Annotated in this window: 45 protein-coding genes and 3 tRNA genes; 13 read left to right on the top strand and 35 right to left on the bottom strand. The window is 58.2% G+C overall.

The features are described from left to right. Positions 1-259: 259 nt before the first annotated feature. A complete protein-coding gene (locus tag KGB23_RS19755; protein WP_056742891.1) occupies positions 260-1,843 on the bottom strand; it encodes a peptide chain release factor 3 in 1,584 nt (527 codons plus the stop codon). A 363-nt stretch (positions 1,844-2,206) separates the two neighbouring features. On the opposite strand from KGB23_RS19755, the gene KGB23_RS19760 reads away from it, so the two are divergent. From KGB23_RS19760 to KGB23_RS19780, 5 genes are all read left to right on the top strand, one after another. Further along, positions 2,207-2,923 (top strand): ABC transporter permease, encoded by a 717-nt coding sequence (locus KGB23_RS19760; protein ID WP_008148956.1) that lies wholly within the window; start codon positions 2,207-2,209, stop codon positions 2,921-2,923. A 20-nt stretch (positions 2,924-2,943) separates the two neighbouring features. Next, on the top strand, positions 2,944-3,837 hold the full coding sequence (locus tag KGB23_RS19765; RefSeq protein ID WP_223432281.1) for a glycine betaine ABC transporter substrate-binding protein: 894 nt from the start codon (positions 2,944-2,946) through the stop codon (positions 3,835-3,837). Positions 3,838-3,849: 12 nt separating this feature from the next. Continuing rightward, positions 3,850-4,503 (top strand): ABC transporter permease, encoded by a 654-nt coding sequence (locus KGB23_RS19770; protein WP_008148960.1) that lies wholly within the window; start codon positions 3,850-3,852, stop codon positions 4,501-4,503. Beyond that, a complete protein-coding gene (locus tag KGB23_RS19775; RefSeq protein WP_223432282.1) occupies positions 4,500-5,657 on the top strand; it encodes a betaine/proline/choline family ABC transporter ATP-binding protein in 1,158 nt (385 codons plus the stop codon). The genes KGB23_RS19770 and KGB23_RS19775 overlap by 4 nt, the downstream gene beginning before the upstream one ends. Before the next feature lie 456 nt (positions 5,658-6,113). Next, positions 6,114-7,277 (top strand): type III PLP-dependent enzyme, encoded by a 1,164-nt coding sequence (locus KGB23_RS19780; RefSeq protein ID WP_033058084.1) that lies wholly within the window; start codon positions 6,114-6,116, stop codon positions 7,275-7,277. Positions 7,278-7,338: 61 nt separating this feature from the next. Here the strand turns inward: KGB23_RS19780 and KGB23_RS19785 are convergent, their stop codons facing one another. The 4 genes from KGB23_RS19785 to KGB23_RS19800 form a co-directional block, all read right to left on the bottom strand. After that, positions 7,339-8,232, bottom strand: coding sequence for a hypothetical protein (locus KGB23_RS19785; protein ID WP_223432283.1), 894 nt, complete (start codon positions 8,230-8,232; stop codon positions 7,339-7,341). A 76-nt stretch (positions 8,233-8,308) separates the two neighbouring features. Then, a complete protein-coding gene (locus KGB23_RS19790; protein WP_223432284.1) occupies positions 8,309-10,573 on the bottom strand; it encodes an alpha-xenorhabdolysin family binary toxin subunit A in 2,265 nt (754 codons plus the stop codon). Between the two features lie 212 nt (positions 10,574-10,785). Beyond that, positions 10,786-11,541 carry a tetratricopeptide repeat protein gene (locus tag KGB23_RS19795; RefSeq protein WP_223432285.1) on the bottom strand — a complete coding sequence of 252 codons (756 nt, stop codon included), beginning with the start codon at positions 11,539-11,541 and terminating at the stop codon, positions 10,786-10,788. Continuing rightward, a complete protein-coding gene (locus KGB23_RS19800) occupies positions 11,538-12,218 on the bottom strand; it encodes a Fe2+-dependent dioxygenase (RefSeq protein WP_223432286.1) in 681 nt (226 codons plus the stop codon). Before KGB23_RS19800 ends, KGB23_RS19795 begins: the two co-directional genes overlap by 4 nt. A 206-nt stretch (positions 12,219-12,424) precedes the next feature. On the opposite strand from KGB23_RS19800, the gene KGB23_RS19805 reads away from it, so the two are divergent. The 3 genes from KGB23_RS19805 to KGB23_RS19815 all read left to right on the top strand — a co-directional run bounded on the left by KGB23_RS19805 (position 12,425) and on the right by KGB23_RS19815 (position 18,081). Further along, positions 12,425-14,749, top strand: a complete 2,325-nt coding sequence (locus tag KGB23_RS19805) for a TonB-dependent receptor (protein ID WP_223432287.1) — start codon at positions 12,425-12,427, stop codon at positions 14,747-14,749. A gap of 132 nt (positions 14,750-14,881) precedes the next feature. Continuing rightward, the gene (locus KGB23_RS19810) at positions 14,882-17,410 is read left to right on the top strand and encodes a PepSY domain-containing protein (RefSeq protein ID WP_223432288.1); all 2,529 of its coding nucleotides are present in this window, start codon (positions 14,882-14,884) and stop codon (positions 17,408-17,410) included. A 236-nt stretch (positions 17,411-17,646) separates the two neighbouring features. Further along, positions 17,647-18,081, top strand: a complete 435-nt coding sequence (locus tag KGB23_RS19815) for an endonuclease domain-containing protein (protein ID WP_223432289.1) — start codon at positions 17,647-17,649, stop codon at positions 18,079-18,081. 96 nt (positions 18,082-18,177) lie between these two features. Here the strand turns inward: KGB23_RS19815 and KGB23_RS19820 are convergent, their stop codons facing one another. The 4 genes from KGB23_RS19820 to ptsP all read right to left on the bottom strand — a co-directional run bounded on the left by KGB23_RS19820 (position 18,178) and on the right by ptsP (position 25,357). Next, a complete protein-coding gene (locus KGB23_RS19820) occupies positions 18,178-19,719 on the bottom strand; it encodes an alkaline phosphatase D family protein (RefSeq protein ID WP_223432290.1) in 1,542 nt (513 codons plus the stop codon). An 84-nt stretch (positions 19,720-19,803) separates the two neighbouring features. Further along, entirely contained in the window at positions 19,804-21,543 is a 1,740-nt protein-coding gene (locus KGB23_RS19825; RefSeq protein WP_223432291.1) for a PTS fructose-like transporter subunit IIB, read from the bottom strand. Positions 21,544-21,554: 11 nt separating this feature from the next. Further along, positions 21,555-22,496: a 1-phosphofructokinase gene (pfkB, locus tag KGB23_RS19830; RefSeq protein WP_223432292.1), complete on the bottom strand. Its 942-nt coding sequence runs from the start codon at positions 22,494-22,496 to the stop codon at positions 21,555-21,557. Then, entirely contained in the window at positions 22,496-25,357 is a 2,862-nt protein-coding gene (gene ptsP / locus KGB23_RS19835) for a phosphoenolpyruvate--protein phosphotransferase (RefSeq protein WP_223432293.1), read from the bottom strand. The genes pfkB and ptsP overlap by 1 nt, the downstream gene beginning before the upstream one ends. 301 nt (positions 25,358-25,658) lie before the next feature. Here ptsP and cra point away from each other — a divergent pair, with 301 nt between their 5' ends. Both cra and KGB23_RS19845 read left to right on the top strand, forming a co-directional pair. Continuing rightward, on the top strand, positions 25,659-26,654 hold the full coding sequence (gene cra, locus KGB23_RS19840; RefSeq protein ID WP_223432294.1) for a catabolite repressor/activator: 996 nt from the start codon (positions 25,659-25,661) through the stop codon (positions 26,652-26,654). Positions 26,655-26,657: 3 nt separating this feature from the next. Then, positions 26,658-27,434 carry a TatD family hydrolase gene (locus tag KGB23_RS19845; RefSeq protein WP_223432295.1) on the top strand — a complete coding sequence of 259 codons (777 nt, stop codon included), beginning with the start codon at positions 26,658-26,660 and terminating at the stop codon, positions 27,432-27,434. Here KGB23_RS19845 and KGB23_RS19850 read toward each other — a convergent pair whose 3' ends face one another. The 5 genes from KGB23_RS19850 to KGB23_RS19870 all read right to left on the bottom strand — a co-directional run bounded on the left by KGB23_RS19850 (position 27,435) and on the right by KGB23_RS19870 (position 33,938). After that, entirely contained in the window at positions 27,435-27,824 is a 390-nt protein-coding gene (locus KGB23_RS19850) for a hypothetical protein (protein ID WP_223432296.1), read from the bottom strand. Positions 27,825-27,934: 110 nt separating this feature from the next. Further along, complete coding sequence (locus KGB23_RS19855; protein ID WP_223432297.1) at positions 27,935-29,965, bottom strand: methyl-accepting chemotaxis protein; 2,031 nt, start codon at positions 29,963-29,965, stop codon at positions 27,935-27,937. 289 nt (positions 29,966-30,254) lie between these two features. Continuing rightward, on the bottom strand, positions 30,255-31,091 hold the full coding sequence (gene ampE / locus KGB23_RS19860; protein ID WP_223432298.1) for a regulatory signaling modulator protein AmpE: 837 nt from the start codon (positions 31,089-31,091) through the stop codon (positions 30,255-30,257). Between the two features lie 2 nt (positions 31,092-31,093). Further along, on the bottom strand, positions 31,094-31,663 hold the full coding sequence (gene ampD / locus KGB23_RS19865; protein WP_223432299.1) for a 1,6-anhydro-N-acetylmuramyl-L-alanine amidase AmpD: 570 nt from the start codon (positions 31,661-31,663) through the stop codon (positions 31,094-31,096). Between the two features lie 64 nt (positions 31,664-31,727). Next, complete coding sequence (locus KGB23_RS19870) at positions 31,728-33,938, bottom strand: DUF1631 domain-containing protein (protein ID WP_223432300.1); 2,211 nt, start codon at positions 33,936-33,938, stop codon at positions 31,728-31,730. A 283-nt stretch (positions 33,939-34,221) separates the two neighbouring features. On the opposite strand from KGB23_RS19870, the gene nadC reads away from it, so the two are divergent. After that, positions 34,222-35,070: a carboxylating nicotinate-nucleotide diphosphorylase gene (gene nadC / locus KGB23_RS19875; RefSeq protein ID WP_150658743.1), complete on the top strand. Its 849-nt coding sequence runs from the start codon at positions 34,222-34,224 to the stop codon at positions 35,068-35,070. Positions 35,071-35,119: 49 nt separating this feature from the next. On the opposite strand, the gene KGB23_RS19880 is transcribed toward nadC, so the two are convergent. Next, positions 35,120-35,425, bottom strand: a complete 306-nt coding sequence (locus KGB23_RS19880; RefSeq protein WP_046046051.1) for a DUF6388 family protein — start codon at positions 35,423-35,425, stop codon at positions 35,120-35,122. Between the two features lie 318 nt (positions 35,426-35,743). On the opposite strand from KGB23_RS19880, the gene KGB23_RS19885 reads away from it, so the two are divergent. Continuing rightward, entirely contained in the window at positions 35,744-36,295 is a 552-nt protein-coding gene (locus KGB23_RS19885) for a hypothetical protein (RefSeq protein WP_223432301.1), read from the top strand. A gap of 8 nt (positions 36,296-36,303) precedes the next feature. On the opposite strand, the gene KGB23_RS19890 is transcribed toward KGB23_RS19885, so the two are convergent. The 16 genes from KGB23_RS19890 to rlmE all read right to left on the bottom strand — a co-directional run bounded on the left by KGB23_RS19890 (position 36,304) and on the right by rlmE (position 51,812). Further along, a tRNA-Thr gene (locus KGB23_RS19890) sits at positions 36,304-36,376 on the bottom strand. A gap of 135 nt (positions 36,377-36,511) precedes the next feature. Then, positions 36,512-38,617 (bottom strand): polyribonucleotide nucleotidyltransferase, encoded by a 2,106-nt coding sequence (gene pnp, locus KGB23_RS19895; protein WP_150658742.1) that lies wholly within the window; start codon positions 38,615-38,617, stop codon positions 36,512-36,514. A gap of 197 nt (positions 38,618-38,814) precedes the next feature. Further along, positions 38,815-39,084 (bottom strand): 30S ribosomal protein S15, encoded by a 270-nt coding sequence (gene rpsO, locus KGB23_RS19900; RefSeq protein WP_003177875.1) that lies wholly within the window; start codon positions 39,082-39,084, stop codon positions 38,815-38,817. A gap of 117 nt (positions 39,085-39,201) precedes the next feature. Continuing rightward, the gene (gene truB / locus KGB23_RS19905; RefSeq protein ID WP_008149014.1) at positions 39,202-40,119 is read right to left on the bottom strand and encodes a tRNA pseudouridine(55) synthase TruB; all 918 of its coding nucleotides are present in this window, start codon (positions 40,117-40,119) and stop codon (positions 39,202-39,204) included. 3 nt (positions 40,120-40,122) lie between these two features. After that, positions 40,123-40,524 (bottom strand): 30S ribosome-binding factor RbfA, encoded by a 402-nt coding sequence (gene rbfA, locus KGB23_RS19910; protein WP_008149016.1) that lies wholly within the window; start codon positions 40,522-40,524, stop codon positions 40,123-40,125. 159 nt (positions 40,525-40,683) lie between these two features. Next, entirely contained in the window at positions 40,684-43,212 is a 2,529-nt protein-coding gene (gene infB / locus KGB23_RS19915; protein ID WP_223432302.1) for a translation initiation factor IF-2, read from the bottom strand. A gap of 27 nt (positions 43,213-43,239) precedes the next feature. Beyond that, entirely contained in the window at positions 43,240-44,721 is a 1,482-nt protein-coding gene (nusA, locus tag KGB23_RS19920) for a transcription termination factor NusA (protein ID WP_095129499.1), read from the bottom strand. 47 nt (positions 44,722-44,768) lie between these two features. Next, positions 44,769-45,227 carry a ribosome maturation factor RimP gene (gene rimP / locus KGB23_RS19925; protein WP_223432321.1) on the bottom strand — a complete coding sequence of 153 codons (459 nt, stop codon included), beginning with the start codon at positions 45,225-45,227 and terminating at the stop codon, positions 44,769-44,771. A 137-nt stretch (positions 45,228-45,364) separates the two neighbouring features. Beyond that, a tRNA-Met gene (locus KGB23_RS19930) sits at positions 45,365-45,441 on the bottom strand. 96 nt (positions 45,442-45,537) lie between these two features. Further along, a tRNA-Leu gene (locus KGB23_RS19935) sits at positions 45,538-45,623 on the bottom strand. A gap of 22 nt (positions 45,624-45,645) precedes the next feature. After that, a complete protein-coding gene (gene secG / locus KGB23_RS19940) occupies positions 45,646-46,029 on the bottom strand; it encodes a preprotein translocase subunit SecG (protein ID WP_017336473.1) in 384 nt (127 codons plus the stop codon). 4 nt (positions 46,030-46,033) lie between these two features. Further along, entirely contained in the window at positions 46,034-46,789 is a 756-nt protein-coding gene (gene tpiA, locus KGB23_RS19945) for a triose-phosphate isomerase (RefSeq protein WP_223432303.1), read from the bottom strand. Between the two features lie 66 nt (positions 46,790-46,855). Next, the gene (gene glmM / locus KGB23_RS19950) at positions 46,856-48,193 is read right to left on the bottom strand and encodes a phosphoglucosamine mutase (RefSeq protein ID WP_223432304.1); all 1,338 of its coding nucleotides are present in this window, start codon (positions 48,191-48,193) and stop codon (positions 46,856-46,858) included. A 16-nt stretch (positions 48,194-48,209) separates the two neighbouring features. Next, the gene (folP, locus tag KGB23_RS19955; protein ID WP_223432305.1) at positions 48,210-49,061 is read right to left on the bottom strand and encodes a dihydropteroate synthase; all 852 of its coding nucleotides are present in this window, start codon (positions 49,059-49,061) and stop codon (positions 48,210-48,212) included. 8 nt (positions 49,062-49,069) lie between these two features. Further along, positions 49,070-50,980, bottom strand: a complete 1,911-nt coding sequence (gene ftsH, locus KGB23_RS19960) for an ATP-dependent zinc metalloprotease FtsH (protein ID WP_223432306.1) — start codon at positions 50,978-50,980, stop codon at positions 49,070-49,072. A 202-nt stretch (positions 50,981-51,182) separates the two neighbouring features. Next, positions 51,183-51,812 (bottom strand): 23S rRNA (uridine(2552)-2'-O)-methyltransferase RlmE, encoded by a 630-nt coding sequence (rlmE, locus tag KGB23_RS19965; RefSeq protein WP_007900501.1) that lies wholly within the window; start codon positions 51,810-51,812, stop codon positions 51,183-51,185. Between the two features lie 101 nt (positions 51,813-51,913). Here rlmE and KGB23_RS19970 point away from each other — a divergent pair, with 101 nt between their 5' ends. Then, positions 51,914-52,222 (top strand): YhbY family RNA-binding protein, encoded by a 309-nt coding sequence (locus KGB23_RS19970; protein WP_008005472.1) that lies wholly within the window; start codon positions 51,914-51,916, stop codon positions 52,220-52,222. 9 nt (positions 52,223-52,231) lie between these two features. Here KGB23_RS19970 and KGB23_RS19975 read toward each other — a convergent pair whose 3' ends face one another. The 4 genes from KGB23_RS19975 to carA form a co-directional block, all read right to left on the bottom strand. After that, the gene (locus KGB23_RS19975; protein ID WP_150658736.1) at positions 52,232-52,636 is read right to left on the bottom strand and encodes an MFS transporter; all 405 of its coding nucleotides are present in this window, start codon (positions 52,634-52,636) and stop codon (positions 52,232-52,234) included. Between the two features lie 28 nt (positions 52,637-52,664). Then, the gene (gene greA / locus KGB23_RS19980; RefSeq protein ID WP_046045786.1) at positions 52,665-53,141 is read right to left on the bottom strand and encodes a transcription elongation factor GreA; all 477 of its coding nucleotides are present in this window, start codon (positions 53,139-53,141) and stop codon (positions 52,665-52,667) included. Next, positions 53,138-56,359, bottom strand: coding sequence for a carbamoyl-phosphate synthase large subunit (carB, locus tag KGB23_RS19985; protein ID WP_223432307.1), 3,222 nt, complete (start codon positions 56,357-56,359; stop codon positions 53,138-53,140). Before carB ends, greA begins: the two co-directional genes overlap by 4 nt. Positions 56,360-56,478: 119 nt before the next feature. After that, entirely contained in the window at positions 56,479-57,615 is a 1,137-nt protein-coding gene (gene carA / locus KGB23_RS19990; protein ID WP_223432308.1) for a glutamine-hydrolyzing carbamoyl-phosphate synthase small subunit, read from the bottom strand. Positions 57,616-57,671: the final 56 nt, after the last annotated feature.

A 57,671-nucleotide genomic window follows, 5' to 3' on the forward strand; every position in this document is an offset into this window, starting at 1 on the left:
AGTAATCCATCTCCACAACCAAACGGATCGCCTCCGCTTTTTCCTCAGATGTAACAACCCGATATCCCATGATGATTCCTAAAGTCGACGCTCCTACATCATGGTCCAAAAATATTCGACCACTACACGGCAGCTCCTACATTGAAATGCGATCCCCCTGTAGGAGCTGTCGAGTGAAACGAGGCTGCGATCTTTTGATCTTCCATAAAAAAGGCGAAGCCCGAAAGCTTCGCCTTTGCTGTGACCGAACAGCTAACGTTTAGTGATGCTCACGCGTCGCACGGAATTTGACATCCGGCCAGCGCTCTTCCATCAGTGCCAGGTTGACCCGCGTCGGGGCCAGGTAGGTCAGGTGACCGCCGCCGTCGATGGCGAGGTTTTCCACAGCCTTGACGCTGAACTCTTCGAGCTTCTTCTTATCGCTGCAATCGATCCAGCGCGCGGAATAAACGGTGATCGGCTCATAGGAGCACTCGACCTTGTATTCCTCTTTCAAACGGCTGGCGACCACGTCGAACTGCAGCACACCGACGGCGCCGAGAATGATGTCGTTGCTGCGCGTCGGGAAGAACACTTGGGTCGCGCCCTCTTCCGCCAGTTGCTGCAGACCCTGACGCAGTTGCTTGGATTTCAGCGGATCACGCAGACGCACGCGACGGAACAGTTCCGGGGCGAAGTGCGGGATGCCGGTGAAGCCCAGGACTTCGCCTTCGGTGAAGGTGTCGCCGATCTGGATGGTGCCGTGGTTGTGCAGGCCGATGATGTCGCCGGCAAACGCTTCTTCCAGTTGCTCACGCTCGGAGGAGAAGAAGGTCAGCGCGTCGCCGATCCGCACGTCTTTGCCGGTGCGCACGTGGCGCATCTTCATGCCTTTTTCGTACTTGCCGGAGCAGATACGCATGAAGGCGATACGGTCGCGGTGTTTCGGGTCCATGTTCGCCTGGATCTTGAACACGAAGCCGGCGAATTTCTCTTCAACCGGTTCCACGGTTCGCTCGTTGGCGACACGGGCCAACGGTTTCGGCGCCCAGTTGACCACGGCGTCGAGCACGTGATCGACACCGAAGTTGCCCAATGCAGTACCGAAGAACACCGGGGTCAGTTGGCCGTCGAGGAATTCCTGTTGATTGAATTCGTGACAGGCGCCCTGCACCAGTTCCAGCTGATCGACGAAGCGATCGTACTCGTCGCCCAAGTGCGCGCGGGCTTCATCAGAGTCGAGTTTCTCGATGATTTTCACATCGGTGCGTTCGTGGCCGTGGCCAGCGGTGTACACGATGATGTAGTCGTCGGCGAGGTGATAAACGCCCTTGAAATCGCGGTAGCAACCGATCGGCCAGGTGATCGGCGCTGCCTTGATCTTCAGGACTGCTTCGATTTCGTCGAGCAGTTCGATCGGGTCGCGGATGTCACGGTCGAGTTTGTTGATGAAGCTGACGATCGGCGTGTCACGCAGACGGCAGACGTCCATCAGCGCGATGGTCCGTGGCTCTACACCCTTACCGCCATCGAGGACCATCAATGCCGAGTCAACCGCCGTCAGGGTGCGGTAGGTATCTTCGGAGAAGTCTTCGTGGCCCGGGGTGTCGAGCAGGTTGATCATGTGGTCGCGATACGGGAACTGCATGACCGACGTGGTAATGGAAATACCCCGTTGTTTTTCCATTTCCATCCAGTCGGAGGTGGCATGGCGGTCGGACTTGCGAGATTTCACCGTGCCAGCAATCGCAATCGCCTTGCCCATCAGCAAGAGCTTCTCGGTGATGGTGGTTTTACCGGCATCGGGGTGGGAAATAATGGCGAAAGTGCGGCGTTTCGCGACTTCGGCGGCCTGTTTGGTCATGGGAAATCGCCTGGCAGGTGATTCAAAAAAGGGCGGCGAGTATAGCGCAAACCGAGCGTCACGGACCACCGCTCGCCCTGTCGCCAACAGCGATCGACGGGCCGGAAGGGACATCAAAGGTGGCTAAATGCTGTTAATTATGGAACCTTTTAAAAGGTGCAGACGTCCACTCCCCTGTTACGGCACTCGTATCAGGGGCTGAAAAATCAGCAAGTTAGCCTGACGAGGCTGCGCTTATGGCTCGATCTCATGCGGTTTTATCAGCATGAAGAGCTGCTTCTCGCGAACGTTGATAATCCCGGCAGCCAGGAATGGCATTGCCACTCGGGACTGCGTTCGCCGACAAAGAAAAGGAGTCTGCCTGTGGCTATTCGCTATGGCAAAGGGCTGATAGGAGGTGCGGTTGTCGTCGCCCTTCTGGCCCTGCTGGTCCACTGGATTGGCATCAACACGATCGAACATTACCGCGACGATTTGTTGTTTTACCTGCAAGCCCATTTGATTCTCGTCCTCGCTTCCATGCTGGCCGCCCTCGTTGTGGGCATACCCGCCGGTATCTTTCTCAGCCGCCCGACCATGGTGGGCCGCGCTGAACGCTTCATGCAGATCTTCAACATCGGCAACACCGTGCCGCCTCTTGCCGTACTGGCCATCGCCCTGGGTATTCTCGGCATCGGCAGCGGCCCCGCGATTTTCGCCCTGTTCCTCGCCTCGCTGTTGCCGATCGTGCGCAACACCTATGAAGGCCTGAAAAACGTTCAGGGTTCGCTCAAGGAAGCGGCTGTCGGCATCGGCATGACACCGACTCAGGTGCTGTGGCGGGTCGAACTGCCAAATGCCGTGCCGATCATCATCGGCGGCGTGCGCGTGGCGCTGGCAATCAACGTCGGCACCGCACCGCTGGCGTTCCTGATCGGCGCCAACAGTCTGGGTAGCCTGATTTTCCCTGGCATCGCCCTGAACAATCAGCCGCAACTGCTGCTCGGCGCGGCCTGCACCGCCCTGCTGGCCTTGCTGCTCGACGGTCTGGTGACACTCGCCAGCCGCCTCTGGCTCGAACGCGGCCTCCGCCCGTCTTAAGCCTCGGCAAAGGAATATTTATGAAAAAGCCAAGCCTATTACTGGGCTGCGTTCTGCTGTTCGCAGGATTTGCCCAAGCCGCCGAAAAACCGCTGATCCGCATCGGCGCCCGGGTGTTCACCGAACAAACCCTGCTGGCGGAAATCACCTCCCAATACCTGCGCACCAAGGGTTACGACACTCAGGTGACCGGTGGTCTGGGCAGCAACCTGGCCCGCAGCGCCCACGAAAGTGGTCAGCTCGACCTGATGTGGGAATATACCGGCGTGTCGCTGGTGGCTTACAACCATGTAACCGACAAGCTCGACAGCGCTCAGTCCTACGCCCGAGTGAAAGAACTCGACGCGAAAAAAGGCCTGATCTGGCTCACCCCGTCGAAATTCAGCAACACCTACGCGCTGGCCCTGCCAGAAAACACCGCGAAGGCGTATCCGCAGATCAACACCATCAGCGAGCTGAACACGGTGATGCAGGCTGAGGCGAAGACCAATCACCTCGTCGCCCTGGACACTGAGTTCGCCAACCGTTCCGACGGGCTGGACGGCATGGTCGACCTCTACGGCATGAACCTGACCCGCAAAAACATCCGGCAGATGGATGCTGGTTTGGTCTACACCGCCCTGCGTAATGGTCAGGTGTTTGCCGGTCTGGTCTACACCACTGACGGCCGATTGAACGCCTTCAAGCTGAAACTGCTGGAAGACGACAAGCATTACTTCCCGGACTACACCGCTGCGCCGGTGGTGCGTCAGGTGTACCTCGACGCCCATCCGAAACTCGCCGAAGAACTCAAGCCGCTGGCCGAACTGTTCGACGACGCGACAATGCGCCAGCTCAACGCGCGGGTCGATGTCGATCACGAAAGCCCTTCATCCGTTGCCGCCGATTTCCTGCGCCAACACCCCATCAAATAAGGAGGAAAAGACATGGAATTTCTGAACGCCTTTTCCCATCTCGACTGGCCGCTGGTCCTGCAACTGACCGGGCAGCACATCACCCTCGTCGGTATTGCCGTGACCCTGGCAATCCTCGTCGGCGTGCCGCTGGGCATCCTGATGACGCGCTTCCCGACCCTCGCCGGCCCGTTGCAAGCCAGCGCCACGGTGCTGCTGACGGTTCCGTCGATTGCCCTGTTCGGCCTGCTGCTGCCGTTCTACTCCAAATTCGGCCAGGGCCTGGGCCCGATGCCGGCGATCACTGCGGTGTTTTTGTACTCGCTGCTGCCGATCATGCGTAACACCTACCTCGCCCTGACTGGCGTCGACCCCGGCATTCGCGAAGCCGCCCGCGGCATCGGCATGACCTTCGGCCAGCGCCTGCGCATGGTCGAACTGCCGATCGCGGTGCCGGTGATCCTCGCCGGTGTGCGCACCGCCGTGGTGATGAACATTGGTGTCATGACCATCGCCGCGACCATCGGCGCCGGTGGCCTCGGTGTACTCATTCTCGCTTCCATCAGCCGCAGCGACATGTCGATGCTGATCGTCGGCGCCGTGCTGGTCAGTCTCCTGGCCATCTTCGCCGACCTGCTTCTGCAATGGCTGCAACGCACGCTGACTCCAAAAGGACTCCTGAAATGATCGAACTTCAAAACCTCAGCAAGACCTTCCAAAGCAACGGCAAAGATGTGAAAGCCGTGGACTCGGTAAGCCTGACCGTCAATGAAGGCGAGATCTGTGTGTTCCTCGGGCCATCGGGCTGCGGCAAAAGCACCACGCTGAAAATGATCAATCGCCTGATCAAGCCGAACTCCGGCAAGATCCTGATCAACGGCGAAGACACCACCGACCTCGACGCCGTGACCCTGCGCCGCAACATCGGTTATGTGATCCAGCAGATTGGTCTGTTCCCGAACATGACCATCGAGGAAAACATCACCATCGTTCCGCGCCTGCTGGGTTGGGACAAACAGAAATGCCACGACCGCGCTCGCGAGTTGATGAGCATGATCAAGCTCGAACCCAAGCAGTATCTGACTCGCTACCCGCGTGAATTGTCCGGTGGACAACAGCAACGGATCGGCGTGATTCGTGCGCTGGCGGCGGATGCCCCGCTGTTGCTGATGGACGAACCGTTTGGCGCGGTCGACCCGATCAACCGCGAGATGATCCAGAACGAGTTCTTCGAAATGCAGCGCGCGCTGAACAAGACCGTGATCATGGTCAGCCACGACATCGATGAAGCCATCAAGCTGGGCGACAAGATCGCAATCTTCCGCGCCGGCAAGTTGTTGCAGATCGATCACCCGGATACGCTGCTGGCGCACCCGGCGGATGACTTTGTCAGCAACTTCGTCGGCCAGGACAGCACCCTCAAGCGTCTGTTGCTGGTGAAAGCCGAGGACGCGGCGGACAACGCGCCGTCGGTGAGCCCGGAAACGCCAGTGGCCGATGCGCTGGAATTGATGGACGAACACGACCGTCGCTACGTGGTGGTTACCTGCGCCGAGAACAAGGCCTTGGGCTACGTGCGCCGTCGCGACCTGCACCGTCAGACCGGCACCTGTGCGCAATACCTGCGCGAGTTCAACGCCACCGCGGCGTACGACGAACATTTGCGCATCCTGCTGTCGCGCATGTACGAATTCAACCGTTCGTGGCTGCCGGTGATGGATGCGGAGCGGGTGTTCCTTGGGGAAGTGACGCAGGAATCGATTGCCGAGTATTTGAGTTCCGGCAAGTCCCGCGGCGGCAAGACCAGCATTGTTTCTCCAGCCGAAACTGCGTTGGCCTGACCTGCCCCTGTGGCGAGGGAGCTTGCTCCCGCTCGGTTGCGAAGCAGCCGCAAAATCTGGGGCCGCTACGCAGCCCAGCGGGAGCAAGCTCCCTCGCCACAAAGGCAATACAAATCCCTCCATAAATCCTCATTCGGGGAACATCACACTGTCATGCAGGTCGGTTACATCAGTAGCTGTCCAGGACCGCACGACGGATGCGTGTAAAAACGCGACATTTTTTGTTGATCTCAAGCTCCTCACGCCCTAAAGTTCGCGCCGAACGTCCATGCTGGAAACGATCCATCCGGCTCAAGTACTGACGACGAGACAGCAAGGCCAAGGGAAAGCACCGCTTCCCATGGCCTTTTTGCTTTCGGCGACATGCCTTGGGAAGTAGGCGAACCAAAGTGGGGATACGGAGGACGTTCATTTGCACCCATTGTTAATTTCAGTTTGCCAGTAGGAGTTCCCAGCATGTCGATCAACGTCGAAGACTATTTCGCGCGCGATACCTTCAACAAAATGAAGGCCTTCGCCGACAAACAAGAAACCCCGTTCGTGGTGATCGACACCGCGATGATCAGCCAGGCCTATGACGACCTGCGCGCCGGTTTCGAATTCGCCAAGGTCTACTACGCGGTCAAGGCCAACCCGGCCGTCGAAATCATCGACCTGCTCAAAGAGAAAGGTTCGAACTTCGACATCGCTTCGATCTACGAGCTCGACAAAGTGATGAACCAGGGCGTCGGCCCGGATCGCATCAGCTACGGCAACACCATCAAGAAATCCAAAGACATTCGCTACTTCTACGAGAAGGGCGTGCGCCTGTATGCCACCGACTCCGAAGCCGACCTGCGCAACATCGCCAAGGCTGCACCGGGTTCGAAAGTCTACGTGCGCATCCTCACCGAAGGCTCGACCACTGCCGACTGGCCTTTGTCGCGCAAATTCGGCTGCCAGACCGACATGGCCATGGACCTGCTGATCCTCGCTCGCGACCTGGGCCTGGTGCCATACGGCATCTCGTTCCACGTCGGCTCGCAACAGCGCGACATCAGCGTCTGGGACGCGGCGATCGCCAAGGTCAAAGTGATCTTCGAACGCCTGAAAGAAGAAGACGGCATTCACCTGAAGCTGATCAACATGGGCGGCGGCTTCCCGGCCAACTACATCACCCGCACCAACAGCCTGGAAACCTACGCTGAAGAAATCATCCGTTTCCTCAAGGAAGACTTCGGTGACGAACTGCCGGAAATCATCCTGGAACCAGGCCGTTCGTTGATCGCCAACGCCGGCATCCTGGTCAGCGAAGTGGTGCTGGTAGCGCGTAAATCCCGTACCGCGGTAGAGCGATGGGTGTACACGGATGTGGGCAAGTTCTCCGGCCTGATCGAAACCATGGACGAAGCCATCAAGTTCCCGATCTGGACCGAGAAGAAAGGCGAGATGGAAGAAGTGGTCATCGCCGGCCCGACCTGCGACAGCGCCGACATCATGTACGAGAACTACAAGTACGGTTTGCCGCTGAACCTGGCGATTGGTGATCGTTTGTACTGGTTGTCGACCGGTGCGTACACCACCAGTTACAGCGCGGTAGAGTTCAATGGCTTTCCACCGTTGAAGTCGTTTTACGTGTAACTGACATTTCGAGTTTCAAGCGCCCAATGAAAAACCCATGACAGTGTCATGGGTTTTTTTATTAGAAGACCCTGGCCATTTTCAACAGTTGGTCAGACATGGATTTAACATCCCCCAGTGAGCCGGTAATCATCGGCAAAGAGGCCTTGGCACGCATCATCGTTTGTTGAGGATAATGAGTTGCCAGCGACCGTTTGGTTTCATCGAGCATGTAGGTCCAGCGGTAACAGAAATCACCGAGGTTACAGGCGGCGACACTGGCTTGCCGGTAAAGATCGCCAAGACGTCCCATATGCGCTCGGGACATCTCTTGCCGTTGCGTTTGCGAGTACGGCTGGCCAGGATCGTAATCCATGCCCGGCAACCCAATTCGACCCAAGGTGTAATAGGCTTCAATCTTGGACATCGGACCTTCGGTACTTAACGGCAATGTCAGCGATTCGATGAAGCGAATAAAAATGCTGTGGATCGACACCGCAAGTTTAGTTACCTGCAACTTGAAGTCCGTCACTGCATATTGGCAACGTTCGAGCCGCGCATAGAGTTCGCGCATCACATCAATCACATTGGCACAGGGTGCATTGCCCCAACCGGCAGATCTGACAACGGTGAACTGTTGCGGATCAATCACCGAAATCGCCAAACGCCGATTCTCGGTAACGCTGACAATCGCCTGAAACTCGCGGATAAAACCGCTCACATCCTGCAGTACCCGAGTCGACACTTTACCAAGACAAGGTACGGTAATACCGATCGCTTGCCAGCAGACCGCGTTGCCACGCGCAACTTGAATCAATGCCTGAGAATCGGGCCAAGGCAATAAGGTATATCCGGATCGGGCGATAGAATCTGAGAGCCGGTTGATTTCCCCAAGTGCGCCAGGCAAATCGTTCAAAAAAACAATGTATTGCTTCAACGAGGCAAAATTCTTTTCTGCCAATAAATAATCCAGCATCAGTCTCTCCTTGGCCTGACAAAACCTCGACTGCCAGCGTCAAAATTGCCGCTGGCAGTCCGTGGTCATCCGTTTGTCAGCGCCTTGGCACCGACACGGGCGCGAGGAACTTGATAAACAGCGGTGCCTGCACCTTGAATGCATTGTCCAGCGCTTCGACATCGGCAAATTGCGCTGCGGCGGTGGCCGTCAGAAAATGCCGATAAGCTGCCGCAGCACCGCTATAGACAGTGGCGTATTCATGTCGCGAGTCCTCTATCGAAAGAATCGCCTGCAAGTATTTAGTCCTGCCGAGTGATGCCTGAATAATTGAATTCTCGACATCGATCTTCTCGATCAGGGCATCAATCTTCAGCTTCAGCTTGTCACTCTCGCGAAGCATGTCGATAAAAGCAATTGTCTTGCCGGCGTCGATTAATGTTTTTTTAAGTTGGTCGATCGCCATCATCACCAGTTGAATTTCTGTAGGAGCCAGGCCCAACTGAGTGACCTTGGCAAGGGTCAGTTCAATGTCTTTGCCAAGTGCTTCAATGCCTGCCTTTTCCAGGGTAGCGACGGCTTCAGAGATCGTTTTGCGCTCATCCCTGAACGCCTGCAACTTCAATTGCAGATCACTGATTTCATCTTTGGCCATTTGCTCTTCGTGCGCAAAATCAACCAGGTAAGTCTGGACCAGGCGTCGATCGAACGAATCGCTGATATTCGCCAGGCATTGGTCAATTTTGGACGACTTCTCCTTGATTACATCGGCTGCCTGCTTCAAGAGTCGCTTACGATCGCCATCGATTTCTTCGATAACTAGCGGGTCAGCCTCGCTCAGTCGTTCTTTTTCGAGGTCTTCAAGACCGCGCTGAATGATTTCGAGTTCGTACTTGCTGGTCTGAGCGGCGCCTTGTAACTCGTTGCTTCCCCGACCGACCTCTCTGACAACGCTGTCGAAGCGGCTGAACAAGTCCGGCAAATAACCAAGCTTGACCTGCCAGGTATTGGCCTGAATGCGCGCATTACGCATGTGTTCGTGATGGGTACTTAATGCCGCCAAATCCAGCGGCGGATAGGCCGAATTAAATAGGCTTACAATATTCATCGAACGTACTCCCAACAAGTTATTGCGCGAAAACTCTTCCTGAGCCTCCTTGAACACCAGAATAAGAGCGTCGGCATCGGTCTCGATTTTTCTCCATGGATTAACGACCAGCCTGAATTGCGCGATGAACTGTCGCAGCGACAACGCATCGTTGATGGTAGCGATAGCTTTGGAAGAGTTTGCGACAGCATCGTGCAAGACGTTCCAGGTATAGATAAGGTTTTTTGTCGCGATTTCGGCATCGATTGCCACGATTTCAAGACTCTGCAAGTCGTGCTTTACACGCGCCAGAGAACCCAAGGTCTGATTCATGCTGTCCAGCTTCAGAATGTCGCGATCCTGTTGGGCATACAGTTCGTTACGCGCTGCACGAATGTTTTCAGCTTCGACGCCCATATAGATAGCCATCGCCAACCCGACAATGTTCATACCAGCCGCGGCTTTCAATGCCTCCTGAACGGCCGCTTTGTACTCAGTATTCTTTAGTTCAATCTCGGCGGAACGATCATCAATTTTCACTTGGAGATTTTTTATTTCTGCCGACAAGGTATTATTTTTTATCAAATCAACCTTGTATTGGATGCCAGGCAGAATGTATTCCTGAAGATCCATACCAAACGCATCGAGGTCTTTCTTGATGCCGCGAGTAATATTTAAGTTCTTATCAACTTCTTCAAATATCCTGTCGAGAAAATAACCCAAATCACTCAGCGTATCGCTTTCCAGTTGCAGACCTGGAAACTTGTCACCCAACGCGGCCTCCAGCGCTCTTAGTTGTTCAACCGTTTTAATGTCGTGCAGGTCCAGCAGATTGCCAGCCCTTACGTCGGAGTAGACTTCTTCCATCGATGCACCATACGTCAGCATGCTCGTTGCGAAGTTACTGAGGCCGCGGCCCGTCATCATGATGCGTTCGCGCAAGTCCGTCCAACGCGAGGCATGGTTGTGAGTATTGAGAAAAGTGGTCAGGAAGTCTTCGGGGTAAAGGCCCGGGCCACCATTCTGACCGACACCGAAACGCAGATAGTCAGTAACGTCTTTCAAAGTGCGAGGAAGCCTGAAAGCGGCAGCCTGATACTTGTGCAGATCGATGATTTGTTTTTTAGTCAGCAACAATCCCGTGGCACGTACATCGCTATTGAAGTCCGAAGCGGATGCACTGATTAACCGCGCCGGAGCTTCAGCGGCGTACTGCAATATTTGCTCGGGAGAAGCGTTTTTCAGAGCGTCATCCCACAACTTATTACCAGACATAATTATTCCTTTAATTAGTCAACACACAACTAGATATTTAATAACGTGATTTGCAGAGCCGGAACATTACAACCATTCAAACTGCGCACTGGAAATAAAACACAATGCAGCGCCGCTGCAAAGTGCAAACTTACGAGGATATGTTTATAAAAAATACCAACGCCTGGCGAGCAAGCAACTAATCCACTCGCGTGACAAGCCGACGGCGAACTTCAAATGTTTACTTGGTTGGCTGCCCGTGCGCGATATTCCACGGCCATTGCTTGCACTTGCGCGTGGGGCACGTTCGACAGTGTCTGCGCCGCGATACTTAAAAAAGCCGAATGCCCCGCGTGCATTGCCCGGCGATACCAGACCAGCGCTTCTTCGATGTGCGAGAGTTCCACCAGAACACTGGCATAACTGAACTGCCCACGAAAATCACCGCCCAGCGCCGAACGTCGATACCAATCAAACGCCGTCACAGGATCAGCAGGACAAAAATGGCCTTGCTCCAGATATCGTCCCAGCAAGTTCATCGATTTCGCATGGCCCAGTTCCGCTGCCCGGCGATAAAGAATCAACGCGTGCGCCTGATCTTCAATAACGCCGCGCCCGGTGGCCAACAGGTTGGCGTAGTTGTACATCGCCCAATCCAGGCCGGCGTCGGCGGCCAAGCGATAATGCCCCGCAGCAACTGAAGCATCGGCAACGCAACCCCAACCATGCTCATGGCAACGACCGAGCATGTTGCGCGCCATCGAGTGCCCGCCCTGGGCGGCGATCTCGAACCAGCGCACGGCCAGCCGCTGGTCCTGCTGGATGCCCTGCCCATCCAGCAGAATCTGCCCGAGCAACGCCTGAGCATCGAGTACACCTTCGCGGGCGGCGATCAAAATCGCCTGGGCAGCACGTGCCGGGCTTTCGTCAAGCATGGCTTTGAGCTGATCACCGTCGAGCACTTCCTCGCGGCGCAGTTGATAACTCATACCTCGACCCAGCGACGCAGCAGGTTGTGATAAGTGCCGGTGAGGCGAATCAGCGAAGGGTGGTCGGGCATGTCCTGGGTCAGTTGCTGGATCGCTCCGTCCATCTCGAACAGCAAGGCGCGCTGGCTGTCTTCGCGGACCAGGCTTTGGGTCCAGAAGAACGAGGCGTAGCGAGTGCCGCGCGTCACGGCGTTGACCTTGTGCAGGCTGGTGCCGGGGTACAGAACCATGTCACCGGCCGGCAACTTCACCCGTTGGGTGCCGAAGGTGTCCTGGATTTCCAGTTCGCCGCCGTCGTAGTCATCCGGTTCGCTGAAGAACAGAGTGGCCGACAAATCGGTGCGCACCCGCTCAATGCTGCCCTTGGGCTGGCGCACGGCGTTGTCGATGTGAAAGTCGAAACTGCCGCCGGCCGTGTAACAGTTCAGTAACGGAGGAAAGACCTTGTGCGGCAACGCGGCTGACATGAACTGCGGATTTTTCCACAGCCGTTCCAGCATCGCCGCACCGACTTCCTTGGCCAGCGGATGACCTTCCGGCAGCTGCAGATTGTGCTTGGCTTTGGCCGACTGGTAGCCGGCGGTGATTTTGCCGTCCGCCCAATCTGCCTGCTGCAGAGCCTCGCGGATGCGCTGCACTTCTTCTTTCGCGAACACGCCGGGAATGTGCAGCAGCATGGGATGACACCTGAAGACAAAGAGACGTCAATGGTATTGATTCTTATTGCCCGTGTAAAACCCCCGGGACGAACGAGACGCCAAAAACCGTAAGGGTAAATTGTAAAGAATGTAAATTTGTCGCGAATAGTAACGTTTCGCAATTGATACAAATACCTGTTTACCCTATATTCCGCGGCCTCAAATCCTTGGGGAGGGGAATTCAAATGTCACGTCAACAACCACAAGTACCGGTCAGTTCACCACGTTTGCTCGCATCGGCCATCGGCATGGCGATTACTGCCGGTTCTGCGGGCCACATGGTTTTCGCGGCGGAAAAAGCTGACGAAAAAGCACCGAGTAATGTGATTTCTCTGGGCGCTACCGCCATCACTGGCGAGGCTCAGGACGAGACTTCCTACCACGTCGAAAAAGCCTCCTCGCCCAAGTACACCGCGCCGCTTGTGGACACGCCGCGTTCGATCACCGTCATCCCGCAACAAGTGCTCAAGGACACTGGCGCCCTCAACATGCAGGACGCGCTGCGCACTGTTCCAGGCATCACCTTCGGTGCCGGTGAAGGCGGCAACCCGCAAGGTGACCGGCCATTCATTCGCGGCTTCGATGCCCAGGGCGATACGTATCTGGACGGCGTGCGCGATACCGGTTCGCAGAGCCGCGAGATCTTCGCCGTTGAGTCGATCGAAGTCAGCAAAGGCCCGAACTCGGCCATGGGCGGCCGTGGCGCGGCCGGTGGCAGCATCAACGTGGTGAGCAAAAAGGCGCACCTTGGCAATTCGCTCGATGGCGGTTTCACCTGGGGTTCCGACCAGACCCAGCGTTACACCATGGATGGCAACTATCAGTTCACCGACACCGCCGCTGGCCGTCTGAACCTGATGAGCCACGAAAGCAACGTCGCTGGCCGTGACACTGTCGATTACGATCGCTGGGGCATCGCACCGTCGCTGGCCTTCGGCCTGGGCACCGACACTCGCGTCAACCTCGACTACTACCACCTGGAAAGCAACGACACGCCAGATTCCGGCATTCCATACAGCATTCCGGTCGCGGGTTCGACGGCTCGCACCAAGTCCAACCCGGACAAGCCTGACGATGGCGGCGACAGCAGCAACTTCTACGGTCTCGACGGCCGCGACTTCCGCAAGGGCCGCACCGACACCGCAACCATCGCCATCGAGCACGATCTGAGCGACGCGTTGACCGTCAAGAACACCCTGCGCCACGGCACCAGCATGCAGGACTACATCCTGACCCAGCCGGACGACAGCAAGGGCAACGTCAACAACGGCAGCGTCTGGCGTCGGGCCAATACCCGGGTCAGCAACACCGAAACCACCACTAACCAGACTGATCTGTTTGGCGACGTCTACATCGCCGGATTCAAAAACAGCTTCTCTACCGGTATCGAGTTGAGCCGCGAGGAAAGCGAAAAGTCCTCGTATAATGTCAACACCGACACCACCCCGAGAACGACCGCTCCTCCTGCGAGCACCAACTGCACACCGGCGATGATTGGCGCACCGAGCGGTTACAACTGTACCTCGCTGTCCAACCCGAACCCGAACGACCCATGGAACGGTGCAATCTCACGTAACTACGCTGGCACCGACACCAAAGCCAACACCTATTCGCTGTATGTGTTCGACACGCTGGAGTTGTCCGAGCAATGGCTGGTGAACATGGGCCTGCGTTATGACCATTTCGACACCGAATACAAAACCTTCAACGCTGCCGGCACGACGACCTCCAAAGGCGACGACACGAGCGAGTTCGTTACCGGGCAGTTCGGCGTGGTCTACAAGCCCGCAGAAAATGGCAGCATCTATGCGTCCTACGCGACGTCCGCCACGCCACCGGGCAACACCTTGGGCGAAGGTCAGGAAGGCAACCCGCTGGGAGGTACGCCGGATCGAAACGGCAACCTGCTCAAAAGCGACATGGAGCCGGAAACCACCAAGAACTACGAAATCGGTACCAAGTGGGACCTGCTGAACGATCGCCTGTCGTTGACCGCCGACATCTTCCGCACCGAGAAAGAAAACGCTCGCGTTCAAGTCGACACAACCGCCTATGAAAACGCCGGCAAAACCCGCGTTCAAGGTATCGAACTGTCGGCCAGCGGCAAGATCACCGACAAATGGCAAGTGTTCGCCGGTTACGCATACATGGACAGCGAGCAGGTCGATGGCGGCCCGCTGAACCGCGCCACCGAAGGCAACGAGCTGCCTAACACACCGAAAAACAGTGCCAGCTTGTGGACGACTTATCAGGTCACGCCGAAGCTGACCATCGGTGGCGGTGCGTTTTATGTCGATGATGTGTTCGGCAGCGTGGCCAACACCACCATGGTTGATTCCTACGTTCGTTACGACGCCATGGCCGCGTACAAGCTGAGCAAAAACGTCGACCTGCAACTGAACGTGCAGAACCTGACGGATGAAACCTACTACGACAAAGCTTTCTCGACCCACTTCGCCAACCAGGCGGCGGGGCGTACAGCATTGCTGAGCACCAACTTCCACTTCTGATAGAAGCGTGAAGACCAAGGCCCCGTTCATCCAGGTGAACGGGGCTTTTGTGCGTAATAAAGAATGTTTCTCGACAACCCACGGCATAATGCGCGCCGTGATCATTATTTTCGAACGAACAAGGCGAGCGACGTGTTGAAGAAAACCCTGTTCCAGTTGCACTGGTTTTTCGGCATCAGCGCCGGACTGGTCCTGGCCCTGATGGGCATCACCGGGGCGACGGTATCGTTTCAGGATGAAATCCTGCGCGCGCTGAACCCTTCTGTGCTGCAGGTCGAGAAGCAGGTCGCCGGCGTCCTGCCGCCCGCCGAACTGGTTGAGAAAATCGAGGGCGCCTCGGGCAAGAAAGTCGCGATGCTCTGGGTCGAGACCGACAGCGGTAACGCCGCGCGCGTGATCTTTACTCCGCCACCGGGCGAGCGCCGTGGGCAGATGCGCTACTTCGACCCGTACACCGCCGAGTTCATGGGCGACGCCACCGGCCAGGATTTCTTCGGCCTGATGCTGCAACTGCACCGCTTCCTCGCCATGGGCGATAGCGGTCGGCAGATCACCGGTGCCTGTACGCTGATTCTGGTGTTCTTCTGCCTGTCCGGTCTTTACCTGCGCTGGCCGCGCCAGTGGAAAAGCTGGCGTGCCTGGCTGACCCTCGACTGGAAGAAAAAAGGCCGCAGCTTCAACTGGGATTTGCACTCCGTCGCCGGGACCTGGTGCCTGGTGTTTTACCTCCTGGCAGCGCTCACCGGGTTGTCCTGGTCCTATGAGTGGTACAACAAGGGCCTGACCCGATTGCTTTCCGACTCACCGCAGAACGAGCGCGTCCGCAGCGGTCGCGGCCCTGCGCCAAGCGGCCCGGCACCCACCGCCGACTATGCAGCGATGTGGAGCAGCATCTACAGCGCTGCCGGCCCGGCACTGAGTGCCTACAACATCCGCATGCCGCCCGTGGCCGGACAACCGGCCACCGTGTTCTACCTCTTGAACACCTCACCCCACGACCGCGCGCTGAACCAGATCTCGCTGGATCCGGCCACCGGCATCGTCAAGCGCCATGATCGCTACAGCGACAAGAGCCTCAAGGCGCAGTTGCTGACCAGTATCTATGCGCTGCATGTCGGCAGCTATTTCGGCATTGTCGGGCGGATCATCCTGACGATCAGTGCGCTGACGATGCCGCTGTTTTTCGTCACCGGTTGGTTGTTGTACCTCGATCGTCGACGCAAGAAAAAGCAGATCAAGGATGCCCGCAAAGGCCTCGCACAACCGGGTAGCGACGCGCCTGCGTGGTTGATCGGCTTCGCCAGCCAGAGCGGCTTTGCCGAGCAACTGGCGTGGCAGACCGCCGGGCAATTGCAGGCTGCGGGCCTGCCGGTGAAGGTTCAGCCGCTGGCAGACGTCAGCGAGCAAGACTTGCGTGATTCCAGCAATGCGTTGTTCGTGGTCAGCACCTTCGGCGACGGTGAAGCGCCGGACAGCGCCCGGGGGTTTGAGCGCAAAGTGCTGGGCCGGACGTTGAGCCTGGAACGCCTGAACTACGCCGTGCTCGGCCTCGGTGATCGGCAGTATCAACATTTCTGCGGCTTCGCTCGACGCTTGCACACGTGGCTGGGCGAGCACGGCGGCAAGACCCTGTTCGCCCCGGTGGAGGTCGACAGCGGCGACCCTTACGCCTTGCGTCACTGGCAGCAGCAACTGGGTCTGCTGACCGGACAGGCGCCCGTGGACACTTGGCAAGCGCCAAGCTACGACAACTGGAACCTGACCCGCCGGGAGTTGCTCAACCCTGACAGCAGCGGTTCGGGCGTTTACCTGCTGGGCCTCACAGCCCCGACTACAAGCAGTTGGCTGGCCGGTGACCTGGTGGAAGTGTTGCCGCGCAATTGTCCGTGGGCGATCGAACATTTCCTCGATGGCCTGGGCATTGACGGTCGCGCCACGGTTGCGCTTGATGGCCTGTCGCAACCGCTGGAGCAAGCCCTCGCCAGTCGACAACTGCCGGAAAGCAGAGCTCACCTGGTCGGCCTGCATGCCCAGGCGCTGGTGGATGCGCTGGTGCCCTTGGCCATGCGCGAATACTCCATCGCCTCGATCGCCGCCGATGGCATCCTCGAACTGATCGTGCGCCAGGAACTGCATCCCGACGGCAGCCTGGGTGTCGGCTCCGGCTGGTTGACCGAGCATGCTCCTGTGGGCGGCACCATCAGCCTGCGCGTACGGCGCAACAGCGGTTTCCACCTGCCGGTCGAACCGGCACCGATGATCCTGCTGGGCAACGGCACCGGCCTGGCCGGGCTGCGCAGCTTGCTCAAGGCGCGGATCGCCGATGGGCAGCAACGTCATTGGTTGTTGTTCGGCGAACGCAATCGCGAGCATGACTATCTGTGTCGCGATGAGCTGGAAGAATGGTTGATTTCGGGGGATCTGGAGCGGCTGGACCTGGCGTTTTCCCGAGACCAGGCCGAGAAGATTTATGTACAGGATCTATTGCGTGAGTCGGCGGACGAGCTGAAAAAATGGCTGGCCGAGGGTGCGGTCATTTACATCTGCGGCAGTTTGCAAGGGATGGCTTCAGGCGTGGATCACGTACTGAACGAAGTACTCGGGATTGCAGAGGTTGACCGGTTGATCGAGCAAGGTCGGTATCGGCGTGACGTCTACTGAAAGAGCCCCTCACCCTAGCCCTCTCCCCAAGGGGCGAGGGGACTGACCGTGGATTTCTTTAGAAATTTTGCGACCTGAAATACCGAGTCGAACTCAGGTTTGGATACGATGAAGATCGCCTCCCTTTCGCCCTCTCCCCCATGGGGAGAGGGCTGGGGTGAGGGGTGGCTCTACAGGCAAATGACAAAACCTCGGCTACAGTAAAACCTCTATCCCCCTTCACACGGACGTGAAGCATGCCCACCCGCCCCACCTCCAACCAACGCCAATTCGCCCGCTATCTGCGCACCAATCAAACTGACTGCGAACTCCTGCTCTGGCAAAAACTTCGTTCTCGGCAAATCGCCAATCTGAAATTCCGTCGGCAGTTTCCATGCCCGCCGTACATCCTGGACTTTTATTGCGTGGAACTGAAGTTGGCCATCGAACTGGATGGTGGTCAGCATTACGAGACAGCGGCAAAAATACATGACCGGCGTCGAACGCTTTACCTTCAGCTGCAAGGTATTGAGGTTGTGCGGTTTAGCAATCTAGAGGTTATTGAGCGGATGAGTGATGTACTTGAGCAGATCCTGAGACTTGCGGCGAATCGAACATCGCCCCCTCACCCTAGCCCTCTCCCAGAGGGAGAGGGGACTGACCGAGGTGTCTCACGTTATACATCGACCTGAAAAATCGAGTCGAACTCAGGTTTCGAATCCAATGGAGATGGGCCCCCTTTCCCCCTCTCCCCCGTGGGGAGAGGGCTGGGGTGAGGGGTGGATCCATCAGACTGGCTGCAGCTTCTGCTCAAACACCCCAACCCCATCCAGATCCCGCAACACCACACTCATCTCCCCCGTCTGCCCATCAATATTCACCTCACCAAAAAACTGAAACCCGGCAAACGGTGAGGTGTTCTGTGCCGGTGGTGCTTTCTCAAACACCACCTCCGGCCCAAAGGTCTTATCCAGCGAATCAGGCCCGAAGCTCCCCGCATTCAAAGGCCCGGCGACAAATTCCCAGAACGGCTCGAAATCCTGAAACGTCGCACGGTCCGGGTGGTAATGGTGCGCGGCGCAGTAATGCACATCCGCCGTCAGCCAGACAAAATTGCGCACCTGCTGCGTCCGCAGAAAACCCAACAATTCGGCGATTTCCAGTTCACGCCCCTGGGCCGCCCCCGGATCACCGTTGGCCACGGCTTCCCAACGCGCCACACCGGGGCTGACTTCACCATCCGATACGCCGAGGCCGATCGGCATATCAGCAGCGATGACTTTCCACTGGGCCTTGGAGGCCTTCAATTCACGCTTGAGCCAGTCCAGCTGCTCTCGGCCAAGGAACGGTTTAGCGGCACCCAGGTTGTCGTCATTGGCCCCGCGATAGCTGCGCATGTCGAGCACGAACACATCGAGCAACGGACCGTAACCGAGCTTGCGATAAATCCGCCCGCCGCCATCGGCGCTCTGCAACCGCATCGGTGCGTATTCGAGCCAGGCCTGACGCGCGCGACCGACCAGGCTGTGGATATCTTTGCTCTTGTAGCGATCATCCAACTGCTTGCCCGGCGACCAGTTGTTTACCACTTCATGATCGTCCCACTGCCAGATCTGCGGGACCTCGGCGTTGAAGCGGCGGATGTTTTCGTCCATCAGGTTGTAGCGGTAATTGCCGCGATAGTCGTCGAGGGTTTCGGCGACTTTGCTCTTGGCTTCAGTGGTGCTGTTGCGCCACACGCGGCCGCCCTCTGTGGTGAGCTGCGCAGGTACGGGACCGTCGGCGTAGATGGAGTCGCCGCTGTGGATAAAGAAGTCTGGCAGGCGCAATCGCATGGCTTCGTAGATGCGCATGCCGCCGATGTCCGGGTTGATGCCGAAGCCCTGGCCGGCGGTGTCGCCGCTCCAGACGAAACGGATGTCGCGACGGGTTTGCGGCACGCTGCGCAGATGGCCAAACCACGGTTCGCTGGCGACGCCGCTCTGGGCGTCTTCGAAGTGCACGCGGTAGAAAATTGCCTGATCGGCGGGCAGGCCAGTGAGTTCGACGCGGGCAGTGAAATCGGTACCGGAGACGGCCAATGGCGAGACAAAACGACGAGGGTTGCTGAACAGGCTGCGAGTGTCCCACTCCACCACCATTCGCGCCGGACGATCACATCGACTCCAGATCATCGCCCGGTCGCCCAGCACGTCGCCGGACTGCACGCCATCGGTGAGCTGCGGACGATCCTTGACCGAGGCAATCACCGCCGGCGCCAAGCCTGGCAACAACAGCCCGGCGCCGACGGCTTGTATGACACGACGACGGCCGATGTCGAATTCGCTCATGGTGTTCTCCCTGAAAAGGAAAACTTAAGCACATGCCCATGAAACCGGTGTGACACCGCACTACTGTAGGAGTGCGGTGGGGTGTCAGGCGTTGGCGGGTTCCAGTGCCAGTTCGACCGCTTCCGGCCGCTTGAGCACCGCATACGCCACCGCCGTCAACAAACTCCCAGCCACAATCGCCAGCAAATAAAGCAGTGCATGGTTGATCGCATTCGGGATCGCCAGCACGAACAATCCGCCGTGCGGCGCCATCAGTTTGCAGCCGAAATACATCGACAACGCACCGGTCAGCGCACCACCGGCAATGCTCGCCGGGATTACCCGCAACGGGTCTTTCGCGGCAAACGGAATCGCGCCTTCGGAGATAAAGCACAGCCCCAATACCAACGCCGCTTTACCGGCTTCGCGTTCAGTCTGAGCAAACTTGCGCCGTGCAATAAACGTAGCGATGCCCAGCCCAATCGGTGGCACCATGCCGGCCGCCATGGTCGCGGCCATCGGTGCATAACTTTGTGACGCCAGCAGCCCCACCGAGAACGCATACGCGGCTTTGTTGATCGGCCCGCCAAGGTCAACGCACATCATCCCGCCCAGCAACACACCGAGCAGAATCGCGTTGGTGGTGCCCATGCTGTCGAGGAAATGCGTGAGCCCTGCGAGCATCCCGGCCACCGGTTTGCCGACCACGTAGATCATCACCAGACCGGTGAACAGACTCGCCAGCAACGGGATGATCAGGATCGGTTTCAGCGCCTCAAGACTTTGCGGCAAGCGCGCATAACGGTTGATCGCCTGCGCCGCGTAACCGGCGATGAAACCGGCAATGATCCCGCCGATAAAACCGGCGCCCAAGGTGCTTGCCAGCAGACCACCAATCATCCCCGGCGCCAGGCCCGGACGGTCGGCGATCGAGTAGGCGATGTAACCCGCCAGCAGCGGCACCATCAGCTTGAACGCGGTCTCGCCGCCGATCTGCATCAGCGCCGCCGCGAGCGTGCCCGGTTCCTTGAATGCAGTGATGCCGAACACGAACGACAAGGCGATCATCAGACCACCCGCCACCACCATCGGCAGCATGAACGACACGCCCGTCAGCAGGTGTTTGTAGACGCCACTTTTCTCTTGCTTGGCCGGGCCTTTGGCACCGCTCGAAGCGGTTTCCTGCGTGCCTTCGGCCAACGCTTTACTCAGTGTCGCTTCGGCTTGTTTGAGGGCGATGCCGGTGCCGCAACGGTAAATCTTCTTGCCGGCAAAACGCTCGGTGGCGACTTCGATATCACAGGCCAGCAGCACGACGTCCGCATCGGCAATGGCTGCTGCACTCAGCGGATTGCGCGCACCGACCGAGCCCTGGGTTTCGATTTGCAGGTCGTAACCCAGACGCTTGGCCGCTTGCTGCAAGGCTTCAGCGGCCATGAAGGTGTGAGCGACGCCGGTCGGGCACGCGGTAATCGCGACCAGGCGCGGGGCATGTTTCACGAGGGCGGCAGGCTCGGCCACGGCTTCGGGGGCGACGTAAACCTGAGCCTCTTCAGCACCGCGACGCAGCACCGCTTCAACATCTTGCAGGGCTTGCGCCGGGGTACTCTGGAACACCCGCTTGCCGACGAATCGCGACATATCCACCGGCGCGCTGGTCACCAGCAACACCCACGCGGCCGCCTCGATCGTGGCCGCCGACAATTGGCGTTCAGGGTGCGCGGCATCGTTGACTTCGACACTGGTGCTCCAGCCCTGACGCTGGGCCGCTGCATCAAGCAAACGGGCGCACAGCACACTGGTGACCATGCCGTTCGGGCAGGCCGTAACAATGGCTAACTTCATGACAAACCCTCTTATTGTTCTGTCAGGGTGCGCATGCGCACGCCCTGTTCGAGCCGCGCCAACTGCGTGGCGTCGCCAATACCGAAACCGATCTGGGTGACCGCCATCGCGGCAATCGCCGTGGCGGTGCGCAAGGTCTGTTCAGGCGTGTCGGCGCTGAGCAGACCGTGGAGCATGCCGGCCAATAACGAATCGCCTGCGCCTACGGTGCTGACGACACTGACCTTGGGTGGCGTGGCATGCATCGCCGCGCCGACACTGAACCAGTTCACACCGTCGGCACCGTCGGAGATCACCACGTGCTCGATGCCTTGAGCGTGCAAGCGGCTCGCGGCTTGCGCTTGCGCAGCCACCGAAACCACCTCACAACCCAGCGCGTCGGCCAGCTCTTCGGTATTGGGTTTGATCAGCCACGGGCCAGCCTTGAGCGCCGCCCGCAAGGCTTCACCACTGGTGTCCAGCGCCACGTTCAAACCGAGATTTTTCAAACGCACAATCAACGCCTGCAACCATTGAGGACTGATGCCTTGGGGCAGGCTGCCGGCGACGACGACCGCGTCATGACCGGGTGCAATCTGATCAAGTCGATCAAGCAACGCCTGCTGCGCGACTTCACTCACCAAGGGGCCGGGCCCGTTGATGTCGGTGATGCGCCCATCGCTTTCCGCCAGTTTGATGTTGCTGCGCGTCTCACCCGGAACACGGATGAACGCGTCGACAAAACCGCGTTTGGCGAACAGGGCTTCGAACGCTTGAAGGTTGTCCTCCCCGAGGAAACCGCTGACCGTGAGCTGATGCCCGAGGTCCGCCAGCACTTGTGCCACGTTCACGCCTTTACCGGCGGCATGCGCGTGCATCTCGTCGCTACGATTGACCTGGCCGGGTGCAAGTACCGGCAGCTGGACAGTGAGGTCCAGTGCAGGGTTGAGAGTCAGTGTCAGGATCTTGGCCATTACAGGGCCTCCACTAATGCGCGCACTTCATTTGCGCTGCCCACGGCCAGGGCCTGTTGGGCAAGGATTTTGGTCTGGGCCAGGCTGAGTTCGCGAACCCGCGCCTTGACCTCGGCAATGCTGCGACCTGAAACACTGAGCTCATCCACACCCAGACCGACCAGCACCGGCACCGCCAGTGGATCGGCCGCCAACTCGCCGCACACGCCGACCCACTTGCCGTGGGCATGCGCCGCACGCACGGCAATGTCGATCAGTTGCAGCACCGCAGGGTGCAAGCCGTCAGCCTGGGCCGACAAGGTCGGATGACCACGGTCGATGGCCAGGGTGTATTGGGTCAGGTCATTGGTGCCGACGCTGAAGAAGTCGACCTCTTTGGCCAGCACCGGCGCCAGCAATGCAGCCGACGGCACTTCAATCATGATCCCCAGTTGCAGATCGGCAACCGGAATTTCCAGACGCAGACGTTCGGTCATGTCCCGCGCCTGGCGCCACTCGTCGACGCTGCCGACCATGGGAAACATGATCCGCAGCGGGCGGTTGTCGGCTGCACGCAGCAACGCGCGCAATTGCGCTTCCATGATGTGCGGACGTTGCAGGGTCAGGCGAATACCACGCACGCCGAGGAACGGGTTTTCTTCTTTGGCGATCGGCCAATACGGCAGCGGTTTATCGCCACCGACATCGAGAGTACGGACCACCAGCGGCCGACCGGCCAGACCATCGAGGACGCGACGGTATTCGACTTCCTGGGTCGCCTCGTCGGGCGCTTGCGAGTGGGCCATGAAAATCAGTTCGGTGCGCAGCAGGCCAATGCCTTCGGCGCCCTGCTCCACCGCGCTGGTCACGCCTGCACTTTCACCAATATTGGCGAACACTTCGACCGCATGGCCGTCGGTGGTCAGCGCCGGTTGATGGCGTTGTTCGGCGGCCGCTTTCAGGCGTTGCTCGCGGGTGTCGCGTTCTTCGGTGGCGCGCTGCAAGGTCGCCGCGTCGGCGTCCACGTGCAGGCGGCCGCGCTGACCATCAATCAGCAACGGCGTGCCCGGCGCCAGCAGCAACACCGCCGGGCCTGCGCCGACCAGCGCCGGAATACCGAGGGCTCGGGCGACAATCGCACTGTGAGCGGTGGCGCCGCCACGGGCGGTGAGAATGCCGGCGACACGGGCCGGATCAAGACGGGCGACATCGGACGGACCGACTTCATCCATCACCAGAATGTACGGTTGCTCAGGCTCGCTCGGGGTTTCGACGCCACTCAATTGCGCCAGCACTCGACGGCCGATATCACGCAAGTCGGCAGCGCGCTCGGCGAGCAAGGCGTCCTGCAGCGATTCCTGCTGCTTAGCCGCAGTCTCAATCACCGCCATCCACGCCGCTTCGGCGCTTTCGCCCTGCTTGAGACGGGTGTCGACTTCATCGGTCAATTCCGGGTCGTCGAGCATTTCCTGGTGGGTGATGAAAATCTCGCGAATGGCCTTGGACTTGCTGCGTTCAATCAGGCCTTCGATGTCGCGACGCACGTCCGCCAACGCCTGTTGGAGACGCTCGCGCTCGATCGCAGCAGACTCACCGCGCAGCGGGTACTCAATGGTTTGCAGCACTTGAATGTGCGCCGGGCCGATGGCGATGCCCGGTGCGGCGGCGATGGCCTGAACCAGACTGCCGGACGCTGGCGCGAGGATTACCTCGGCCACATCGGCGATCACTTCGCGCTGTTGGCTCACGGCTGGCAGCGGTTCGACTTCTTCACCGAGGCCTTCTTCGATGGCGGCCAGCAAGGCTGGCAAGGCATCGGCGGCGATGCTCGGTTCGGCGACAAATTCCAGCACCTGGCCGCGACGGGCGCCGAGGCTGAGCAGTTTGCTCAAACTCTTCACCGACACCGCGCTGTCCTGGCCATCGACGATGCGTACGCGGATTTCACCTTCAAAACTTTTCGCCAGTTGCGCGAGGATCTTCGCCGGACGCGCGTGCAAGCCGTGGGCGTTAGCCAGGGCGATGCGAGCACTGGGCCAATCGGCCGGCAGCTCTCCGCCCAGGACTTCGAGGACTTTACGGCTGCTGGTGGCGCGGCCCAATTCGTGGCCGCGACCTTCGATCAACAACGCACAAAGGCGTTCGAGCAAGGCTTGATGGGCTTCACCAAGGCTGGCCAGGCAGAACAGACCGCTGAGCGGCTGGCCGAGGTAACGCATGGGTTTGTCCGGCGTGACGAAGGCCAGGCCCGGACGCTTGACCGTTTGCTCGCTGTGCAACCACCACAGGCCATCGCCCAGGGGCAGCGCATCAACTTGTTGCAACACCGCCGAGAAACCGTTGCTCACGCAGTCGGCCTGACGCAGCAAACGCGCACCGCGCCAGACCAGCTCTTCGAAGTCATCGGCGGACACACCGAGGCCGATCATCTGTGCATCCAGCGCCAGTTCCTGCGGCGCGCCTTGCAACAACTTCAACAAGGCTTCGGCGGAACTGGCGCGGCGCAGCGCCTGGCCCAGGTCGGTTTCGCCGAGGGCGCGGGTCAGCAGTTGCAACAGGCGCAGGTGTTCGTCGGATTTGGCCGCAATACCAATCGCCAGGTAGACAATCTGACCGTCGCCCCAGTCCACGCCTTCAGGGAACTGCATCAGCCGCACGCCGGTGGAAAACACCAGATCGCGGGTTTCCGGCGTACCGTGGGGGATGGCAATACCTTGACCGAGAAAGGTCGAGCCCTGGGCTTCGCGCGCCTGCAACCCGGCGAGATAACCCTCGGCGACCAAGCCATCGGTGACCAGATGCTGGGCCAACAGGTGCAACGCTGCGGACTTATCCACAGCCGACTGGCCCATGGATATCTGCTCTATGGTGAGCTCGAGCATGCTTTCTCCTTTTTGGCGTCTTGTGACGCCAGGTATTGTTTTGAATGATTCAGCTTAGGCTCTTAGACACACCTTTTCAGGGGCAGTTTTGGCGGTTTCGCGGCAGAACCGACAAAGGAGCCTGTAACGTAGAAAATACGCTTGCTGAAACGTTTAATCTAGAATGATTGGCACGTTACTCGATAATGTCTCATCCTTGAAGTCCAATTGTCGGATGCGTCGCGACGATGGTCGTCTGCCTTAATCGGGTAGGATTGGCGAAAATGTCGAGGCAAGCTCGAAAAAACAAGGAAAACCCGGGTTGAAACTCAGTGATATCGCCCAGTTGGCCGGTGTGTCCGTTACCACCGCCAGCTACGTCATCAATGGCAAGGCAGAACAACAACGTATCAGCAGTGCCACCGTCGAGCGCGTGCGCGCGGTCGTCGAACAACATGGCTTTACGCCCAATCCCCAGGCTGCCGGGCTGCGCAGTCGGCATACCCGCACCCTGGGTTTCATTCTGCCGGACCTGGAAAACCCCAGTTACGCGCGAATCGCCAAACTGCTGGAACAAGGCGCCCGCGCTCGCGGCTATCAGCTGCTGATCGCCAGTTCCGACGATGCACCGGACAGCGAACGGCAATTGCTGAAACTGTTCCGGGCCCGGCGCTGCGATGCATTGATCGTTGCCAGTTGCCTGCCGACCGGCGATGACAGCTATCACCAATTGCAGGCCAAGGGCATTCCGATCATCGCAATCGACCGGGTCATGGAGCCTGAGCATTTCTGTTCGGTGATCAGTGATGACCGCGAGGCCAGCCTGCAACTGACCCGCAGTCTACTGGAACCGCTGCCCAAGCAGATCGCACTGATCGGCGCACGCCCCGAACTGAGCATCAGCCAGGAGCGGGCGGGCGGTTTCAAAGAAGCGTTGGACGGGTTCAAAGGCGAGGTACTGATCGAACACGGCGAGTCGTTCAGCCGTGAGTGCGGCAAACAGTTGATGGAAGAACTGCTGCAGCGTCTGGGCCATTTGCCGGATGCGCTGGTGACCACGTCCTACGTGCTGCTTCAGGGCGTATTCGATGCCTTGCACGACTTCCCGCTCAAAACCCGCCCGCTGCGCCTCGGCACATTCGGCGACACGCAGCTGCTGGATTTCCTGCCGCTGCCGGTCAACGCCATGGCCCAGCAGCATCAGCTTATCGCCGACAAAGCGCTGGAACTGGCCCTGGCCGCCATCGAGCAATCGGATTACCGACCCGGCGTGCAGGCCATCGCTCGGACCTTCAAGCAGCGTATTCGCCAGGACTGAACCGTGGAGCTGATCGACAGCCACACTCATCTGGATTTTCCGGACTTCGACGAGGATCGCACGGCGTTGTTGGCCGAGAGCCGCGCCCTCGGAGTACGACGGATGGTGGTGCTGGGGGTTTACCAGGCCAACTGGCAACGGGTCTGGGATCTGGTGCAAAGCGATCCCGATCTGTATGCGGCGTTTGGTCTGCACCCGGTGTATCTCGATGATCATCGCCCCGAAGACCTGACGGAACTCGGTGACTGGCTGACTCGGTTAACCGGCCATCGACAGCTCTGCGCCGTGGGCGAGATCGGTCTGGATTACTTTATCGAGATCCTGGACCGCGAACGTCAACAGGCACTGTTCGATGCGCAACTGCAACTGGCGGCGGACTTCAATCTTCCGGCGCTGATTCATGTGCGACGCAGCCACGCGGCGGTGATTGCCACGCTTAAACGGTTTCGCTTGAAACGTGCGGGAATCATTCATGCCTTCGCCGGCAGCAAAGAAGAAGCCCGCGAATACATCAAGCTCGGTTTCAAACTGGGCCTGGGCGGTGCCGCGACCTGGCCTCAGGCCCTGCGCATGCACCGTGTGCTGGCCGAATTGCCGCTTGAATCGGTGGTACTGGAAACCGATTCTCCGGACATGGCACCCGCCATGTTCCCCGGCCAACGCAACAGCCCGGCGCATCTGCCGGCGATCTGCTCGGCACTGGCCGGGATCATGGCGATCAGCCCTGAGCAATTGGCCGCCGCCAGCACTGCCAACGCTTGTGAGCTGTTCAACTGGTAATCAGTCGGCGTAGGCCTTCGCGGCTTCCAGCGTCAGCGTCATGTGTTGCCGGTGCCGGGCAAAACGCATGACGGCGAAATAGACGAAAATCGCCAACAGCGAAAAATTCAGCTGCTCCACGACGCTGAACATCCCGATCCACTCCAACACCAACGCCACCAGCAACGCGGTGCAAACCATGACCAACGTGCTCGCCCGCAGCAATGCCAGGGAGTCGAGCGACTTGAAGCGCTTGATCTGTTTCGGATCGTTCAGTTGTAAAGCTTTCTGGCAGTGGGAACACGTGAACGCTTCATTGATCGCAATGGCATTGAGTTGCCAGGGTTTGAGCAGAAGCGTGCTCGCGCAATGAGCGCAATGACCCTGGATTCCAATCGTTACCGCAGACATAACCGAGCCTCCTCAGGGCGGGTCCAAGTGATTGATCTTCCTTCATTAAAGACCAAAAACCAGACGACGGAGGAAAACCGGACATTGCCCGCCAGTTGATTCGTTTTTTTTCAGACCCGGAACGCGCTGATCAGTTGCTTGAGCTCCACCACCTGAGCCGACAACGCGCGACTGGCGTCCTCGGTCTGGTGTGCACCTTCGGCAGTACGCTCACCGGCGCGGTTGATTTCGACAATATTCTGGTCGATGTCATGGGCCACGGCGGTCTGCTGCTCTACCGCGGCGGCGATTTGCTGGTTCTGATCGACGATCATGCCGACGGCGCCGAGGATGTTTTCCAGCGCTTGCTGAACCTTTTCCGACTGCCCCACCGTGCCGTTGGCCATCTGATGACTGGTCCCCATCGCCTTCACCGCAGCGCCGACACCGCTGTGCAGTTTGGCGATCATCTGCTCGATTTCCTCGGTCGATTGCTGGGTGCGCTTGGCCAGGGTCCGAACCTCATCCGCCACCACCGCAAAACCACGGCCCTGCTCACCGGCCCGAGCGGCTTCGATGGCCGCGTTGAGGGCCAGGAGGTTGGTCTGTTCGGCGATGCTCTTGATTACCTCCAGCACGCGGCTGATGGACTGGCTGTCGCTGGCCAACTGATTGATCACCAGCACCGACTGGTCGATCTCACTGGCCAGTGCAGCGATGCTGCCCTGCTGGGACTCCACCAACCCGCGACCGCTGATGGTCTCATCGTTGACGCTATGGGCGCTGCTGACCGCTGCCGCGGCACTGCGTGCAACCTCAAGTGAGGTGGCCGACATCTGGTTCATGGCCGTGGCGACCTGCTCGATCTGCGTGCGCTGCCCCGCCACCGCCTGGTTGCTCTGGGCGGAAACGTTCTCCACCTGCCCGGCCTGGCGCTCAACTTCAGTGACGGTCTGGCCGACCCGCTCGATCAAGTCATGGATTTTCTTCACGGTGCCGTTGAACACCTCACCCAACTCGCCCAATTCATCGCGGCTGTTGGCGCTGAAGGTCACCGTCATGTCGCCGGCCGCGACCTTGTCCATCACCGCGCCAAGACGCTTGAGGGTGGTGCGGGTCGAAGCGTAGAAGCCGCCATAGAGGTAAAAAATCAACACAAACACCAACGACAGCGCCACGGCCTGCAAGACCATATGCGTGCGGTTCTGCTCCAGTCGTTGTTGCAGCTGAGTGCCAAGAAACTTCAGAGTGGCTTCATTGAGTTGGTACGTCTGATCCATCAGGCCCGTGACCTGATCGTAAAAGCCCTGCCACGGCGCATCGAGCGTGTCGGCCATCACCACCTGCTCCTCGAACAGTTCACTGGCCTTTTTCAACGACGCCTTGCTGCTATCGGCCTGAGCCGCCAGGGTTTCCCGTGCCGCTTTGCTGGAACCCAGCGCGTCCTGCAACTTCAGGGCATATTCGGCCTGCAGTTTTTCGATCTGCGCCAGCAACTCATCAAAACGGGTACTCGATGCCGAGTTGAGAAAGCCCTGCCCCAGCGAAAAAGAGCCCATCGCCCGGCCTTCGCCCAGAAGCTGGGTAACGGGCGGGGTGACATTGGTGATGAGTTCGCTCAGCTGTCGCATGTCGCTCTGGGTGTCGCGGCTCAGGCCGGCCTGACTGGCGATGATCTGGCTGAAAATTTGCGCATTGCCGAGCAACTTGCCGATCATCGCGCTTTTGCTTTGCAGGGAGTTTTCCGCTTGCTGGGCCTTGAACGCGGCGATCATTTCATCGCGCTTGCCATCGAAAACCAGGATTTGCTCGGGGTCCGCGGTCATCGCCGTCAGCCCTTGCAAACGGGTCAGCACACTTTGCCCCAGGGTACTGATCTGCGACTCGACATTGCCGGCCTTGCCGGACTGACCGAGGGTGACGTTGATCTGCACCAGGTTGTTCAGGGTTTCCAGATCGCGCCGTAACGTCAGGCTGCTGCCCAGCAGGTCGAGGCTTTGCAGTTCGACCCGGGTGCCTTGGAGTTCTCGATAAGAATCGCGCACCAGATAAAAGTTGGTCACCAGCATCGGCACAAGGAACAGCACGCTGATCAGGCTGAACTTCATGCCAAAGCTCAGGCGGTTCATTAGCGCGACGGCGGGATAGAGCAAGCTCTTCACTGGAAGTCTCCCTTTGATTTCTTATTTTTATTGGCAGGCGCGGGTCGACAGCAGATAGCCACTATTCAGCGCTGTCTCTGTATAGCTCAAATCGGCGGGAGGTTTTGTAACTTAAGGTTAACGGCTGGATTGACGCGGTCTCTGTAGCAGCTGGCGCAGCCTGCGTCCGGCTGCGCAGCAGTCGTAAATCCTGATCACGCGGTGAGTCAGCCAAACCGCGGTGTCTGAGTTGGCGACTGCTGCGCAGCCGAACGCAGGCTGCGCCAGCTGCTACAGGATTTCAGTGTGCTTACGGAAGGACGGTCCACAACGCGAAACCGGCGTACCAGAGCACCGCCGCGCGCAGCAGCAGTTCCCAGATCCGGTCGAGGCTGTTGATTCCGTCAGGACCGACTACCGGTGCCGGGATTTCACCGGCCACCAGCCCGACCTTCTCGATCAATTGGGCGGCGCTGATGTTCCAGTTCAGCAGCTCGTGCAGCATCACCCGGCTGACCGCGACAAAGTTGCCGACCAACGCAAAACTCGCCGCCAGCAGACGCACCGGCACCCAGTCGAACGCGTGACGCAGTTTGGCCGCGCGCTCGACCACGGCCGGGTTCTGCCCGTGTTCTTCGGCCAGGGCGAGCAGTCGATAGCTCAGGGCCGCGACCGGACCCAACAGGAAGTACCAGAAAATCACCGCGAAAAAGCTCTGATAAGCCTCCCACAGCAGATGCCCTTCGACCCGCTCCAGCAGTTGTTCGCCGCTATCGGCGCAGATACCCAGGTCGCGGTTCGCCACATGAGCGGCCGCTTGCAGGTCTTCCCGGCGCCAGGCATCGCGAAACGGCCCGAGACCGGCCAGCAGATCACCGCGGCCCAGACTGTAAATCACCACCAGCAGGTGCACCGGCAATGCCAGTAGACCGTAAGCCACCGGGCTCAATACCACCAGCAGCAAACCCAGTAGTGCCACTGGCAACAACACCAGGATCAGCAAAATCAGCCACGGATTTTTCGCCAGACGCGGACTGACCTCAAGCTTGTTCAGCTCGTGAACCCATCCACCATCGCGCTGAACCCGATGACGCAAGGCCGAGAACTTCTCGATCCAGACCGCCAACAGCAACACCAGAAAACTCATTGTTACTCCTTATTTTCCAGAGCAGCTTTTGCCAGAGCGGCGCGATAGCGTGCCCAGTCGAACGCTGGCCCCGGATCGGTTTTACGCCCGGGTGCGATGTCGCTATGCCCGCAAATGCGCTGTGCGGTAATGGCTGTGAAGGCGCTTTGCAGCTGCCGGGTCAGGGCCGTCAACGCTTGATACTGAGCGTCGGTGAACGGCAGATCATCCGTGCCTTCAAGTTCGATGCCCACGGAAAAATCGTTACAGGTTTCCCGGCCTTCAAAACTCGACACGCCGGCATGCCAGGCACGCTCAAGACAAGAGACAAACTGAGTGACGGTGCCGTCACGTTCGATCAGAAAGTGCGCAGACACACGCAGGTCGGCGATCCCTTCAAAGTAGGGATGCTCCGTGACATCCAGACGATTCTGGAAAAATTCCTGCACCTTGCCGGTAGCGAACTGCGCTGGCGGCAGGCTGATGTTGTGGATCACCAGCAGGGAAATTTCGCCCGAGGGGCGCGCATTGAAGTTGGGCGAGGGGCATATATCTACGCCCTGACACCAACCGCTCGCGAGGTCCAACTGCATACAGGTTCCTTCAACGACGACTGTGTTGGCGCCCAGTATGCCGCGATAGACCCTCGGGGCGCGATCACTTGCCGCGATTGAGGCGACGCAGATTGCCGATCACCGACTCCAGCGCCCGGTCGAACAGCAAGGTGTCGTCCAGCGCGCGCACCGCGCCACGCCGGAACTCCAGCGCCAGACCGGTGCGGCTGCGCTCCAGCACTTTCATCCCGGTGCGATTGACGAAAATGTACTTGCCGGTGGCTTCAATGATCGCCGCCAGCTTGCAGCGCAGGGTGTTTTCCTCGTCTTCCTGAAACTCGACCCAGCACCCCAACCGCAGTTGATCGACCTGAAGCAGACCGGCATCGTCCTCCGGCAAGCGCACTGACGCCGTATCGACCGGCCCTTCGTCAGCGGTTCGCAGGACGATTCCCTGCAGCACTTCGACCATAACCGGTGTATCGACAGACGGCTCAAGCTTTTGCCCTGGACGTTCGAACAGTTGAACGTGCAAGGCTTCCAGCTCACTGAAAAATTCGCTGGTGGCGAACGGATCGAAGGCCGAACTGCTCAGACCGTCGCGCAACGACTTGAGCAACCCAGGCACCAACACCAACAAGCGCAGACTCGCATCGGGCTCGTCATGACGCTGTACGCTCCAGATCAATTGCTCCATGGACTGCACATCGGCGTGCCACTCGGCCGACTGATCGCCGTGCTTGAGACAGGTCAGCAGCAGCACCTGGCTCCACGCTTCCTGGACAAACACCACCACCCGCTGCGGCAATACTTTGCCCAACAAGGCCTGATTCAGCACCTGTTCGACGCGCTGGCGGGCCAGTTCCGTCCTGGCGCGGCCTTCTTCGGCGTCACGGGTACGTTGCTCCAGCAGCTCACTGCGACGGCGCTCGTCGCTGGTGAAGGCGAGAAAATCCGCCAGCAATTCGGAAAAAACCGCCGGATCATCGACAAAATCGTTCAGCAACCGTTGCACCACTTGCTCGATGCGCAGATACAGGCTGTCGCGCTCATGGTCATCGCACTCGCCCCAGCCCATGGCTGCGGTGGCGATTTCATTGAGCAGGCGCCGGGCCGGGTGACTGCTGCGGCTGAAGAAGCTCTTGTCGAGCACCGCCACTTTCAGCATCGGGATCTGCAAACGGCCGATCAACGCCTTGAGCGAATCCGGCAGATTGCGGTCATCGAGGATGCATTCGAAGAGCATGGCGATCAGGTTGATCACGTCTTCGTCAGCCACCCCGACCACGCGAGACTTGCCACTTTTGACGCTGACCCGGGTCAGCAGCTGTTCGAGCTGGTTTCGCAGATCGAAGTCGTCCTGGGCTGCCGGTGCCGGCACGTATTGCTGCAAGTGCGAGAGCAGCCGCAATAGATCACGGGTGGAAATCGGCTGTGTCCGGGCACTGGCTTCAAGGGTTGGCGCGACACTGCCACGCACGTGAAACAGCAACTCCTGCAACGCCGCGAAAACTTCCTGCACGCCGTCGTCAATCTGAGAATTGCCAGTCCGCACGCCTGTCTCGGCGGGGTCAGCACGAACACTCGCAGCCGCCCGATCGGTGGCACGCCGCGCCGGGGCGGGCTTGAGGTCTGGTAGCACGCCGGTGGCGATCAGCAGTTGATTGGCTTCGGCGTAAAGCTGATCAGCATTGCTGAGCACATAGCGTTCGAACAACTTGAGGATGATCAGCTTGACCTTGATTTCCATGCCCAGGTTGCGCCCGGCCTGCAAGAAATACTCGCAGAGCAGCGTTGGCCCCAGGGGGTTGTGCTGTTCGACCAGCGTCTTGCCCTGCAGTGTGCTGAGCCGAGCGGTGAGCTGGTCCAGGGCGAAACCGTCGCGGTTCAGCACTTTGCCGACCATCGCCTCCACTGCCACGCTGCGCTCCATGTCGTCATCGGGCATCGACGCCGAGGCATCGAAAGCCAATGCCCGGGGCAAGGCAGCTTGGGAAATGTCGTACTGCGCAAGGCTGACGAAGGCCTCGAAGAATTGTTCGAGAAAACCGCGTTCGATGTTTTTACGCTTGAGGCGCAAGTCGCGCATGGCTTCGAAGAAGAGGTTCTGTTCGACGTCATTGCGGGCCCGGTCGGCCATTTCGAACAGTGTGTCGTCGGCGTTATCGAACAGTTCCTGCAACCCATGCCTGAGCTGTTGAGCGGCCTTGTCGCGAACCTGAAGCAGAATCACAGGCAGGCGGGCGAGCGGCGAGTGAGTCGCCTGGTCGGTAGCAACCTTGTGCAAAGGCACTACATTCCCGTCGTTGTGCATTCAGGCCTCCTGAAAAGGTGAGTCTTCGAAGTCGTCAATCCAAATCCACGTCAAAGCCATGACGTCAAAAGCAAGGCGGATTATCTTGCAAAAGATGTCCCCTGTACCAGCAGACTCTGCGTTTCCCATTGAAATAGACGCTTATGGCAGACGCCAACTTAGAGCCGATTGCTCAGGCGAATCGACCAAATGCAGGTTTCAGAGCGATGGGAACGCCTCTGATGCCTTGGGTTGCCCAGCGCCATGGCCCTATAATCGGGCCACTTTGTTTGTGGAGTCCGTTATGCCGAATCTACGTCTCGCCGATTTGACCGCCGAAATCGAAGCCAACGTGCGCCGTGCGTTGCTCGAAGACATCGGCAGCGGCGACATCACCGCACAGCTGATCCCGGCCGAACGCCTGGCCAAAGCCACGATCATCACCCGCGACGCTGCCGTCATCTGCGGCACAGCCTGGGTTGATGCAGTGTTTCGGCAGCTGGATCCACGTGTTGCGGTGCACTGGGAGGTGCGCGATGGCGAGCGGGTGAAACCCAATCAGGTGCTATTCCACCTCGAAGGCCCGGCGCGCTCGCTACTGACGGGCGAACGCAGTGCACTGAACTTCCTGCAGTTGCTGTCTGGCGTGGCCACGCGCGCCCAGTACCTGGCGGATTACGTTGCCGAGACTCAGGTGAAGCTGCTCGACACCCGTAAAACCTTGCCGGGGCTGCGTCTGGCGCAGAAGTACGCCGTCACCTGCGGCGGTTGCCACAACCATCGCATCGGCCTGTACGACGCCTTCCTGATCAAGGAAAACCATATTGCCGCCTGCGGTGGCATCCCGGAGGCCATCAAAGCCGCGCACAAGATTGCGCCGGGCAAACCGGTGGAGATCGAAGTGGAAAGCCTGGAGGAGCTGAAAGAAGCCCTGGCGGCTGGTGCTGACATCATCATGCTCGATGAGTTGAGTCTGGATGACATGCGCGAAGCCGTGCGCCTGAACGGCGGCAAGGCGAAACTGGAGGCCAGCGGCGGTATCAACGAAAGCACGCTGCTGCCGATCGCCGAAACCGGGGTGGATTACATCTCGATTGGTGCGATGACCAAGGATGTGAAGGCTGTCGATCTGTCGATGCGCTTGAGCCTTTGATAACGCCTGGTGAATGAAAAACGCCAGCCTCGTGAGGCTGGCGTTTTTATCAGACCACCAGATTGTTCATCTCGCAGTACTCTTCCCACTCGACGCCCAACACCTCGGCAGCCTCCTTGTGCAGAACAAGGCGCGCAGCCTCGAACTCTTCAGGGGTTGAGGTGTACTTGAGCGTCAGTTCCCACGGCTGCAAGCCCTGGGATTCCGCCTCATCCTCGAATGCCCACTGGATCTGGTCTTTCTGATCGTCGGCGGGCAAGTCCTTGATCTCTTCGGCTAGCTGAGGCGATTCCAGCAAGTACTTCTTCAGCGCTTCTGCGTGTCTGGCTTCTTGGGTCAACTCTTTAACGGTCATGGCGTTCTCTTTGATCTGGGGAATGGAAGATGGATCTGGATCATCAAGGATCTCTCTGACGCAAAAAAACCGTTTGAAGCCCGGTTTGTCTGGCCTTCAGAACCATTCGGGGATCATTTGAAAACTGCAATGTGGAGCTCATGCAAGGTCCGAATATAGGACCTTTGGCTGACGATTTATACGGATCTTTACATCAAATCTACAAAAAACCGGATGCCATCACCGGCCATGCCATTTTTTGCGGCCCCTCAGGAACATGTTTCGAAAACCGGAGTCATAGCGATGTGCCATATAGGCACTTCACAAGGAACTCAGGTGATGCGCAATTTCCCAAAGCTTTCGTCTACCCTGTTTGCAACCGGCATGGCCGCCCTGCTGCTCGGCAACCTGGTACTGCCCAATACCGCTCAAGCCAGTTTGGAATACAGCTCCGACAGCTCCAATTCCGGCGATAAATTCCTCACCCTCCACAACTCGTACGGTAAAGAGGTGATGGCCAGGAGCAGCATCAGTGTCGAAGACGTAGTGAAATTAACGAACACTGTTAAAACCAACACGACTGAAATCGACACCCTGAAGAAAACCATCAGCGAACAAGCGCGCCTCATCGAAGAACTCAAACGCAACAACGGTACAAGCTCCAGCTCGAGCTCCAGTGAAATGTCCAACCTCAAGCGCACCGTCAGCGATCAGGATAAAGATCTGAAAAAGCTCGCCAGTCAGGTAGAAGACCTCAAGCGCAGCGCTGGATCGAGTTCCAGCCCAAGCTCCAGCGACCTGTCCAACCTGAAACGAGAAGTCAGCGATCAGGACAATCAACTGGATCAGCTCAAACGCGCGGTCGAAGACCTGAGCCGGAAGGTGAAATAACAAGTCTTTGCCCGAGACAGGAGTCGAACCTGCGACCTTCGCGTTACGAGTGCGCTGCTCTACCAACTGAGCTACACGGGCGGTGAGCTAAACCTAGCACAGCTTTGGCGAGTCGCAACCGCAAGCCCGTCTCGGTTTATGGCAGACAAAAAAAGGCCCCGCAGTTTTCACTGCGGGGCCTTTTTTACAACGTTGAAACAATCAAGCGGGGGTGTCTTAAACGCCCGAAGCCTTGGCTGCTGCTACGTCTTTGATGGACAGCTTGATACGGCCGCGGTTGTCCACGTCCAGTACCAGTACTTCCACTTCCTGGCCTTCTTTCAGGATGTCGGTCACTTTCTCTACGCGAGCGTCGCTCAGCATCGAGATGTGAACCAGACCGTCCTTGCCAGGCAGGATGTTGACGAATGCGCCGAAGTCGACGATGCGCTCAACCTTACCGACGTAGATCTTGCCGATTTCAGCTTCTGCGGTGATGCCCAGAACGCGCTGACGGGCAGCTTCAGCCGCTTCCTTGGTTTCGCCGAAGATCTTGATCGAGCCGTCGTCTTCGATGTCGATCGAAGCCTTGGTCTCTTCGCAGATCGCACGAATGGTCGCGCCGCCTTTACCGATGACATCACGGATTTTGTCGGTGTCGATTTTCATCGCGATCATGGTCGGAGCGTTTTCCGACAGTTCGGTACGCGACTGGCCAATGATCTGGTTCATCTGACCGAGGATGTTCTGGCGCGCTTCCAGGGCTTGGCCCAGAGCGATTTCCATGATTTCTTCGGTGATGCCTTTGATCTTGATGTCCATCTGCAGCGCGGTAACGCCTTTGGCAGTACCCGCTACTTTGAAGTCCATGTCGCCGAGGTGGTCTTCGTCACCCAGGATGTCGGTCAGGACGGCGAATTTCTCGCCTTCTTTAACCAGACCCATGGCGATACCGGCAACCGGTGCCTTCATCGGAACGCCGGCATCCATCAGCGCCAGGGAAGCGCCACAGACCGAAGCCATGGAACTCGAACCGTTGGACTCGGTGATTTCCGACACAACACGGATGGTGTACGGGAACACGTCGGCAGCAGGCAGCATGGCCTGAATCGAACGACGGGCCAGACGGCCGTGACCGATTTCGCGACGACCAGCGCCACCCATGCGACCACACTCACCTACCGAGAACGGAGGGAAGTTGTAGTGCAGCATGAACGGGTCTTTTTTCTCGCCTTCCAGGGTGTCCAGCAGTTGTGCGTCACGGGCGGTGCCCAGTGTTGCAACAACCAGAGCCTGGGTTTCGCCACGGGTGAACAGAGCCGAACCGTGAGTCTTTGGCAGAACACCGACTTCGATGTTCAGCGGACGTACGGTCTTGGTGTCGCGACCATCGATACGCGGCTTGCCGTTTACGATGTTTTCGCGAACGGTGCGGTATTCGATTTCGCCGAAAGCCGCTTTGACTTCGCTGGAGGAAGGCTGACCTTCTTCACCGGACAGCTTGGCAACCACCTGGTCTTTCAGTTCGCCCAGACGAGCGTAACGGTCGGCCTTGATGGTGATGGTGTAAGCCTGGGAGATCGCGTCGCCGAACTCGGCACGGATAGCGCCCAGCAGAGCGGTAGCTTCTGGTTGTGGAGCCCAGGCCCAGGTTGGCTTGGCTGCTTCAGCGGCCAGTTCTTTAACAGCGTTGATCACAACCTGGAATTCGTCTTGAGCAAACAGTACCGCGCCCAGCATCTGGTCTTCGGTCAGCTCTTTGGCTTCCGATTCAACCATCAGAACGGCATCCGAAGTACCGGCAACGACCATGTCCAGGCTCGAAGCTTTCAGTTGTTCGTAAGTCGGGTTCAGCAGGTAACCGGTGCTTTCATGGAACGCAACGCGGGCAGCGCCGATCGGGCCATCGAAAGGAATGCCGGAAATGGCCAGCGCAGCCGAGGTACCGATCATCGCAGCGATGTCCGGATCGGTCTTCTTGCTGGTGGAAACGACGGTGCAGACAACCTGCACTTCGTTCATGAAGCCTTCTGGGAACAGCGGACGGATCGGACGGTCGATCAGTCGGGAAGTCAGGGTTTCTTTCTCGGAAGGACGGCCTTCACGCTTGAAGAAACCGCCAGGGATCTTACCGGCAGCGTAAGTTTTTTCCTGGTAGTGAACAGACAGAGGGAAGAAGCCCTTGCCTGGATCGGCTTGCTTGGCGCCGACCACAGTCACCAATACGCTGACGTCGTCGTCAACGGTGACCAATACTGCGCCGGAGGCCTGACGGGCGATACGGCCAGTCTCGAGGGTAACGGTCGACTGACCGAACTGGAATTTTTTGATTACCGGGTTCACGGTGTCCTACCTTCTTTTGTGGCTCTTGGGGAACTTGTCTTCTTGCGAAATTCTTGGGCAACGCCGGGAATCGGCCCGACTGTCATTGTCCAGGTAAAGCAGGTATCCAGATAAAACTTGAGGCTGGGAGCCTGCCATGCGCCAGCGGGAAACCCACTGACGTACGACAGACAACCAACCTCTAGCGCAATCGCTTATTAGCGACGCAGACCCAGGCGACCGATCAGAGTCTGATAGCGACCCAGATCCTTGCCTTTCAGGTAGTCCAGCAGCTTACGACGCTGGTTTACCATGCGGATCAGACCACGACGGGAGTGGTGATCTTTACCGTTGGCCTTGAAGTGACCTTGCAGCTTGTTGATGTTGTGGGTCAGCAGTGCAACTTGCACTTCTGGCGAGCCAGTGTCACCAACAGCTTGCTGGTAGTCAGCTACGATTTGAGCTTTTTCTTGAACGTCGAGAGCCATGAGGCAATCCTTTTATCAGGAAACTGTTTCAAAGAAACAGCTTCAACAGGCCAGGGACAAATCCCTGTATCTAAAAATGAGTAGTGACCGTGCCTGTTAACAGCCACCCTCGTTCGGTCATTCTGACCGAATCAGTCGACGTGGCGCGATGCGCCCGTCTTCGCTCACTTCACCGATACCGATGAAGCGACCATTGTGATCCTGTACCCGTACCATGCCGAACTTCGGTGCATCCGGGGCTCGTACCGGTTGGCCGTTAAGCCAGTAGAACGAGCTGTGCTCCGAGAACTGCAACAGTGGCCAATCCAGCAAGCCGCTGTCCGATGGCATCAGGAAGCGGTCGACCGCTTCGTTGCCGCCTTCGGCATGTACCGCTTCCAACTCTTCAAGCGTGACCGTCTGGGCCAGCGTGAAAGGCCCGGCCTGGGTACGTCGCAGTTCAGCAACGTAAGCGCCACAACCGAGTTGCTCACCGATATCCTCCACCAGGGTGCGGATATAGGTACCTTTGGTGCAATCCACTGCAAGCCGCGCAGTATCACCTTCAAAGGCCAGTAATTCCAAGCGCGTAATAGTAACAGAACGCGGTTCGCGCTCCACTACTTCACCTGCCCGGGCCAGCTTGTACAACGGCTGGCCATCACGTTTGAGCGCCGAGTACATGGGCGGTATCTGACTGATTTGCCCACGAAATTTCGGCAGCACCGCTTCGACATCGGCGCGACCAACGGTCACCGGGCGCTCCAGCAACACATCACCCTCGGCATCGGCCGTGGTAGTGGTCTTGCCCAGTTGCGCCAGGGTTTCGTAACCCTTGTCGGAATCGAGCAGGTATTGCGAAAACTTGGTGGCCTCACCGAAGCACAACGGCAACACGCCGGTGGCCAGCGGATCGAGACTGCCGGTGTGCCCGGCCTTCTCGGCGTTCAGCAACCAGCGAACCTTCTGCAACGCCGCATTGGAGGTGAACCCCAGTGGCTTGTCGAGCAGGATGATGCCGCTGACGTTACGACGGATACGTTTGACCTGAGCCACCGATTACTCCTTGGTGTCTTCGGCTTCTGCCGCAACCGGATGCTGATTGTCTTCAGCTACCGCACGTTCGATCAATGCCGACAGATGAGCACCACGCACGACGCTTTCGTCGTAGTGGAAGTGCAACTGTGGAACGCTGCGCAACTTCATTTCGCGAGCCAACTGCATGCGCAGGAAACCGGCGGCGGAGTTGAGCACCTTGATGCTTTGCGCGATGTCTTCAGCGTTGTCCTGACCCATCACGGTGATGAAGATCTTGGCGTGACCGACGTCACGGCTGACTTCAACAGCGGTAATGGTGACCAGGCCGACGCGCGGGTCTTTGACTTCACGACGGATCAGCTGTGCCAGCTCACGCTGCATCTGATCGCCGATACGTTGGGTACGGCTGTATTCTTTTGCCATGTCTTGTTACCTGTTACTGCCACACGGTGAAACCCGTGGGGTCTGAAAGCGGCAAACGCCCGGCCTGACAAAAGCCAGACCGGGCGTTGCGTTTAGAGTCCTGACGCCGTGCCGCGCACTTGCATGCGGCGGCTCGCCGTGGCCCTTGAAGTGCGCGAGTTAGAGGCTGCGAGCAACCTGGACCTTCTCGTAGACTTCGATCTTGTCGCCAGCTTTGACGTCGTTGTAGCTCTTGACGCCGATACCGCATTCCATGCCGGCACGTACTTCGGAAGCGTCATCCTTGAAGCGGCGCAGGGATTCCAGCTCGCCTTCGAAGATAACGATGTCTTCACGCAGTACACGGATTGGACGGTTACGGTGAACAACACCTTCGATAACCATGCAACCGGCGATCGCGCCAAACTTCGGCGAACGGAACACGTCACGCACTTCAGCGGTACCCAGGATGTTCTCGCGAACATCGCTGCCCAGCATACCGGTGAGGGCTTTCTTGACGTCTTCGATGATGTCGTAGATCACGTTGTAGTAACGCATATCCAGACCTTCCTGCTCGACGATCTTGCGAGCGCCAGCATCGGCACGCACGTTGAAGCCGAACAGTACAGCATTGGAGGCCAGTGCCAGGTTGGCGTCGGACTCGGTGATACCACCGACACCGCCACCGACAACACGCACTTGCACTTCGTCGTTACCCAGGCCATTCAAGGCACCGTTCAACGCTTCCAGCGAACCACGGACGTCGGATTTGAGGACGATGTTGAGCGTCTTCTTCTCTTCCTGACCCATGTTCTCGAAGATGTTTTCAAGCTTGCCAGCGTGAGCACGGGCCAGTTTGACTTCGCGGAACTTGCCTTGACGGAACAGAGCCACTTCACGGGCTTTCTTCTCGTCAGCAACTACGCTCATCTCGTCGCCAGCGTCCGGGGTACCGTCCAGGCCGAGAATCTCGACAGGGATGGAAGGACCAGCTTCCTTGATTGGCTTGCCGTTCTCGTCGAGCATGGCGCGAACGCGGCCATAGTTCGAACCGACCAGCACCATGTCGCCTTGGCGCAGGGTACCGTCTTGAACCAGAACGGTAGCAACCGGGCCACGACCTTTGTCGAGACGCGATTCAACCACGACGCCACGGCCAGGAGCCGAAGGAGTCGCTTTCAGCTCCAGAACTTCAGCTTGCAGCAGAACAGCTTCGAGCAACTCGTCTACGCCAGTACCGACTTTCGCCGAAACCGATACGAACGGGGTGTCGCCGCCCCACTCTTCCGAAGTCACGCCGTGAACCGACAGTTCGCTACGGATGCGATCGAGATCAGCGCCCGGCTTGTCGATTTTGTTCACTGCAACAACCAGCGGAACACCGGCAGCCTTGGCGTGCTGAACGGCTTCAACGGTCTGCGGCATTACGCCGTCGTCCGCTGCAACCACCAGGATCACGATGTCGGTCGCCTTGGCACCACGAGCACGCATTGCGGTAAACGCGGCGTGACCCGGGGTATCGAGGAAAGTGACCATGCCGCGATCAGTTTCAACGTGGTACGCACCGATGTGCTGGGTGATACCGCCGGCTTCGCCTGCAGCTACCTTGGCACGACGGATATAGTCGAGCAGCGAGGTCTTACCGTGGTCAACGTGGCCCATTACGGTCACAACTGGTGCACGGGAGAACGCTTCACCTTCAAATTTCAGGGACTCGGCCAGGGAATCTTCCAGGGCGGTGTCGCTGACCAGGGTCACTTTGTGGCCCAGCTCTTCGGCAACCAGTTGGGCAGTTTCCTGATCCAGTACCTGGTTGATGGTTGCTGGAGTACCCAGTTTGAACATGAACTTGATGATTTCAGCAGCCTTGACCGACATCTGCTGGGCGAGATCGCCAACAGTGATGGTCTCGCCGATCTTCACTTCGCGCACTACAGGGCCGGTTGGACTCTGGAAACCGTGAGCGTTGCGTTTCTTCAGCTTGGCCTTGCCGCGACCACCACGACGGAAGCCATCGCTTTCTTCGTCGGTAGTACGTGGGGCAACGCGTGGAGCAGGCGCTTTCTCTTTGACCGAAGCACGATGCGGAGCGTTTTTGCGCTCGCCATCGCCACTGCCACGACGACTGTTATCGTCGGCACGTGGTTTGTCCGGACGGCGCTGTTCATTCTGCTTGTTGCGAACGTCGGCGGACGGCGCTGGTGCAGCAGCCACAACCGGCGCGCTTTCACGTACTGGCTCGGCAACTGCAGCAGGAGCTGCGACGGCGTCGTTAGTAGCGGATTGCGCAGCAGCAGGCTGGCGACGCGCTTCTTCTTCGGCGCGACGCTTGGCTTCTTCTTCAGCCTTCTGACGTGCAGCATTTTCTACTGCGCGACGTTCGTCCAGTTCGCGTTTGCGCTCGGCTTCGATTTCTTCCGGGCTGCGCTGTACGAAAACTTTCTTTTTACGCACTTCAACGCTGATGCTTTTACTGCCAGCAACACGCAGGGTGCTGGTGGTTTTGCGCTGCAATGTAATCTTGCGCGGTTCTTCCACTTTCGCCTTGTGGCTGCTCTTCAAGTGAGTCAGCAAAGACTGCTTCTCACTATCGCTCACACCTTCATCGGCGGCGGTGTGCGGCAGACCTGCCTCACGCATCTGCTGCAACAGGCGCTCTACCGGTGTTTTGACCTCATCGGCCAGTTGTTTCACCGTGACTTGCGTCATGCACTTCTCTCCTCAGGCCGCGCCTAATTACTCGAACCAGTGGGCTCGGGCGGCCATGATCAACTTGCCGGCACGATCATCGTCAATGCCGTCGATGTCGAGCAGGTCGTCAATAGACTGCTCGGCCAGGTCTTCGCGGGTAATTACGCCGCGCACCGCCAGTTCCATCGCCAAATCCTTGTCCATACCCTCAAGCGAGAGCAGGTCTTCGGCCGGATGGGCGTCTGCCAGCTTTTCCTCAGTAGCGATGGCTTTGGTCAACAAACGATCCTTGGCACGAGCGCGAAGCTCGTTGACGGTTTCTTCGTCAAAGCCGTCGATGTTGAGCATTTCTTCCAACGGTACGTAGGCAATCTCTTCCAGGCTGGTAAAGCCTTCATCTACCAGCACCTGTGCCAGGTCTTCGTCGACTTCCAGCTCGTCGATGAAGTTGCGCAGGATGTCGCCGGTTTCTGCTTGCTGCTTAGCCTGGATGTCCGATTCGGTCATCACGTTCAGGGTCCAGCCAGTCAACTGGCTAGCCAGACGCACGTTCTGACCACCCCGACCAATGGCCTGAGCCAGATTGTCTGCGCCAACGGCGATGTCCATTGCATGGGCATCTTCGTCAACGATAATTGCCGCCACTTCAGCCGGCGACATTGCATTGATCACGAACTGAGCCGGGTTATCGTCCCACAGGACGATGTCCACACGCTCACCGCCCAACTCACCCGACACTGCCTGGACGCGCGAACCGCGCATACCGATGCAAGCGCCTTGCGGGTCGATGCGTTTGTCCTTGGAGCGGACCGCGATCTTGGCGCGCGAACCCGGGTCACGGGATGCTGCCATTACTTCGATCAGGCCTTCAGCGATTTCCGGCACTTCGATGCGGAACAACTCGATCAGCATTTCCGGCGCGGTACGCGACAGGATCAGCTGCGGGCCGCGGTTCTCGGTGCGGATTTCCTTGAGCAGCGCACGCAGACGCACGCCAACCCGGAAGGTTTCGCGAGAAATGATGTCTTCGCGAGCCAGCAACGCTTCAGCGTTGTTGCCCAGGTCGACGATCACGTTGTCGCGGGTCACTTTCTTCACGGTGCCGGAGATGATTTCCCCCAGGCGCTCGCGATAGGCATCAACGACTTGAGCGCGCTCGGCTTCGCGAACTTTCTGCACGATGACTTGCTTGGCAGTCTGTGCAGCGATGCGGCCGAACTCGATGGATTCGATCTTATCTTCGACTACATCGCCAACCTGAGCACCAGGATGCGTTTCTGCAACCTTGCTCGGCCAGGTTTCGATGGCCGGATCGTCCAGGTCTGCTTCTTCGACGACCGTCCAGCGACGGAATGTCTCGTAAGCACCGGTGTGGCGATTGATTTCCACACGCAGATCGACTTCGTCCTCGAAACGCTTTTTGGTAGCAGTGGCCAGAGCCAGCTCCAGCGCTTCAAAAATTACGTTTGCCGGTACGCCCTTTTCATTGGATACCGACTCAACAACCAGCAGTACTTCTTTGCTCATCGTACGCCTCGCCTTTCGCAAGCCATTGGATCCGCGGGATCCGCGTCTCAGTCAAAACTGGGAATAATGTTGGCCTTGTCGATCATATCGATCGGCAACAGGAACTCATGGTCTTCTACCTGCACCACGACGTCCTGCTCTTCTACACCGCGCAGAAGGCCCTGAAAGTTGCGTCGGCCTTCAAAAGGCGAGCGCAGCTTGATCTTCACTTGTTCACCGGCAAATTTTGCAAACTGCTCAATAGTGAACAGCGGGCGTTCCATGCCTGGCGAGGAAACTTCAAGGGTGTATTCAACGGCGATTGGATCTTCAACATCCAGAACACCGCTGATCTGACGGCTGACAATGGCACAATCGTCCACCAGCACGCCGCCCTCTTTATCGATATAAACGCGCAACATTGAGTGGCGACCTTGAGCCGAAAACTCAACACCCCAGCATTCATAGCCTAGGGCCACGACCACCGGGGCCAGCAAGGCCTGCAACTCTTCTAGCTTGCTCGACACCTGAACCCCCTCGTGCATGTATGTGCATGCTGTGCAAAATAAAAAAATGGGCGAAACGCCCATCCTTGAAACGCCGTCGAACAGCGGCGTTGAAGTGTCCAGCTAACAAAAAGCCCCTTAAAAGGGGCTCCTTAAACTGGTTGCGGGGGCCGGATTTGAACCGACGACCTTCGGGTTATGAGCCCGACGAGCTACCAGACTGCTCCACCCCGCGACAAAGCTGGGGCGGAAGTATACGACCGATCCCTGACAGGGTCAATGCAACCTTCCACCTACAAGAAAGCCCGCAACAGCGGGCTCTCCTGATAATTGGTACCGAGAAGGGGACTCGAACCCCTACACCCTATGGGCACAACCACCTCAAGGTTGCGTGTCTACCAATTCCACCACCTCGGCAATACTACGTTTGAAACCCTTCTTACTTTTGCTCTTGAGCTGGAGGCACGTCCGTCGCTGGAGTAGCCGACTTTTGCTCTTGAAGCACCGGTACATCATCAGAAGCCGGTTGTTGCTTTGGAACTTCCAACACTGCTGGATTTGGCAAGCCTACTTGAGTCAGCTGGTGAGCCTTCTCTTTAGCAAAGTAACCTAACCCCAAGCTGGTTATGAAGAAACCGGCGGCAAGTATAGCAGTAAACTTACTAAGAAAGGTAGAGGAACCTTGGCTTCCGAACACAGTATTTGAAGCACCTGCTCCGAAAGACGCGCCAGCATCCGCACCTTTACCCTGCTGCAGCAAAACCAGAGCAACTACGCCCAATGCACCCAGCAGATGAAAAACGACTACGACTGTTTCCAGCATTTTTTCAGTTTCCCGCGGCGCGACAAATCGCACCGAACTCATCTGCATTCAGGGAAGCCCCACCAATGAGCCCCCCATCGATATCCGGCATGCCGAACAGTTCGACCGCATTGGCCGCCTTCACGCTGCCGCCGTATAGAAGCCGCACACCTTGTGCGACCTCAGAATTCTCTGCCGCCAACTGAGCGCGAATGGCTGCATGCACATCCTGCGCCTGTTGCGGCGAAGCAGTCAGCCCGGTACCAATGGCCCAGACCGGCTCGTAAGCAATTACCGCCTTTGCAAAGGCACCAACACCCAGCTCCTCTATGATACTGCCTAGCTGACGCCCGACAACCTCAAGAGTTTTTCCAGCTTCGCGCTCTTCAAGGGTTTCCCCTATGCACAACACTGGAATCAAGCCACATGCCTGTGCCGCTGCGAACTTGCGAATCAGCATTCCGTCCTGCTCGCCCATTATCTGGCGGCGCTCGGAGTGCCCGACAAGCACCAAGGAACAACCTGCATCCACCAACTGACTCGGCGCAATCTCACCAGTCAATGCACCTTGCATGGATTCCACCGCAGAGTTCTGCGCGCCGACCGAAATCGACTTTCCTTCCAGGCCATCAATCACTTGATTGATATGCAAGCAAGGCGGGAATACCGCTACATCAACATCGCTCGGCAAGGCCAGATGACGAAGGCCATTGATCAGCTCAGCGACGCTGGCGCGGGTACCGTGCATCTTCCAGTTACCAGCTACCATAGGGCGACGCATGCTGTACCTCGTCGGTCAAAGTGGGCGCAGATGTTACCCAACACAATCATGGCTGGCAAGCCAAAATCAGGCAGAAACTTCAGTAACCAGATTTGCCAGCTCTTCGGCGTAGCCGCGAACCTGTGTTTCGTCCTCGCCTTCGACCATGACCCGCACCAGCGGCTCCGTCCCGGACTTGCGCAACAGCACACGCCCACGACCAGCCATAGCCTTGGTAACACGCTCGCTTGCCTCCTTGACGGACGGATGATCAAGAGGGCTCGCACCACCGCCGAATCGCACATTGATCAGCACCTGAGGGCACTTGCGTAGCGCCTGACGCGATTGCGCCAGCCCCTCGGAGCGGGTCTTCAGCGCCATCAATACCTGCAATGCGGCAATGATCGCGTCACCGGTGGTGGTGTGGTCGAAGCAGACAATGTGCCCCGAATTTTCACCACCCACCTGCCAATTGCGCTCCAGCAACTCGGAGATTACGTAACGGTCGCCAACATTAGCCCGCACAAAAGGAATTGCCAGATCCGCCAGGGCCAATTCCAACCCCAGGTTACTCATCAGCGTACCGACCACACCGCCCTGCAACTTACCCTGCTCATGCAGGTCGCGAGCAATGATAAACAGCAACTCATCACCGTCGACGACAGCACCGGTATGATCAACCATCTGAACCCGATCACCATCACCATCAAAGGCGATACCCAAATCAGCATGCTCGGCCAATACGGCAGCTTGGAGCGGCTCCATATGGGTCGAGCCGCAATTTTCATTGATGTTCAGGCCGTTAGGATGAGCAGAAAGCACAACGACATCGGCTCCCAGCTCACGGAATACACTAGGTGCCACCTTGTAGGTCGCACCGTGAGCGCAGTCGATCACGATTTTCAGGCCCGCGAAGCTGGTGCCGGTCGGGACGCTGCTTTTGCAGAATTCGATATAGCGGCCTGAAGCATCGTTGATGCGCGATACCTTTCCGATCCTGCTCGACTCAACCACAGTCATCGGGGTGTCGAGCAATTCTTCGATCATATGCTCGACCTCATCAGGAAGCTTGGTGCCCTTCCCGGAGAAAAACTTGATGCCATTGTCATCGTGAGGGTTGTGCGAGGCACTGATCACGATGCCCGCTTCGGCCTGGAAGGTACGAGTCAGGTAGGCGATGGCCGGTGTCGGCATAGGGCCCAGGAGCATGACATCGGCACCTGCCGACGTAAGTCCGGCCTCCAGCGCCGATTCGAACATATAGCCGGAGATCCGAGTGTCCTTGCCCACCAATACCTTGCAGGCGCCCATTTTGCGGAACGCCATACCAGCAGCCCAACCGAGCTTGAGCATGAAGTCAGGAGTAATCGGATATTCGCCGACCCGACCACGAATGCCGTCGGTGCCAAAGTATTTCTTAGTCATAAGTACTCCATCATTCTTATTCGGCTGATTCCACTGCTGCGATCATCCGCACCACATCGACGGTTTCGGCCACATCATGGACGCGCAATATACGCGCGCCCTTGACCGAAGCCAGCGCTGCAAGCGCCAGACCACCATACAGACGCTCACCAACCGGACGATTCAATGCCTGACCTATCATGCTCTTTCGCGAAACCCCGACCAACAGGGGCCGCCCCAAGGCTTGCAGGGCCTCCATATGTTTGAACAAGCTTAGATTGTGCTGCAAGGTTTTTGCGAAGCCAAAGCCCGGATCAAGGATGATCCGGTCCGCTGTAATGCCTACCGACGCACACTGAGCCATGCGCTCGGCGAGAAACTCGCCCACCTCTTTCGTGACGTCCCGATACTGCGGATTGTCCTGCATGTCGCCCGGCTCACCGAGCATATGCATCAGACAGACCGGCAGACCAGTGGCTGCGGCCGCATCCAGAGCACCATCGCGCCGCAACGAACGCACGTCATTGATCAACCCCGCACCAAGTCGTGCGGCTTCGCGCATTACAGCTGGCGTGGAAGTGTCGACCGAGATAATTACATCCAGCTCGCGGTGTATTCGCTCGACGACCGGAGCTACGCGCTCAAGCTCTTCCAGCGGTGAAACCACCCTGGCACCCGGCCGGGTCGATTCGCCACCGACATCGATCAACGTCGCGCCGGCCGACACCATAGCCTCAGCGTGGCGCAAGGCCGCATCGAGCTGGCTATATTGGCCGCCATCAGAGAAGGAATCGGGAGTGACATTGAGAATACCCATGACGTGCGTCAGGGCTAAATCAAGAACCCGATTGCCGCAAGGCAACCGGGTCGAGGACTGAACAGAAGTCATTTCAAACCTTAAACGTCAGCAGCCGGACCGCCGATCGGTGTTTCCGGACGCGTATCCTGTGCCACCGGAGGAGTTCCGGAGGTACCGGTGCCGCCTGACCAGTCGCGAGGTTCACGAGGCGTACGACCTGCCATGATGTCGTCGATCTGATCAGCGTCGATCGTTTCGTACTTCATCAAGGCATCAGCCATGGCGTCGAGCTTGTCACGGTTATCGGTGAGGATCTGCTTGGCCGTGCCGTAGCACTGGTCAATGATGCTGCGCACTTCGGAGTCGATCAACTTGGCTGTCTCGCCGGAGAAGCTTGCACCCTGACCACCGCCGCCGCGACCGAGGAACACTTCGCCCTCTTCTTCTGCGTACATCAACGGACCGAGTTTTTCCGACAAGCCCCACTTGGTTACCATGTTCCGTGCGATCTGGCTGGCACGCATGATGTCGTTTGACGCACCGGTGGTGACGCCGTCGAAGCCCAAGGTCATTTCTTCAGCAATACGGCCGCCGTACAACGAGCAGATCTGACTGATCAATGCACGCTTGGACAGGCTGTAGCGATCTTCTTCCGGCAGGAACATGGTCACACCCAGCGCACGACCGCGCGGAATGATCGACACCTTGTAGACCGGATCATGCTCAGGTACGACGCGCCCGACAATAGCGTGCCCTGCTTCGTGGTAAGCGGTGTTCTGCTTCTCTTTCTCGGACATGACCATGGATTTGCGCTCGGCGCCCATCATGATCTTGTCTTTGGCCAATTCGAACTCTTTCATTTCGACGATGCGCTTGCCGGCACGGGCCGCGAACAACGACGCTTCGTTCACCAGGTTAGCCAGGTCGGCACCGGAGAAACCAGGGGTACCACGAGCGATCACAGCCGGAGCGACGTCGTCACCCATTGGCACTTTTCGCATGTGAACCTTGAGAATCTGCTCGCGACCACGGATATCCGGCAGACCGACGACAACCTGACGGTCGAAACGGCCCGGACGCAGCAACGCAGGGTCCAGTACGTCCGGACGGTTGGTTGCAGCGATGACGATGATGCCGTCGTTCATTTCGAAGCCGTCCATCTCTACCAGCAACTGGTTGAGAGTTTGCTCGCGCTCGTCATGACCGCCGCCCATACCGGCACCACGGTGGCGACCGACGGCGTCGATTTCATCGATGAAGATGATGCATGGCGCGTGCTTCTTGGCCTGCTCGAACATGTCACGAACACGGCTGGCACCGACACCGACGAACATTTCGACAAAATCGGAACCGGAAATGGTGAAGAACGGTACTTTTGCTTCGCCGGCAATCGCTTTGGCCAGCAATGTTTTACCGGTACCTGGAGGCCCCACCATCAGCACGCCGCGTGGAATACGGCCGCCCAGACGCTGGAACTTGCCCGGATCACGCAGGAACTCGACCAACTCGCCGACCTCCTCCTTGGCTTCGTCACAACCGGCAACGTCACCCAAGGTGGTTTTCACCTGATCCTCGGAGAGCAGGCGCGCCTTGCTCTTGCCGAAGCTCATTGGCCCGCCCTTGCCACCAGCGCCGCCCTGCATCTGCCGCATGAAGAACATGAACACGGCGATGATCACCAGGATCGGGAAGCTTGCAACCAGGAGCTGAGTCCAGATGCTTTGCTGTTCAGGCTGCTTGCCTTCAACTACGACATGGTTGTCCACGAGGTCGCCGATCAGACCGTTGTCCTGGATTGCCGGACGAATGGTCTTGAAGCTGTCGCCATCGTTGCGTTTGCCGGTAATCACGTAGCCGTCAACCGCTACGCGCTCGACCTTTCCATCCTTGACCTGCTGGATGAAGTCGGAATAGTTGAGGGTCTGCGGCTCGTTAGGGCTGGAGAAGTTGTTCATCACTGTCACCAGGACAGCCGCGATGATCAACCACAGGATCAGATTCTTTGCCATATCGTTCAATTAACTACCCTCTGAAGCAAGCTCCGCTAATGGCGCGCGCTTCGCATGATATTCACCGGCCTAACTTACTACATTACCTACGGCTCTGGCAGGCGCCGTCTGTAACCCTTTGTGAAACACTTTCTACACAATATTCGCTAATGCTCACGGGGCGAAATACGAAAAACCTATCGACCCGCAAAAAAACCTCGATTTACTCACTACGGCCGCGGTAGCCCCAAGCCAGCATGTATTGCTCGCGAGAACTGCCACGGGAAGAGTCCGGCTTGATCATCTGGACCTTGTCGAATTTCTGACGAGCGTCCTTCACGTAAGCATCAAACCCTTCGCCCTGAAACACCTTGATCACGAAATTACCACCCGGCTTGAGTATCCGAGCCGCCAGATCAAGAGCCAGCTCACATAGAAACATGGCTTTTGGCATGTCCACCTCAGGCGTACCACTCATATTGGGGGCCATATCGGAAATCACAAGGTCCACCTGCGAATTACCCACGGCTTCAAGGATCTGAGCGAGCACTTCGTCCTGGGTGAAGTCACCCTGGATGAAAGTCACGTCCGGAATGCTGTCCATTTCCAGGATGTCCGAGGCGATCAGACGCCCCTGACCACCGATCAGCCGACTAGTGACCTGCGACCAGCCGCCGGGCGCCGCACCCAGGTCGACAACGCTCATACCCGGACGGATCAGCTTGTATTTCTCCTGGACCTCCAGAAGCTTGTAACTCGCACGCGAGCGGTAACCATCCTTCTGCGCCTGTTTCACATATGGATCATTGACATGTCTTTTCAGCCAACCAAGGCTTGTCTTGGAACGCGCCATTGGGCACCTCGATGATAAGGGTCGTGATTAATTGGGCGGATCCACGAACCCTCGGGTAAAATGGCCGCCATTTTACAGAATCCAGACTAAAGGGTCAGATTATGCCGCTCACTCAAGAGCAGAAGAAACAGTACAAATCCATTGGCCACCATCTGAAACCAGTTTTGACTGTGGCTGACAACGGTTTGACTGAAGGTGTGTTAGCCGAACTTGAACGCGCTTTGGCGGATCACGAGCTGATTAAAATCAAGCTCAACATCCTCGATCGCGAGTCGCGCCTGGCGAACATTGCAGAACTGTGCAAGGTCGGCAAAGCGGACCTGGTTCAGGTCATCGGCAAGATGGCATTGATTTACCGCAAGAACTTCAGCGTCAACAAGCAGCTGTCGAACGTCCATCGCTTCAAGTGATGACAAGGGTCAAGGGTGTGCTTCGCGCACCCTGCCACTCCACCCAGGCACCGGTTGCAACACCAGCACCAGCCCGGAAAAGCCCAGAACAAGATAGCTGAACACCTGCCAACGCACGGCATCCGGCCAGCCGATACGCACCGCGACATACATCGCACACGCATACAGCGCCGTCATCAGCAGTTGACCGCGAATATCGCGCCATAGACTGGCAAGGCCCTCGGCCTGAACCAGCACCAAAGCCTGAAAAATCACACACGCTGCGGCGAACCCCACCATCAGCGCATCAAGCATGCCTGCGATTTCGTCGATCAGCAGCGGTGCCAGGCCAATTTTGCCCAGCACCGGCAGCAGACCGATGTGCAACAGCCACAGACCACCAACCCACAACATCTGAGTCAATTGCCAAAGCATGGCGCCCGCACGTAGCGGGCGCCTGCGCTTAGATGTGGCGAACTTCGACAATCTCATACTCGATAACGCCGCCAGGCGTTTTCACGGCAACCACATCACCCTCTTCCTTGGCAATCAAGGCGCGGGCCAATGGCGAGCCGACCGAAATCTTGCCGAGCTTGAAGTCAGCCTCATCCTCACCAACGATGTGGTAAGTGACGCTTTCATCTGTCTCGACGTTGGCGATTTCAACGGTGGTGCCGAAGATCACTTTGCCGGTGTGAGGAATGGTCGTGACATCAATGATCACCGCGTTTTGCATGCGGCCTTCGATGTCGCGGATCCGCGCCTCGACCATACCTTGCTGCTCGCGAGCAGCGTGGTATTCAGCGTTTTCTTTCAAGTCTCCCAACTCACGGGCCGTACCGATGTCCTGACTGAGCTTCGGACGGACGACCTTGGTCAGGTGAGCGTGTTCTTCTTCCAGGGCTTTAGCGCCCTTGACGGTCATTGGGTATTTGATCATGCCTTCAATCCTGCGTGTAGATCCTGCAAGCGGCGCACGGTCTTCTCGGGACCGAACTTCAGCGCTTCGCAGATAGCTTCGCCAGCAGCAATGGTAGTGGTGCAGTAAATCTTGTGCTGCAAGGCATTACGACGAATGGAGTACGAATCAGCGATCGATTGACGACCTTCGGTGGTGTTGATGATCAGGGTGACTTCGTCATTCTTGATCATGTCGACCACGTGTGGACGACCCTCGGTCACCTTGTTCACACGACGCACTTTCAGGCCTGCGGCTTCGATCAGCTTGGCAGTACCGGCAGTGGCGACCACTTCGAAGCCCAAGTTGATCAGATCACGGGCCACGCCTGCAACCAGTGGTTTGTCGTCATCACGCACGCTGATGAATGCGGTACCGCCGGTAGGCAGCACTTCGCTGGCGCCCATTTGGGCTTTGGCAAACGCTTCACCGAAAGTGTCGCCCACGCCCATCACTTCACCAGTGGACTTCATCTCTGGGCCCAGGATCGGGTCCACGCCAGGGAATTTGGCGAATGGGAACACCGCCTCTTTCACACTGTAGAAGTTCGGAATGATTTCTTTGGTGAAACCGATTTCCTTCAGGGTTTTACCGGCCATCACGCGAGCCGCGATCATTGCCAGGGAAACACCGATGCACTTCGACACGAACGGTACGGTACGGGAAGCGCGCGGGTTGACTTCGATGACGTAGATGTCTTCGCCTTGCAGCGCCAACTGGACGTTCATCAGGCCGACAACGCCCAGTTCCAGGGCCATTTTCTTGACCTGTTCGCGCATCTCGTCCTGGATGTGAGCAGGCAGCGAGTACGGCGGCAGGGAGCACGCGGAGTCACCGGAGTGAACGCCAGCCTGTTCGATGTGCTGCATGATCGCGCCGATTACCACGTCGGTACCGTCGCAGACTGCATCCACGTCCATTTCGATGGCGCAGTTGAGGAAGTGGTCGAGCAGCACCGGGCTGTCGTTGGACACTTTCACCGCATCACGCAGGTAGCGCTTGAGCTCTTCTTCTTCGTAAACGATTTCCATCGCACGGCCGCCCAGTACGTAGGACGGACGAACCACCAGCGGGTAACCGATCTTGCTGGCCGCACGAATCGCTTCGTCTTCGCTACGCACGGTGGCGTTTGGCGGCTGACGCAGGTTCAGGCGCTCGACCATTTGCTGGAAGCGCTCACGGTCTTCTGCACGGTCGATGGCATCAGGGCTGGTGCCGATGATCGGCACGCCAGCTTCTTCCAGGGCACGAGCCAGTTTCAGCGGGGTTTGGCCGCCGTACTGGACGATCACGCCTTTCGGCTTCTCGACGCGGACGATTTCCAGCACGTCTTCCAGGGTCACTGGTTCGAAGTACAGGCGATCGGAGGTGTCGTAGTCAGTGGAAACGGTTTCCGGGTTGCAGTTGACCATGATGGTCTCGTACCCGTCTTCGCGCAGGGCCAGTGCCGCGTGTACGCAGCAGTAGTCGAACTCGATACCTTGGCCGATACGGTTAGGACCGCCGCCGAGGATCATGATCTTGTCGCGGCCCGATGGCGCGGCTTCGCACTCTTCCTCGTAAGTCGAGTACATGTAGGCGGTGTCGGTGGCGAACTCGGCCGCGCAGGTGTCAACGCGTTTGTAGACCGGGAAAATCTCAAGCTTGTGACGGTGGCGACGCAGAGCCTTCTCGGTTACGCCCAGCAGCTTGGCCAGACGCATGTCGGAGAAGCCTTTGCGCTTGAGGCGGAACATCACGTCGCGGCCGATGCTGGCCAGACCCAGGGTCTTGACCTTCTCTTCTTCCTTGATCAGATCTTCGATCTGCACCAGGAACCACGGGTCGATCATGTTCATGCCGAAGATGTCTTCGACCGACAGACCGGCGCGGAACGCGTCAGCCACGTACCAGATACGCTCGGCACCCGGCACGGTCAGTTCGCGCTTGAGGATACTCATGCTTTCCGGATTGCTCAGGTCGAGCTTCTCGTCCAGACCGCAAACGCCCACTTCCAGACCGCGCAGGGCTTTCTGCAGGGATTCCTGGAAAGTCCGGCCGATGGCCATGACTTCACCCACCGACTTCATTTGAGTGGTCAGGCGTGCGTCGGCTTTCGGGAATTTCTCGAAGGCGAAGCGTGGCAGCTTGGTCACGACGTAGTCGATGGACGGCTCGAAGGATGCCGGAGTAGCACCGCCGGTGATTTCGTTCTGCAGTTCGTCCAGGGTGTAGCCGATCGCCAGCTTGGCAGCGATACGCGCAATCGGGAAACCAGTGGCTTTCGAAGCCAGTGCCGAAGAGCGGGATACACGCGGGTTCATCTCGATCACGACCATACGGCCAGTGTCCGGGCAGATGCCAAACTGAACGTTGGAGCCGCCGGTTTCCACGCCGATCTCACGCAGTACCGCCAACGAGGCGTTACGCATGATCTGGTATTCCTTGTCCGTCAGGGTTTGTGCCGGAGCAACAGTGATCGAGTCACCGGTGTGCACGCCCATCGGGTCAAAGTTTTCGATGGAGCAGACGATGATGCAGTTGTCCTTCTTATCGCGGACAACCTCCATCTCGTACTCTTTCCAGCCGATCAGCGATTCGTCGATCAGCAGCTCTTTGGTCGGCGACAAGTCCAGACCGCGGGCGCAGATTTCTTCGAACTCTTCACGGTTGTAAGCGATACCGCCACCGGTGCCGCCCATGGTGAAGGACGGACGGATGATGCACGGGAAGCCAAGCTTCTCGAGGACCACGTTGGCCTCTTCCATGCTGTGGGCGATACCCGAACGCGGGCAGTCCAGGCCGATGGATTTCATCGCCTTGTCGAAGCGCGAACGGTCTTCAGCCTTGTCGATGGTGTCAGCGTTGGCGCCGATCATCTCTACGCCGAACTTCTCCAGAACGCCTTCGCGCTCCAGATCCAGTGCGCAGTTCAGAGCGGTCTGGCCACCCATGGTCGGCAGCAGCGCGTCCGGACGCTCTTTCTCGATGATCTTGGCAACGGTCTGCCACTTGATCGGCTCGATATAGGTGGCGTCGGCCATGTCCGGGTCGGTCATGATGGTCGCTGGGTTGGAGTTCACCAGGATGACGCGGTAACCCTCCTCGCGCAGGGCTTTACAGGCCTGGGCGCCGGAGTAGTCGAATTCGCAGGCCTGGCCGATCACGATCGGGCCAGCGCCGAGAATCAGGATGCTTTTAATGTCTGTACGTTTTGGCATGGGTTTGTCACTCAAATCCGCAGGTCAGTCGGCAAGCCGTCTTGTTCAATCTTTGAAGACCTGAGGGGGCCACCGTGTGTCGGGACCGCCCTCAAGCTTTGCTACATCAAGGCGAGCGATCAGCGTCGCTTGGCCATTTCGTTGATGAAGCGATCAAACAGTGGTGCTACGTCGTTCGGGCCAGGGCTGGCTTCAGGGTGACCCTGGAAGCTGAAGGCGCTCTTGTCGGTACGCTCGATACCTTGCAGGGTGCCGTCGAACAGCGATTTGTGGATCGCGCGGACGTTGGCTGGCAGGGTCGCATCGTCTACCGCAAAACCGTGGTTCTGGCTGGTGATCATCACCACACCGGTATCCAGATCCTGGACCGGGTGGTTGGCACCGTGGTGGCCGTGACCCATTTTCAGGGTCTTGGCACCGGAGGCCAGGGCCAGCAGTTGGTGACCAAGGCAGATACCGAAGACCGGAATTTCGGTTTCCAGCACATCTTTGATCGCCTGGATCGCGTAGTCGCAAGGCTCCGGATCGCCAGGACCGTTGGACAGGAACACGCCGTCCGGCTTCAACGCCAGCGCTTCAGCAGCTGGCATCTGTGCCGGCACCACGGTCACGCGACAACCGCGCTCGACCAGCATGCGCAGGATGTTCAACTTGACGCCGTAGTCGTAGGCAACCACGTGGTACGGCAGCTCAGAGGCTTCGATGGTCGCGTGACTGTCGGTTTTCAAATCCCAGACAGTCGAGCGCCACTCGTACTTCTCTTTGGTGCTGACGACTTTCGCCAGGTCCATGCCTTTGAGGCCAGGAAAACCCTGAGCAGCGGCGATGGCGGCTTCTTCGGAAATGTTGTCCCCGGCCATGATGCAGCCGTTCTGCGCGCCTTTTTCACGCAGGATGCGCGTCAGGCGGCGAGTGTCGATACCAGCGATTGCCACAACGTTGTTGGCTTTCAGGTAGTCGGACAGAGACATCGTGTTACGCCAGTTGCTCGCAACCAGCGGCAGGTCACGGATGACCAAACCAGCGGACCAGACGCGGTCGGACTCGGCGTCTTCCGGCGTGGTGCCGGTGTTGCCGATGTGCGGGTAAGTCAGGGTAACAATCTGTTGGGCGTAGGAAGGATCGGTAAGGATTTCCTGATAGCCGGTCATGGCGGTGTTGAACACCACCTCACCAACGGTTTGACCGTCGGCTCCAATGGCTTCGCCGCGAAAAATGCTGCCATCAGCAAGGGCGAGTATGGCTGGCTTAGTCAAGAAGACCTCCCGTAAATAAAGCCTGAAAGGGCGATCGCAGGTTGTAAAAAAGCGGA

The sequence above is a fragment of the Pseudomonas sp. GL-B-26 genome (assembly GCF_019947405.1).
In the GTDB taxonomy this organism is placed as follows: domain Bacteria; phylum Pseudomonadota; class Gammaproteobacteria; order Pseudomonadales; family Pseudomonadaceae; genus Aquipseudomonas.

Bases quoted from the DNA above. Each gene is read 5' to 3' on its own strand.
- KGB23_RS19755 (WP_056742891.1), bottom strand. From the start codon at position 1,843: ATGACCAAACAGGCCGCCGAAGTCGCGAAACGCCGCACTTTCGCCATT.
- KGB23_RS19765 (WP_223432281.1), top strand. From the start codon at position 2,944: ATGAAAAAGCCAAGCCTATTACTGGGCTGCGTTCTGCTGTTCGCAGGA.
- KGB23_RS19770 (WP_008148960.1), top strand. From the start codon at position 3,850: ATGGAATTTCTGAACGCCTTTTCCCATCTCGACTGGCCGCTGGTCCTG.
- KGB23_RS19775 (WP_223432282.1), top strand. From the start codon at position 4,500: ATGATCGAACTTCAAAACCTCAGCAAGACCTTCCAAAGCAACGGCAAA.
- KGB23_RS19780 (WP_033058084.1), top strand. From the start codon at position 6,114: ATGTCGATCAACGTCGAAGACTATTTCGCGCGCGATACCTTCAACAAA.
- KGB23_RS19785 (WP_223432283.1), bottom strand. From the start codon at position 8,232: ATGCTGGATTATTTATTGGCAGAAAAGAATTTTGCCTCGTTGAAGCAA.
- KGB23_RS19790 (WP_223432284.1), bottom strand. From the start codon at position 10,573: ATGTCTGGTAATAAGTTGTGGGATGACGCTCTGAAAAACGCTTCTCCC.
- KGB23_RS19795 (WP_223432285.1), bottom strand. From the start codon at position 11,541: ATGAGTTATCAACTGCGCCGCGAGGAAGTGCTCGACGGTGATCAGCTC.
- KGB23_RS19800 (WP_223432286.1), bottom strand. From the start codon at position 12,218: ATGCTGCTGCACATTCCCGGCGTGTTCGCGAAAGAAGAAGTGCAGCGC.
- KGB23_RS19805 (WP_223432287.1), top strand. From the start codon at position 12,425: ATGTCACGTCAACAACCACAAGTACCGGTCAGTTCACCACGTTTGCTC.
- KGB23_RS19815 (WP_223432289.1), top strand. From the start codon at position 17,647: ATGCCCACCCGCCCCACCTCCAACCAACGCCAATTCGCCCGCTATCTG.
- KGB23_RS19820 (WP_223432290.1), bottom strand. From the start codon at position 19,719: ATGAGCGAATTCGACATCGGCCGTCGTCGTGTCATACAAGCCGTCGGC.
- KGB23_RS19825 (WP_223432291.1), bottom strand. From the start codon at position 21,543: ATGAAGTTAGCCATTGTTACGGCCTGCCCGAACGGCATGGTCACCAGT.
- pfkB (WP_223432292.1), bottom strand. From the start codon at position 22,496: ATGGCCAAGATCCTGACACTGACTCTCAACCCTGCACTGGACCTCACT.
- ptsP (WP_223432293.1), bottom strand. From the start codon at position 25,357: ATGCTCGAGCTCACCATAGAGCAGATATCCATGGGCCAGTCGGCTGTG.
- KGB23_RS19850 (WP_223432296.1), bottom strand. From the start codon at position 27,824: ATGTCTGCGGTAACGATTGGAATCCAGGGTCATTGCGCTCATTGCGCG.
- ampE (WP_223432298.1), bottom strand. From the start codon at position 31,091: ATGAGTTTTCTGGTGTTGCTGTTGGCGGTCTGGATCGAGAAGTTCTCG.
- ampD (WP_223432299.1), bottom strand. From the start codon at position 31,663: ATGCAGTTGGACCTCGCGAGCGGTTGGTGTCAGGGCGTAGATATATGC.
- KGB23_RS19870 (WP_223432300.1), bottom strand. From the start codon at position 33,938: ATGCACAACGACGGGAATGTAGTGCCTTTGCACAAGGTTGCTACCGAC.
- nadC (WP_150658743.1), top strand. From the start codon at position 34,222: ATGCCGAATCTACGTCTCGCCGATTTGACCGCCGAAATCGAAGCCAAC.
- KGB23_RS19880 (WP_046046051.1), bottom strand. From the start codon at position 35,425: ATGACCGTTAAAGAGTTGACCCAAGAAGCCAGACACGCAGAAGCGCTG.
- KGB23_RS19885 (WP_223432301.1), top strand. From the start codon at position 35,744: ATGCGCAATTTCCCAAAGCTTTCGTCTACCCTGTTTGCAACCGGCATG.
- rpsO (WP_003177875.1), bottom strand. From the start codon at position 39,084: ATGGCTCTCGACGTTCAAGAAAAAGCTCAAATCGTAGCTGACTACCAG.
- rbfA (WP_008149016.1), bottom strand. From the start codon at position 40,524: ATGGCAAAAGAATACAGCCGTACCCAACGTATCGGCGATCAGATGCAG.
- infB (WP_223432302.1), bottom strand. From the start codon at position 43,212: ATGACGCAAGTCACGGTGAAACAACTGGCCGATGAGGTCAAAACACCG.
- nusA (WP_095129499.1), bottom strand. From the start codon at position 44,721: ATGAGCAAAGAAGTACTGCTGGTTGTTGAGTCGGTATCCAATGAAAAG.
- secG (WP_017336473.1), bottom strand. From the start codon at position 46,029: ATGCTGGAAACAGTCGTAGTCGTTTTTCATCTGCTGGGTGCATTGGGC.
- tpiA (WP_223432303.1), bottom strand. From the start codon at position 46,789: ATGCGTCGCCCTATGGTAGCTGGTAACTGGAAGATGCACGGTACCCGC.
- glmM (WP_223432304.1), bottom strand. From the start codon at position 48,193: ATGACTAAGAAATACTTTGGCACCGACGGCATTCGTGGTCGGGTCGGC.
- folP (WP_223432305.1), bottom strand. From the start codon at position 49,061: ATGACTTCTGTTCAGTCCTCGACCCGGTTGCCTTGCGGCAATCGGGTT.
- ftsH (WP_223432306.1), bottom strand. From the start codon at position 50,980: ATGGCAAAGAATCTGATCCTGTGGTTGATCATCGCGGCTGTCCTGGTG.
- rlmE (WP_007900501.1), bottom strand. From the start codon at position 51,812: ATGGCGCGTTCCAAGACAAGCCTTGGTTGGCTGAAAAGACATGTCAAT.
- KGB23_RS19970 (WP_008005472.1), top strand. From the start codon at position 51,914: ATGCCGCTCACTCAAGAGCAGAAGAAACAGTACAAATCCATTGGCCAC.
- KGB23_RS19975 (WP_150658736.1), bottom strand. From the start codon at position 52,636: ATGCTTTGGCAATTGACTCAGATGTTGTGGGTTGGTGGTCTGTGGCTG.
- greA (WP_046045786.1), bottom strand. From the start codon at position 53,141: ATGATCAAATACCCAATGACCGTCAAGGGCGCTAAAGCCCTGGAAGAA.
- carB (WP_223432307.1), bottom strand. From the start codon at position 56,359: ATGCCAAAACGTACAGACATTAAAAGCATCCTGATTCTCGGCGCTGGC.